Genomic DNA, 40,688 nt, shown 5'->3' on the forward strand with positions numbered 1-40,688 from the left:
CCCGTTCCTCTGGCTAGGTACGCATGTGCGGGCGGTCCCGGTGGCCTGAGCAGTCGTACTCGTAGTGGCTCGCCAAGGAATGATACCCATGCAGGGCTCAGGTATGCACGGTGCGTTGGCCGAAGTGCGCCACCCAGGGCTCCGATTCTCCGCATTGGCCGACGACCACCAACTGGCAAACTACCGTGGCGATTTGGCCCTTCGAGAAGTGCGGATGGCGAGCGGGGCGTTCCGGGGCACGACGACCGCCCGGTTCCAGTGACCGGAGTACGCTGATCCCAGCGCTTTCAGCACCGCCGTTCAACCGCCCAGCCCCAGACCCAGCAGCGCCCCCAGCCAGAACCAGACCCAGCCACCCTTGGCCTTCTGCGGTGGGTCCTCGACCTGCTCGTCCTCGGGCTCCGCAGGCGGCGCCTCGGGCATCTCGAAGACGAGGCGGACGACGATTTCGGTCGGTCCTTCACCGTCGCCGTCGGTGGGTTCAGGGCTGCGGGGGAAGGGGATGATGTCGGCCATGGTGAGCGTCCGATGAGAATCCAGCCAAGACGGGACAAAGGCGCTGGCGAGCACGGCAGTCGCTCTCTGGTTTCCGCCGGTTCGCAACTTCGAGACAGACTACTGGGGCGCAAGCGTCGGCGCTTGACGCGGAGGGCGAGGGGCTCGCGACGCCTACGTCACCAGCATCGCGTTGACCCGCTGGCGCAGCTCCTTGCCCGGCTTGAAGTGCGGGGAATGTCGCGCGGGGATGGCTACCGGGGCGCCGGTCCGCGGGTTGCGCGCCAGGCGGGGCGGACGTGCATGAAGACTGAAGCTGCCGAAGCCTCGGATCTCGATGCGCTGCCCCGCAGCCAGCGCGTCGCTCATTTGCTGCAGAAGTATCTTGACTGCGTCATCCACGTCCTGCTGACTGAGCGTGCTTTGGTGTGATGTGAGGAGGGCGACCAGCTCTGATTTCGTCATGTTTGCGAACCGCGCAAGTTCTGTCCGGGGTAGCTTTGTTGGGCGCTTTCCACCCGCAAGTGTATGAAATTCTCGAGGAGTCTGCTCACCAACGGTGCCTTCACGGGCCGCACCGGGCCGGATGGCGCGAAGCAGCTCTGGCACAGCGGAAAAACCTCGCGGTCCGCGCCGGTGCGCCCGGCCGCGACCAGCATGTGGATTCACCTGTCGCCTCTGCGTTTTGCCGCCGCCGGCCATCACGCAAGCACCGACCGAGCATGCCGTCGGTCCCCAAAATCTCCACCGGGCGACCGCACTTGCGGCAGAGCAGCGCCCCAGCGGCCGCTTTCCAGAACAATTGTCGCGATGCACCCTTGACCGCCGGCTGGATTCCGACGCGCCCACGACAGGCAGGAGCTAACGTTGACGACCCTCTTCATCAGCCATAGCAGCAAAGACCGGACACGGGCCGATTGGTTGCGCACCGCGTTGAAGGAGCGCGGCTTCAAGTCCCTGTTCCTCGATAGCCACCCCGACGACGGTATTCCCGCCGGCAGTCAGTGGGAGCATGAACTCTGGCAGGCGCTGCGCCGCAGCCGCGCCCTGGTGGTGCTCTGCACCGCCAACTGGCTACGCTCCCCCTGGTGTGTCGCCGAGGCCATGATGGCCCGCGAGCGCGGCAAGCCCGTGTTCCTGCTGGCCGATGCCGAGATCGTCGATGACCGCATCGTGAAGGACGAGGCTGGAGGCGCATCGAGGCCGCGGCTCCCCGACTTTCTCAAGGACACCCAATTCATCAGCGTCGCCGGCGTCCACCTGGACAACGGATTCCGGCACCGGCGTCGGACAGTGTACACACGTCGCTAAGTAGCTGATTCTGCACATCGCAACAAAGCGCGGGCAGTCATCGATAGGCCGCTCGCCCCTTACGCCTTCGCGGATCATCAGCGCCACCAGCGTTCGCAAGCCGGCGTAAGTGGTCAAAGGGGCAGCCTTACGGCTTTCTGTTTCGGGGCAGGTATATAGATTCTGCCAATGGATCGTAATTCACTCATAGGTGGTACCGATAGCTTGGCACACGCGCCAAACCGCGTCCATATCGATTGGCAACCGCCCGACGGCACGCCGCCGGGCGAACGGCCCATCCGCCGGGGCGCGCCGCCTTACGCGTCGCCCTTCTTACGCGGCGCAGTAGTGCCCTCCCGAGCCAGTTGCGCATCCTCCTCGGCCATATGCTTCCGCTGCGCCATCAGCTTCTCGTACTGCCGCTTTGCCGCCGCCTGCACCTCGGGCGTCAGTAACGACGACACGTACGACGGGCGCGGCTGCGCTGGCGCTGGCGCTGCGGCCGGCACCTGTTCCTTCCCGGCAGAGCGTTCTGTGCGTTTCAAAACGCTCTGGCCAGCCGATTCAGGCCCAGACGCCGCTTTTTTCTGTTTGTGCGTGTTCTGTGTGGTCTGCGTCTGCGACACACACACAGAAGAAACAGCAGTTTCAGAATTTTTCGGCATAGGCAGAGCGTTTTGAAACGCTCTGCCCGCACCCGAAGTATGATGAACGGCACCCGATGGGCCACGAACGGCATCAAGGCTGCGCACAGACGCGGATTCCTGTTCGGTCGACACAGCCAGCGAAACGACGCGGTACGACTTGAGCGCTGTGCCCTTCCCCTTGGCCAGAGACAGCCCATCAATCTGCCTGCCGACCAGCCGTGCCAGCGCCCAGCCCACGTTCCGGGTGCGGTGGCTCGCGAATTTGCACCAGGCAGTGCATCCCGCCGAAGATCACTACGTTCCAAGGCGATTCGTCCTTCAGCATCGCGTCTTGGACGTCGAGCGCCATGTGGTAATAGTCGCTTTCGCGGACGATGATCTCGGTGCGCTCGCCCCGCACCTGCTCGCGCGTCGCCTGCGCATCGGCAGCAAAGCGACTGCTCGAATAAACAGTGAGATGGAGCAGCCAGCCGTGGACGCGGTATGCTGGTCGCGTCTACGGCGTGGCTGCTGCTGTTGGTGGTGGTGTCCTCGGTCATGCGCTGACGCTCGTTTTGGTTGGTTCTCAGGCTTGTGGCGGACTCGAGTCCCCGTTACATGATCGAGCCGACGAGCAGTCCGCAAATGAATGCCAATGCAGCGGTGTCGATAATCACCGTCTTGACCACCTCGCGGTAGACGTCGTTGATCGGGTCTTTGGTATAGCTGAAAGTTTTCATTCGCTCCCCCGGGGCGATGAATGCCCCTCACGGGGCGGGACGCCTGCCAGCTCACACTGGCGGGCGTTCTTTTTAGGGCAAGCCCCGGGGTGGATGGCTCAACTTACTTCCTCGCCGTCGCGCAAACGGACCACCGAGTGCAGGCAACGCCAGTCCAGGCGCATAGGGCGGCGGCCCGTTGCCGGGGACCGAGGAACTAGGCAGCCGCGTCCTGACCCAGAACGTGATCGAGCACTTTGGGAACGTGGACGAGCGCCTTGCGGCCAACCATGGCGGCAGCGCCCTTGGCGGCTAGGCCGTTTAGAGTCCGGTCGCGGAAGAGTCGCTTGGCGTGGGTCTTGGTGATGAGTCCGGCGCTGCGGACCGGGAGGTCCTCGACGGTTGACCAGTCGGAGAGATCTTGCGGGGACACTGGGTCGCACCCCTGCTTGTTCAGGGTGCTCCAAATGTTATGAGGGGTGAGAGGTGGACTGAGTGGGAAACCCCCACAATCGGAAGCGTTCTCACTCAGGGAGTTCAGAGAAGAAGCTGCAGACGTCGCGTGCAAGCTGCTGAAGATCGAAGCGGGCATCGAGCACGGCACAGACGATTTTGAGGTACTCGGTCAGGTCGCTGGCGCAGCCGGGGTCACAATCGAACCCCAACGCCCGCCAGATGAAGGCGGTCTCCATAATGATCTGCTGTCGGACGGCATTGCTCTTTGGCCGGTGATACCTTACTTCCAGGAGGGCATCGAGATACCCGATCAGATCGAATTGCTCAGGCAGGCCGCCGCCGAAACCGTAGTGCCTCGCGTTGATGCCATGCAGTACACGGATGAGTAAGCGGGTCGCGGGCGAGACCTTCGCAAGCGCCTTGCGTAGCTGCACACGCTCCTTCTCCAACCGCTCCTTGGTCGGGAACTGGACAGGCGGCACGTGCTTCATCATCGCCACGCGCACACGCGCCAGCTTGAGTAGCCGCTCGCCGCCAATGTCCAAGAGCGCCTCCTCCTGCTGCGGGGTAAAGGGGCTGGGGAGCCCCTTTGCCGGCACAAGGTCCGCGTCCGCAGACTCGCAGGCTTGGATCATGCGCTTGAGGTTCATCAAAGCTTGTCCCCCAGCACGCGGTCGGTCAGCGCCTGCTTATGCGATGTGCTCAAGTGAGCGTAGCGCTTTGTCGTCTGCACGCTCTTGTGGCCGAGCACCTCCGCGACCTCGTGCAGTGTGGCGCCGGCCATGGCGAGCTGCGAGGCCACATCGTGACGCAGGTCGTGCAGGCGCAGGTCAGGCAACCCGGCCGCGGTCCTGGCTTGGTTCCAGTGCTTCCGGAAATGAAACGGTGCGGCCGGCTCCTCGTCGCGGCCGAATACGAGGCCGACGCCGATCTGTCGGTGCTTCTTCAGCTCGGCGACTAAGGGCTCGGGCAGCGTCAAGACCCGGCTCGTGCCGTTCTTGGTGTCGGGCAGGAAGACGTGCCGATCGTGCAGATCGACATCGCACCAGCGCGTGCTAAGCGCCTCGCCAAGGCGACAGCCGGTGCCCAAGAGTATCGCGCCAGCAGGCCCAGACGAGGCCAGCCAAAGGCGTCACAGGCGGCCAAGAGCCGCTTGCGCTCGTCGGGCTCAAGCCTCAAGCCAGCGCACGCGGCCGCGCGGTTCGGTCTGGTGGCGAAGCTGGCGGGCGGGGTTCGTGGTGATCCAACCCTCGCGTTGCGCGTGACGGAACACCACAGACCACGCGGCCTTTAGCCGGTTGGCGCTGGCGGGCGCGCGGGCCTCTGCGTACTCGTTCAGGTGCCGGCGCGACTCGCCGACCTCGATGCGGCCGATGGCGGTGTCGCCGATGCGCTCGCACCACTAGCGGATCAGATAGTCGCGGCTGCGGTCCTTGGCGGGCACCGTCAGGACAAGGGCAGCCACGTCGCGGGACAGCCTGGCACCGTCTGGGTTACCGAGCGCGGCCATGCGCTCACGGTCGCCTTCGATGCGCGCCGCCTAGGCGACGGCGTCTTTGCGCTTGCTGAAGGTCTTGGATGCGACCTCGCGGCCGCCGGACTTGACGACGCGACGGCGCGGTAGCTCGCGCCGCCGAATTTGAGAGGCCGCTTCTTGATGCTGGCCATCGGATGAAACTCCAGTGCAGAGGAATACCGCACGCCGGGGGCCTTGTGGGGGTCTCGGCGCGATGGGTGCCTGCACTGGCTTGCCAATTTCGTCCATGAAATCAGCACCTTGGTGGTGCGCCCTGTTGGACTCGAACCAACGACCACCTGATTAAAAGTCAGATGCTCTACCAACTGAGCTAAGGGCGCGCGTAAACGTGGGACGCGATGAATCGCGCCGCACTGAACGGCAAAGTATAACTTGGCATGGGGGCGCTGAGAACCACGTCGGCGCTCCGGCCGGCGTGCGGGGGGCTTCAGGCGTAGCGGGTCGGGTCCGGCAGGCCAGCCGCGCGGAAGCCTTCGGCACGCAGGCGGCAGGAGTCGCAACGGCCGCAGGCGCGGCCTTGGTCATCGGCCTGGTAGCAGGAGACGGTCAGCGCGTAGTCGACGCCGAGCTCGGTGCCGCGGCGGATGATCTCGGCCTTGGTGAGGTCGATAAGGGGGGCGTGGATGCGCGGTGCGTTACCCTCGATGCCGGCCTTGGTGGCGACGGCAGCCAGCTCCTGGAACTTGGCGATGAAGGCGGGGCGGCAGTCCGGGTAGCCGGAGTAGTCGAGGGCATTGACGCCGATGACGATCTGGGAAGCACCGATGGTCTCGGCAAGGCCGAGCGCGAGCGCCAGGAGCAGGGTGTTGCGGGCCGGCACGTAGGTGATGGGAATGCCATCGGTGGGTGTCTCGGGCACGGCGATGGCGCTGTCGGTGAGGGCGGAGCCGCCGATGGGGCGCAGGTCCAGCGGCACGATGGTGTGCGCGGCGGCGCCGAGCTGACGTGCGACGGCGCCGGCGGCGGTGAGCTCCGCGCGGTGACGCTGGCCGTAGTCGACGCTGAGGGCGTGGCAGCGCAGGCCCTCTGCGCGGGCCATGGCGAGGGCGGTGGCGGAGTCGAGACCGCCGGAGAGCAGGACGACGGCGATGCTGGGTGCTGGAGCGGACATGGCGGCGGCGCGGGGCACGTGGGTCAAGCGCCAGTCTAACCGCGCGCGGGGCAAGCGCAAGATGCTGCGTGCCCGGGGCACGCAACCGCCGGGTCCACCACCGGGCAACGGCAGCCACGCACTGGCCGGCCACCTACGCGGACCGGCCCTGAGCCCCGAGCGCGTGAGCCCCGGCGCGATGCTTTGCATTCCTTGCGCGCAACGCCTGTTGGGCCGCAGGATACGAGGCACGGCCCGGGCCGCACGCATCGGGTCAACACGAGCCACCGATCTGTGGACGATGACGAGCGGCGACTGCGAGCAACGACACCCCGTCGTTGCCTAACCGTGGCAACTGTCCGAAACAAAAACGGCTAGGCTTGTGGGCGTGGCTTGCGGCGGGCGTATCAAAACTGCGACGCCGGGGCGCCGAAGGCAGACCGCCAGCGTACACATAATGATTCAGAGCGACGCACATGTCCGTTTCCGTCGCCGCGATTCTCGGCGAGTTCAAACAGATCGAGCGGCGCAGTCCGGAGGACGTCGCGGTCCTCATGACGCCGCTGTTGCGCGCACTCGAGGCAGTGCGGGATGGCCGGGACCCACAACTGGACCACGCCCAAGTGCTGGCCATGGCCAACAGCCTGGCACAGACGGCGGCGCAGGCTGGCGACGTGGATGCCGCGGTGGCCATCGCCACGGCGTCCGCGGAGCTCGAGCAACTCGCCCCGGAGACCTTCGCTCCGCGTAACGGGCGTGCTGACGGGACGCCCGCGGCGGCGGGCGCTGCGGCGCCGGAGACCTCGCGGCGACCGTCCATCTCTCCCTTTGCGCATCCGTCCCAGCAGTTGCTCGGCATCATCGGCATCTGCGGGCTGAGCTACGCCGGCTATGTGGCGATCCTGGCCCGTATTCCGCCGGAGTCCGTCGCCGGATGGTTACTGACGGGCTCGTCCAGCCTGCTGGCGCTCGCCCTGGGCCTGGGATGGCGGCGCTTCGTGCTGCACCGGCGCCGCGGGCCGGCGCTCACCCTGCTGGCGCTGGTGTTCGCCGCCAGCGCCACCGTCCTGGCGGTGCAGACGGCATCGAGCCTGCTGCCGCAGATGGCCACGGCGCAACAGGACGCGGCGCCCGCCGCGCCCCCGGAGACCCCTGCCGATAGCTCGGACGACACGGCCGATGCGACCGCGACGAGCCCGCACCAGACTCCGGTGCCGAACCCTGGACCCATCGCCTTCTGGTGGCTCGGAGATGCGCCGACGCCGAGATCGACGAGCATCCCCCGACACGCGGCCGATGCGGCCACGGCGCCCGCATCTGGCCAAGCCGCATCAAACCCGCCCGGGGCGAAGCGCGCTGGCGCCACAGAGCACATCGCAAGCACCGCCCCGATGCGCCCTGCAAGCTCGCCGCCGCGGCGGGACGCCCCTTCGGAGCAGAGCGCAACGCGGTACACACCCCCCTTGCCCCGGCAGCCCCAGACGCCGCAAGAGCGCTACCGCGGCCTGCTGGAGCGCGAGGTTGTGGTCACGGACGTCAAGGGCATGCGCCACCAAGGCAAGCTCACGGGCATCAGCAAGTATGGTGTGACCCTGCTCATGGAGGTGCAGCTGTTCGGCCAGCCGATCCTCGCCCAGCGCTTCTACTTGTTCGACGACATCGAGACGCTGCACGCGAAATGATGCAAAGATCGTGGCAGTGTGCTTATCTTTCCTTAAGGGAAACGCTTAAACTTTTTGCCGTATCCACTTAGCTCAACGCCGATACGTCGGCGTTCGCCGCAGAGCGCAGGATGCGCAGCCCCTTTCGGCGCGATAAACCGCTGAAAACGAAGGAACTCGGAATCCGCCCAAGTGCTGAGCAGGTTTGAGCTCCGTGCCGATTCTGGTCAGGGATGCCCGATCATCGGCGTCGCCTGAAGAGCAGAACGATCGCCGGACGCATGTATCCCTTCTCCGTCATCGATCCAAACACGCTGATGCTCACGGCCATCGGCGTGTTCTCGGTGACCGGTCTGTTCATGGCGCTAGCTCACGGCATCCGCAACGAGCGTGCCTACGCCTGGCTCGCCGCCGGCAACCTGAGCTTCGCCATCGGCTGGGCACTGGCGCTGGCGGAGAACGTGATCGGTGTCGGCTGGATCACCGTGCCGCTGTCGAACATCTTCTTGCTGCTGCTGCCGGTGATGTTGATCTGCGCATCGCTGGAGTTCCTGCGCCTGCCCGGCATCGGCTTCGCGCTCATCGTCTCCTCCCCCATCGTGCTGACGCTCTACTTCGTGCTGGCGGAGACCATGCACCACCCGATCATCCCTGGGGCGCTCACCTCGAGCCTCGATGGCGCCATGTACTTGGGCACGGCCTGGATCTTCAACCGCTATAGCTATCCGCGCGGCAGCGTAGTGCAGGCCATCATCGGTGCCAACGTCCTCATCGGCGCCGTCTTCATCGCCCGCACTGCGGTGCTGCTGTTCGCGAGCGTCGCCCCGGAGCGGGTGGCACCGCTGTTTCTCGAACAACTCGTCTACACGGCACTGTTCGTCAACCTCATCTGCGCGCTGGCGCAGGCGCTGTGCTTCCCGCTGCTGGACTTCATGCGTGCGGAAAGCGACCGCTCCCGCGTCAGCCGCAGGCTCAGCAACCTCGCCGACCGCGACAGCCTCACCGGCACCTATAACCGCCGCGCCTTCACCGTACGCCTGGAGGTCGAGATCCAGTTCCACAAGCCGAACCGCCTGCCGCTGAGCGTGATCGTGCTGGACATCGACCACCTGGACGCCATCAACGACAGCTACGGCCGCGGGGCCGGCGACGCGGCACTGCTGGCGACGGCGGAGATCGTGGAGTCCTGCTCGCGCGGCAACGACACCTTCGCGCGCTTCGGCGACGACGAGTTCGCCCTGCTGCTGCCGGAGACGACCATCGGCCAGGCTTCCGCCATGGCCGAGTCCATCCGCGCGGCCGTGGCCAATCTCGACCGCGGGGAACAGCCGGACGTGGCCGTGCCCATGACCTGCTCGGCGGGCGTCGCCTCGCTGAACCACCGCAGCGACACGCAGTCGACCCTGCTGGCGAATGCCGACATCGCGTTGTTCGAGGCCAAGCGCAGCGGCGGCAACTGCATCTATCCGCCACCCAACATCAACGGCCCCGCCATGCCGGACGAGGATGACGCACACGCCAAGATCGGCGGCTCGGACCTGAGCCTGGTGGCGGCGATGCTGGAGCCGGGCGCCGAGCAGGGTGAGCCGTGAGCATTCGGGGCGCAACGACGCCCGCGCGAGCATGCACCGGCGCGGGGCGCGTCGCGTGCATCGCATAGCCAAGTGGGTCGCAGTCGCGCCGCGGCTGAAGCGATAACATATGCGCGGTAGGCGCGGCTGCGATCGGCCGCGGCGACCGCGGGCACAACAAGCCGACACAGCGAGCCCAGCAGGGGGAAGCCGCCATGCCGAGACCCAGGTTCATGTCCTACGCGGTCATCATGCGGCTGCTCACCATGCTCATCGTCTGGCTGACGCTGCTGGTGTGGGTCTTCAACGCGAACCGCGCTGGGTGTCTCGCCAACGCCGGGGTGCTGGCGCTGATCGCCGGCATGATCTTCATCGCCGGCAACGAGCGCTCACACCTGCTGCGCCGGGCGCTGCTGGAAGAAGCCAAACAGGGTGAGGGGCGGCTGTTGCCGCTGGTCTATCACGGTATACCGGTAACGCTGCGCGACGCCGTCGGCGCGGTATTGCTGGCGGTGGTGCTGCTCGCCAGTGCGCTGACCTTCGCGCCGCAGCAGTGGTCCGTGTTGTTCGCAGATCTGCTGCTGCTCACCCTGCTCATACCGCGCCTGTCGCGCGCCATGCGCGGCGAGGTCCGCGCCGAGTACCGCTACGCCATGGCGCGGCAGTGGGCCGTCTGGATCAGCCTGCTGCTGCTGTGGTCGGAAGCGGTGATGTCGCTGGCCTTGTATCCGCCGGCCGACTACACCGGCATGCGCTGGCAGGAGGTGGTCACCTACAACCTGTCGGTGCCGGACGCCGCCTGCGCCCCGCTCCAAACTGCCGCGCGGGTCTTCGTCACGGGACAGGCGATGGCCATCTGGGCGGTGCAGAATGGCACCCGCTTCGCCCACGACCCCACCCAATCCATCATGCTCTGGGTGGGGTACGCGGCGCTGGTGGGCTTCACGTTCCTCACGGCGCTCGCCTACAGCCGGGCGCTCATCGGCGTCATGGGGCGGCCTTGGGAGATGTGGCGGAGAGGCGGCGCGACGGACGACACGCACGGACTCGCGGAGTCAGCAGAAGCCCGCCGGCTAGCGCAGCGCTAGCGAGGCGCGGCCGCAAACCCCGCGAAAAAGCCCTGCGTGGGTCGGGCTGAGGAACAAAGCCCGACGCTGGGCTCAGTGTCAGCGCCTGTTTGTCGGACCGTCTACGTCGGCCCGACCTGCGCCAGCCGCGTGCCCCGAGACCGCAACGGGTTTTCTTCACACCGTCTCGGGCCGACGAGCCATTTCCATCGGAATCGGGATCGCGATCGAAATCGATAGCGATCCCGATCCGGGTTTCGAAGCCGTCGCGGTCTCGTGACTAGCCCTGCGCCTGCCCCAGGCTCTTGGACACGACCTCGTAGACGTCGTTGGAAAGCCCTTCGACCTCGAGCACGCGCTCCAGTTGGTCGCGCATCAGGCCTTGGCGGTGGTCGTCGTAGCGCCGCCAGCGGGTCATCGGATACAACAGCCGCGAGGCGATTTGCGGGTTCAGCGGATCGAGCTCCAGGATACGGTCGGCCAGGAAGTGGTAGCCGGCGCCGTCGGCGGCATGGAAGCGCAGTGGGTTGCCGATGGCGAAGGCGCCGATCAGCGCACGCACACGGTTGGGGTTGGTCAGCGAGAACCGCGGGTGGCCCATGAGCCGCTCCACCCGCTCCAGGGTGTCGATGCGGCTGCTCTGCGCCTGCAGCGAGAACCACTTGTCCAGCACCAGCGCATCCGCGGACCAGCGCTCGTAGAAGGCCGCGAGCGCCCACTCGCCGGCGTCGCCGAACAGCGCCGGATCGGCATCCACCAGGCAGCGCAGCGCGGCGATGACGTCGGTCATGTTGTGCCCGGCGCGGAACTGATTCTGGCACCGCTCCAGGATGTCCGCGCTCGGGACACGCATCAGGTAGCCGAGCGCGCAGTTGCGCAGTGCACGACGACCGACCGCAGCGGGTGACAGCGCGTACTCGGCGGGCTCCAGGTTGCGCTCGAAGACCGCCAGCAGATCGTCGCGCAATTGCTCGCCGATGGCGGCGGCCAGCAGCTCGCGGGCGCGGTGAATGCCATCCACGTCGACGCTGCGCATCTGGTCGCCGAGGTAGCTCTCCGACGGCAGCGTCAGCACCTCCGCCAACAGCGCTTGGTCGCCGTCGTCGTTCAGCAGCGTGCGGCGGAAGGCATCGATGTAGGCGTCCGGCACCGGCTTGTCCGGCTCCGCCACCAGTTCCAGCAGCAGCCGCACGCTCAAGGTCTGCGCCGCGTCCCAGCGATTGAAGCCGTCGCTGTCGTGGGTCATCAGAAAGTCGAGCTGTGCATCGCTGTACGGATAGCGCACGATCACGGGCGCCGAGAAGCCGCGCAGCAGCGACGGCACCGGCTCGGCGGCGAGACCGGTGAAGCTGAAGCGCTGCACCGGCTCGCGCAGAGACAGCATGCGGGTGCCGGGTGCCGGCGGCTCGGCCTCGCCCGCCAACTGCAACGCCAGGTCGTTGCCCGCCGCGTCTAGCAGACCGAGCGCGAAGGGAATATGCAGCGGCAGCTTGGTGGGCTGCCCCGGCGTGGCCGGCGTGTGCTGGCGGACCTCCAGGGTATAGGTGCCGGTGGCGGCGTCGAAGCTGTCCGCGCACTCCAGCACCGGTGTTCCGGCCTGGGCGTACCAGCGGCGGAACTGCTCGAGGTCCAGCCCGCTCGCCTCTTCCATGCAGCCGACGAAATCCTCCGTCGTCACCGCCTGGCCGTCGAAGCGCAGGAAGTACAGGTCCGTGCCCCGGCGGAAGCGCTCGGGCCCCAAGAGGTTGGCCTGCATGCGCACCACCTCGGCGCCCTTCTCGTACACCGTCGCGGTATAGAAATTGTTGATTTCGATATAGGAGTCCGGGCGCACCGGATGCGCCATGGGGCCCGCGTCCTCCGGGAACTGGCGGGCGCGCAGCATGCGCACGTCCTCGATGCGCTTGACGCCGCGCGAGCCCATGTCCGCGCTGAACTCCTGGTCGCGGTAGACGGTGAAACCCTCTTTCAGGCTGAGCTGAAACCAGTCGCGGCAGGTGATGCGGTTGCCGGTCCAGTTGTGGAAGTACTCGTGCGCCACGACGCCCTCGATGCCGGCGAAATCCATGTCCGTGGCGGTGTCCGGCCGCGCCAGGATGTACTTGGCGTTGAACACGTTGAGGCCCTTGTTCTCCATGGCGCCCATGTTGAAGTGGCTGACGGCGACGATGTTGAACACGTCGAGGTCGTACTCCCGGCCGTAGCGCTCCTCGTCCCAGCGCATGGCCGCCTTCAGCGAGCGCATGGCGTGGTCGCACTTGTCGGTGTTCTCGGGCTCCACATAGATGTTGAGCGGGACGTCACGACCGGATTGGGTCGTGAAGCTGTCGGACACGGCGGCGAGGTTGCCGGCCACCACCGCGAACAGGTAGCTCGGCTTGGGAAACGGGTCATCCCAGCGGGCAAGCCTGCGGCCGTCGTCCAACGTCTCCTCGCCCGCGGGGTTGCCATTGGAGAGCAGCACCGGGAAGCGCGCCGGGTCCGCAGCCAGCTCGACGCGGAAGCGCGCCATCACGTCCGGGCGGTCGAGGTAATAGGTGATGCGCCGGAAGCCCTCCGCCTCGCACTGGGTGCAAAGCATGTCGCCGGAGACGTAGAGCCCTTCCAGCGCCGTGTTATCCCGCGGGCGGATCAGCACCCGGGTGCGCAGCCGGAAGCGGTCCGGCACCCGGTGCACCACTAGCGCGTCCTCGTGCACGCTGTACTCCACCGGCGGCAGCGGACGGTCGTCCAGGGCCAGCTCCAGCAGCTCCAGGTGCTCACCGTCGAGCCGGAGATCGCCGTCGCCGCGGGTGGCGGCCGGATTGCGGCGGATGTCCAGCTCGGCGTGGACCGCGGTCTCGTCGAGCCCCAAATCGAAGCGCAGCACCGCCTGGTCGATCAGGAACTCCGGCGGGCGATAGTCTTTGAGGTGGATGACCGGGGGCGTGGGTCGATACATGGTGCGCTGCTCTATGTCGATCTGAACGTCTGGTTTGGGGCGCCTGCTCTTGGTGCCCCCGAGGCGGCGGACAAGCGTTCCCCCACCGGCCGGCATCTTGGCGCCAAAGGCCGCATTGTGTCAGTCTTTCGGCTTGTCCGGCCGCGGCGGCGGGTTTTCAAGTTGCCATCGTCGATGGCCGGCACCCGCAGCACGAGCCCCGCGGAAGAATCGCGGCAAGATAAGCCGGCAGAAGAAACCCGGCGCCAGAACCAGAGAAAAGCACGAGGAGACTGATGTACCCCAGCAGCATGCAACCGGCCCACGGGCCCGACGCGAGCACGGACGCCAACCAACCGCGGGTGCGCATGTACGCCACCGCCTTCTGCCCCTACTGCGTCCGCGCACGGCGCCTGCTGGAGCGCAAGGGCGTGGAATGGGAGGAGATCTCCATCGACGGCGACCGCGAGCGCTTCCAGGAGATGACCCAGCTCAGCCACCGCACCACGGTGCCGCAGATCTTCATCGGCGACGTGCACGTCGGCGGCTACGACGACATGGCCGCGCTGGACCGCGCCGGCAAGCTGGACCCGTTGCTGTTCGGGCGCTGATTGACGGCAGCACCCGCAACCCCAATGCCCGCGGACACCGCAAGCGACCCGGCCGGCACCCAGCGCCTCGACAAGTGGCTCTGGGCCGCGCGCTTCTTCAAGACCCGCCCGCTGGCCGTCGAGGCCATCAACGGCGGCAAGGTGCAGGTGGACGGTCAGCGCGTGAAGCCCGGCCGCGCCGTCCGTCCCGGCACGCGCCTCACCATCCACAAGGGCGAGCTGGAGTGGCAAGTCGAGGTGCAGGGCATCGCCAAGCAGCGCCGCCCCGCCGCCGAGGCCGCCCTGCTCTACACCGAAGACGAGGCAAGCCGCCGCAAGCGCCAGGAGCTCGTGCGCGAGCGCCGCGAGGCCGGGCACGCCCCGGCGCCCGAGCACGGCCGCCCCACCAAGCGCGACCGCCGGCGCATCGGCGAGTTCACCGGGCGCGGGCGCTGATCGTTCCCACGCTCTCTTGGGATGGCTGTATCTCTATCGATTTCGATTCCGGTCGCAATTTCGACGCTAAAGCGCCTTTAGTCGGCGGCAGATGTAGGTCGGGTTACGCTATCGGTAACCCGACCTACGATCCGCTCGATTTCGGCGTTGCGACCGATACTTGCTCAGGCTCCGGAGCGCAGGATCCGGGCGTCCGCCCGGATTCGACGCTTACTCCCGATGCCCGTAGTGCCCGCGGCGTGCCCCGGGCAGGAGCTTCAGGAAGTCCTCGCTGCTGACCTTGACCAGGTTCTGGTGATCGCCGGACTCGAAGTAGACCTCGGCCAGCGTGGTCAGGGCCTCGTCCAGAAAGGTCTCGATGCCGTAGACCGGCCCCAGCGGCGGCACCGCGCCGATGGCGCAATCGGGCAACAACTCGGCCAGCTCGGGCTCGTCGTCGAGCCTGAAGGTGCGGCCGGTGTCCGTGTTCAACGCATCCAGGTGCAGCCAAGTGTCGCCGGGGATCACGGCCATCGCGGGGGCGTGGCCGTCGTGCAGCATCACGGCCTTGGCGATGTGGTCCTCGGGCACATGCGCGGCCGACGCGGTCTCGTGCGTCGAGCCGGTGGTCTTGTGGGGCAGCAGCTCGTACGGGACTTGCTGCTCGCCCAAGCGTCTTTCGACACGTGCAGCGATGCTCATCTCATACCTCCCATCATGCCAGCCGACATGCTTCCCAGCCGCCGCAAGCGCGGCTTCTCTTCTTAAGATTCGTACAGGTACGGTCGGAAAGCAAAGCGCGAAACTCTAAGTCCGGTACCCTGGTTTCCCTGACGGCACGGGGCGGCGGCATTTGCCCCTCCGGCACGGGAGGCACCGTCGACGGAAGCCCCGACGATCTTTCTCCCGCATGAAATGGCGGCGGCGATTCGTTCCCCGTCGACCGCGCCTTCCATCTGCGGAGGTCCAACGTGACCACATTGCTGCATCACCTCGCGGGCCTCATCGGCCAGTACGGCATTCCGGCCGTGTTCCTCGCGGTATCGTTGGAGTCGATGGGCGTGCCTCTGCCCGGCGAAGGCACCATCGTGATCGCCTCCGCCGCCGCGGGGGCGGGAGATTTGGACATTCGCCTGGTGGTGCTGACCGCCTTGGTCGCGGCAGTGCTCGGCGACAACTTGGGCTACCTGATCGGGCGCAAGCTCGGCCGGCCGGTGATCCTGCGCTATGGCGCCCGCTTCGGCGCCACCGAGTGCCAGCTTGCCCGCGCCGAGGGGGCCGCGGCGCGCCATGGGCCGCTGATGGTGATCTTCGCGCGCTTCTTCGTGGTGCTGCGCCAGCTCAACGGCGTCGTCGCCGGCTTGAGCCGCATGCGCTGGCGGGTGTTCCTCGCCGCGAACGCCATCGGTGCCGCGCTCTGGGTCGGGCTCTGGTCGGCGCTGGCCTACCGCTTCGGGCTGACCACCGAGGCGCTGCCCTTCATCTGGCATCACCTGTACGTGCTCGCCGCAATCCTCGGGCTCTTCTCGATACTGGCCCTGACGGCGCTGTTCCTGCGCTCACGCCGCCACCCGCGCTGACGCGGGCCGGTGCCGCGGCATCGCCATGGCGCGCCGCTTCGGGCGAAACGGCCGGGGTGAAATCGCGCGCCGAGGTTCCCATGTCGTGCAGACGACAACTCCATTCCCCGCATCGCGCATGTTGAGGCAGCCCGCATCACCCGACCGGCGACGCCGCAAAGCCGCGCGCGGCCAGGGTCGGCATCGCCCGTGGCGACCATAACCAGCATCCGCGCCGCCAAGGCACTGCTGGTGCTCAGCATGGGGTTCTTCGCCCTGCTCGCGGGCATCGGCAACGTGATGGCGCCCGGCGCCAACCTGTCTTTCGTGCGCCATGTGCTGGCGATGGACACGGTGTTCCCCGACAACCCGCTGCGCTGGCGGGCCATCACCAGTCCCGTGCTGCACCAGAGCGCCTTCTGGGGCATCGTCGCCGTTGAGTTGGCGGTCGCGGCGCTGTGCCTCTGGGGCGGTGCCCGGCTGCTGCTGGATGCGGCGGCGCCCGCACTCCGATTCAACGCCGCCAAGGCACCCGCGGTGGCTGGCCTGACGCTCGGCATCCTGCTCTGGTTCACCGGCTTCATCGTCATCGGCGGCGAATGGTTCCTGATGTGGCAGTCGCAGGAATGGAACGGCATCGAGGCGGCGTTTCGCTTCACCGCCTGTCTGTTCCTGACGCTGCTGTTCGTCGTCGGCGAGGACCGGGACTGACCGGCCGCATCGGGCCTCATCGGACTCCATCAGGGCGATGGCCCGGACGACCGCCGCATCGATTCTCCAAGCCAACCCGGACACCAACCTTGGACCAAGACGCCTTCCGCGATACCTACAACGCCGTCAACGAACGCCGCTGTCCGTACGAGAAGTCCGTCCTGACGGACAACTGCGGCTGCGCGCGGGCCGAGCGATTCTGCATCGCCGAGCGCGAGGGGGTGCACTGCACCGCCGACGCGGCCCAGGCGCGCTGCCTCGGGTTCCTGGAGCAACTGCGCGGCCAGGCCCGCTTCGCGTTGCGCACCACCGACGCCCATGCGTCGCTGCCGCACGCCAAGGCCATGCGCATCCAGGTGGGCGGGCTGCGCGGGGTGCACGCTGCGCTCGCGCCGGACGCCGGCATACCGGCACGCATCGACGACGTGGACGGCCTGCTGCGCACGGCCATCGCGCGCTTCGGCGGCCTCGCCAACCTGCCCTACCCGCAGATCATCCAGCAGATTGCCGCCTACAAGGGCAGGCAGTCGTTCCGCGAGCGCCGCCGCGCCCGCAAGCCCACCGAGCCAGGGGACGACGAACCGGCCTGAGCCCAGCGCGTGGCCAGTTCGCATCCCGCGCTCGCAGGTGCCGCCGGCAGACGCGCGCGGCGAGGCTCGGGCGCCGGCGTTGCCTCGGCGCGAGCCCTGACCGACAATCCGCCCACCGGCCATTGACGGCACCCACGCCAGCAACACCCTGCAGTGCCCCGCATCCCCGCCGAGCTGAGCATCAACGGCGTCTACGCGCCGCCCTGGCTAGTGGCCGCCCTGCTGGGGCTGTTGCTGGCGATGGTGTTGGCGCGACTCGCCAATTGGACCGGACTGAGCCGCTTCGTGTGGCATCCGCCCTTGTTCTTCGCCGCACTCGTGGTGGCCTGCACCGTGCTGATGGGCACGACCCTGGTACCGGCGTTCTTCGGTTGAACCGGCCCCGCCGCCCCTTGCTTCCAGGCGCATGTTTTCAGGAGTCCCCGGATGATCGCCCGGCACCCCCAAGGCTCGGCCTCGCGGCTGCATGACTGGCTCTTCGACCTGCTGCGGATACTGGTGACGCTGGCGATGGTCGCCATCGCCGCCGCTTCGGTGTGGTGGGTCCGGGAGCAGCAGCAGGCACATCCCTGGACCCGCGACGGGCAGGTTCTCGGCAACCTGGTCCAGGTCGCACCGCAGGTGGCCGGGCCGGTTATCGCGGTGCACGTCACCGACAATCAGCGGGTGGCCAAAGGCGACGTGCTGTTCGAGATCGATCCGACGCCCTTCGAAGAGGCCGTGCACCAGGCAGAGGCCGAGCTGGCCGCGGCGAGCGCCGACGGACGCGGCGGCGCCGCGAACCACCACGACGCACCGTCGGACGCGTCCGCGACGACCGAGCAGACCGAGAACACGGCGGCGCGCGGCGCCGGCGTCGCCCTCGCCAAGCTGGCGGCGGCACACCGCCGGCTTGCGCTGGCGCGGGTGACCGCGCCGGTGAGCGGCTTCGTGACCAACCTGACGCTCGCGGCCGGTAGCCAGGTCGAGGCCGGCACGCCGCAGATCGCGCTGGTCGAACCCGGCACCTTCTGGGTGGACGCCTACTTCAAGGAAACGGACCTGGCGGCGATCCACCCCGGCGACCCGGCGGCGGTGGTGCTCATGAGTGCGCCGGACCGACCGCTGACGGGCCGGGTCCTGAGCATTGCCCACGGCATCGCCCGGCGGAACATGGGCAAGGGTCCGGGCGACCTGGCACAGGTGGCGCCGACCTTCGAGTGGATTCGCCTCGCGCAGCGCATCCCGGTACACATCGAGCTCATCGACCCGCCCGCGGACTTGCCGCTGCGCATCGGCACCACCGCCAGCGTGACCGTCCGACCGTCCGCCACCGCCGACGACGGCGCCGCCGCCGGGCACGGTGGTGGCGAGCACGGCGGTGGCTGACGCCGCAGCGCCACTGCCGCGGCCGCAACTGGCCGGGCGCGTGCTCGGCAGCACGCCGTTGTGGAGCCCCACGGCGGCGGTCAACGCGCTGAAGACCGCCATCGGCATCATCGCCGCCTGGTACATCGCCCTGTGGCTCAATTGGCCTGAGCCGTTCATGGCGCCGCTGGCGGTGGTGACGCTGCAGACACCCTACCTCGGCGCGTCGCTGCAAAAGGGGCTGATGCGCAGCCTCGGCACCCTCACCGGCGCACTGCTGGTGCTGCTGCTGCTAGCCTGGCTGGTGCAGAGCCAGTGGCCGCTGATTACCGCGCTGTCGCTCGTGATCGGTGCCGGGATCTACGCGATGCGCCACAGCCGCTACGCCTACGCCTGGTTCATGCTGACGCTGAACGTGGCGCTGATCGCCACCGACGCCGCCGCCGCGCCCGATAGCGCCTTCGAGCTCGCCGTCTATCGCAGCGCGCAGACCATCGTCGGCATCCTCGTGGTGCTGGTGGTCAACGGCCTGTTCTGGCCACGCACCGGCGGGCGGGCCTACGCCCACAAGCTGGCCGAGATCCGGCGCGAGCTCACCGCTCATCTGGACCGTCTGGGCGCGCAGGTCGCGGCCGCCACGCCGGTGGAGTCGCCGCGCGCCCTGCGCGGGGCCGGCGTGGCGCTGCGGGAGATCCTCGCCGCCGCGGCCCTGGACAGTGGCGGCTTCCGGCAACTGCACCGCACCTACGAGGCGCAGGTTCAGGCGATCGGCGACCTGGTGGGCTCGCTGATGGCCTTCGGAGAAGGGCTGCGGCTGGTGGCCGAGGGCGACGCCGCGGTGCTGAGCGCCGAGGAGCGGGGCATGGTCGCCGACGTCCTGCATGACCTCGCGCGCGCCGTCGACGCGCTCGGCGGCACCGGGAGCGCGGCCGCCGCGGCGACGCGCGCCGCGCTGGCTGCCGCGCACGCGGGCTGCGAGCGCCTGCTCGGCAGCGCACGCGATCCCGTCCCTGGTCTCATCCGTGCCGGACGGGACAGTGCACTGCTGCACGCCGCCGCCCTACAGCTGCGGGTGCTGATGGACGAGGTACAGACCCTCGCCGATACCAGCGCCGCGGTGGCCGCCGGACGCCGCCTACCGCCGGCGGACCTGCCCGCGGATCGGCAGCCCGTCACGCTCCGGCGCCTGGCCAACGGGCTGCCGGACGCGCTGGCCGTGACGCTGGCTTACTGGACCATGATGCTGGTCTGGATCGAGCTGCAGTGGCCGCCCGTGGGCTTCATCGGCGTGCTGATGGCGGTGGCGGTGGTGGGGCTCGATGCGCTGACGGCGCTGCCGGTACGTCAATCCGCCTGGGCCGCGATCTTCGGCGCGTTCATCGGGCTCGTCATCACCGCGCCGGTGTATCTGCTAGTGATGCCGCGCCTGGACGGCTTCACGGAACTGACCCTGGTGCTGTTTCCGTTCTTCTACGCCATCGCGTACCTGTTCCATGCCCTGCCGCGGCCGCGCAACATGGTGGTGCTGCGGGTGGCCATCATCGCGCTGATCATGGTGAACCTGTCACCGAGCCAGCATTACGACGCCGCCGCCTACCTGAACGTCGGCCTGAGCGTGCTGACGGGCTTTGTCGTCGGCGTCGCACTGCTCGGGATCTTGCGCGGCATGACGCCCCGCGAGCGGCTGCGCCGGCGCCTGAAGGCGCTGCTGCAAACCCTGGACACGGCGCTCGCCGACCTGGCCGACCCCCGCCGACCCGGCTTCGAACGGGTGGTGCGGCAGCACGTGCAGGCCCTGCGCGCGGAGCAACAGCTCATCGCGGAGATCGCCCCGCAGGTCTATGCACCCCATGTGCCGCAGAACGACCCCAGACGCATCCGCGCGCTGGTGGAAGCGGCGGAGGCGCTGTCGATTCGCTTTCGGGCCTTGCAGCGGGCGCGCGCCCGCTGGCTCGCCGCGGGCGCATCCCAGGCACCGACCGCCGGCGCCGGGAACGAGCGTGCGCATGCCCTCGCCGAGCGCTGGCGAGGTGCCTTCCGCTGCTCGGTGCGCGCGCTGCTGGCGGGCTTGGAGCGGCCATATGCGCCGGTGACACTCACCGCGCTGGATACCACCCGGGCGCGGGCGCTGGCGGATCTCGAGGCGCTGCACCATCAGCACGCCCCGCATTCGGCGCCGGATCCAGCGCCTGATATGGCGCCGGATGCGGCTTCCGATGCCACCCTGCTCCGGCTCGGCATCGCCGGGCATTACGTGGGCGTGGCGCGGGCGTTGCGGGAGTCGGCGGCAGCATTCAATGCCATCGACTGGGCTGCATGGCAGATACCGCGCTTCTGAAGCGCGCGCGAGCACCTATTCTCTGTGCGTATGATGCGGACCGTCGGTTTGGCGCTAGCGTAACCGCTGCTTCGGGCGCGCCGGCATCGTGGGAGCGCCCCTGGTGACCGTCTAAACCGGCCCCGTCGGCGCCTTCCTGTACCTGCTCGCCTGCCGCCGGCCCTTCCCCGGCGGGCACGACCACTACACCGCCGCCACCTGGAAGCAAGGCCTGAACAGCGAGATGCACTGCCTCGCCGGCGATGCCACCAGCATCGTCGTCGCCGCGGCCATCGTGCCGGCCTTCGGGCTGGCGAACGGCTGGGACGCGCTGATCGAGTACGGCGCGGGGTTCTTCTTCGGACTGTTCATCTTCCAGGCGCTGATGATGGTGCGCATGTACCAGGGCAACTACCTGCGCGCCGTGCGCAAGACCTTCTTCGCCGAGACCTTGTCCATGAACCTGGTCATGACCGGCATGATCCCGGTGATGCTTTGGCTCGCGTCGCTGTGGCCGGATGCGGAAGACCCGCTATCGGGCATGACCATGCGCGCGCCGCCCGCCGGCGTGGCGCTGCCGTGGATCATCGCCACCTTTGCCGTGCTGATCGCGGCGGTCTGGGCGACGACACGCTGGGTACCGGTCAGCTTCGCCTGAGGGCGCGGCGCGCTCGGCTCAGCCGCTCTGCGCGGAACGCGCGCTGCGCAGTTCCTCCAGCAGACGGGCCGCCTGATCGCGTTTGGCGAACCCCGGCCCCGCCGTCTGCAGCAGATCGGTCAGCTGCGCCATGGCCTCGTCGGTGCGCCCGAGACCCTTCAGCGCGACGGCGATGTGGTAGCCGATGCTCGGGTCGTCGGCGGCGCGGGTCTGCGCATCGCGCAGGTACGCGAGCCCCTCGTTCAGCTCACCGCGGCTCACCAGCACCCAGCCCAGGGTGTCGCCGGTCTCCGCCGCGCTGGGCAACAGATCGTGGGCACGGCGTGCGTACGCCAGCGCCCGCGGGTCGTCGAGCTCGTTATAGATGACGGCCAGGTTGTTGAGCAGCATCGGGTTGTCTGGTGCGCGCGTTAGCCCCTGCTCGAGCAGGGTGACGGCCCGCTCATGATCCCCCAGCGCGTAGTAGCCCTCGCCGAGGGTCTGCATCACGACCCCGTCGCCGGGATGCGCATCGAGCCAGGACTGCAGGAAGGCCACGCCCTTGGCCATGCCCGCGGCGTCGCGCTTGGCCTCGAACGCGCGTATGGCCAGCAGCGGCGATTCTGTCAGCTTCAGCGCGCGGGAGAACGCATCGAAGGCCGCCTCGGGCTGCCCCTTGGCGGTGAAGACGAGTCCCATCAGGTGATCGGCGTAAGGTTGCTTCGGGTAGTCACGGCGCAGCTTCTGTACCACCTCCAAGGCGTCGTCGAAGCGCCCATGCGCGATGAGCTGCTCGCCGAAGCGCAGCCGCGCCGGCAGGTAATCCGGGTCGCCCTCGGTGGCCTTCCGCAGCGACCAGAGGGCACCGTCGGCATCGCCCGCCTCGAGCTGCAGCATGGCCACTTTCAGCAGGCGGCGGGCATCGTAGCCGGCGAGGCTGGAGCCGCGGCGCAGCACCACCTGCGCCGTCGAGCGACGGCCGCTGGCGATATAGGCCCGGCTCAGGGTCGCGAGCAGGTCGGGGTCGTCCGGCCGGTCGTTGCCGGCACGAACCTCGACGCTCTCGGCGACACGCACTGCCTTGTCGGGCTCGCGCATGCGCAGCAGGAGCTCGGTCTGATAGATGGCCACGTCAATCGCGCCGGGATCGGCCGCGAGCGCGCGCTCGGAGAGCCGCAGGGCCTGGTCGAGGTCGCCGTCGGCCTCGTAAGAGCGCGCCATGACCATCAGTGCCTCGGTCTCGTCGGGCTCGGCCTCGAGCACGCGCTGGAGGTGACCGCGCGCCAGCTTCACCTTGCCCTCGCGCAGCAGCAGCTCCGCCAGATTGGTGCGCGCCGGATAGAACCCCGGCTCATACGCCAACGCGAGCTCGAAGGCCCAGCGGGCAGTGTCGAGGTCGCCCTTGGCGAAGGCCGCGGCGCCCAGCAAATTGATGTAAGAGAGATTGTCCGGCACCCGCAGCAGCAGCTTGCGCGCTCCTTCCAGGGCGCCGTCGTAATCGCGCTCCTGCAGCAGCATGACGATGAGCGTCGCCCCGGCGTTGCTGAGCTCCGGGCGACTGTCGAACACCGCCGAGAGCTCGCTGATGGCGTCGTCGTGCCGCCCGAGCCCGAACTCGTTCACCGCCCGCTGGGTGCGCAGCATGACGTCGTCGCCGCGCTGCTCCTGCGCGTCACGGAGCAGTTGCGCCGCGCGCAGGTGCTGCCCGGTCTTCATGTAGGCCTCGGCGAGCACCGACAGCGCCGGAACGTTGCCCGGGGTGCGCTCCACGGCGGGCTCCAGCAGCCGGATCGCCTGCTCCGGCTCGTTGTGCTGCTGCAAGGCGATGCGCGCCAACAGCACGCGCGGGCCCGTGGCATCGCCGTTCTCGGAAAGATAGAGCGTGAGGTAGTCCTCGGCCTGCTCCCAGTGCTTGAGCGTGTAGGCGATGATGCCGGCCAGCAACAGCGTCGGGCGATGGCCCTCGATGAGCTCGCGGGGGTAACGGGCGATGAGGTTGGCGCCGGCCTGCAGGGCCTCCACGGCGGCTTGGTCGTGACCGAGCTTGGTCTGCACCACCGCCCTCAGATAATGGCTGCGGGGATCGTTCGGGTAGATCTCTTGCACGGCGCTGGCGACGGCGTCCGCCTCGTCCAGACGCCCGAGCCGCAGCAGCAGGCTGAGACGGCCGACCTGCGCCGGCAGGAACGCCGGCAACAGCTCCGCGGCCTTCGTCATGTCGGACAGTGCGCCGCTGTAGTCGCCGACGCTCTCCGACAGCACCCCTTTGAGGTACCAGGCTCGCGGCGATTTCGGTGCCACCTCCACCGCCTGCCGGGCCAATGCGGCCGCCTTCTCCAGTTCCTGCTGCAGCAGCATCACGTGCACCCGCCCGAGGATTGCCGCGGCCGAGCGCGGGTTCAGCTCCCACGCCTGCGTAAATGAGCGCTGCGCATCGAAGTACTGTTCCAGGGCCAGATACGCCTCGCCGCGCAGCGCGAGCAGCTGGGCGTCCTCTTCGGGGGCGGTGCCGATCGGGAATAGCTCGTCGAGGAGTTGCTGGGGCCGGCCCTGCATCAGGTAGGCGCGGGCCAGCGAATTCTGGATCAGCGAGCGGTGCGCGCCGAGACCATCCGCGATCAGCAGCTGCTTCTCGGCCTGCTCACCCTGGCCCATGTCCAGGTAGATGCGGCCGAGCAGCAGGTGCGCCGGCAACAGCAGCGGGTCTTCCTTGAGGGAATTCTTGAGGTAGATGTAGGCGGAACGGACGTCGCCCTTGTTGTGGGCGATGAGCGCCTTCTCGTAGTACTCGGCGGCGGCGGCCGCACCCTCGGGCGCCCCTAACAGCGGCTCCCCCTGCTGAGCGCCGGCGGCGACACAAAAGAGTGACAGTGTCAGGACGAGGACCGCGCGCGGTGGGCGGCTGAGCTTGATCATGGCTCCCCGTGAGCCGAAGCGGCTCGCTCGGTGTCTCGGAGATGGCGGCGTGACCCCAGCTGGGAACGAGGCGGAGCAACGCTCATCGCCCAGGCGACCGCCACGGACTCGATGCGCCGGAATTATAGGCGAGCCGCGCGCATAGGGCGCACCCCGACGATCATCTCAGTGTCCGCCATGATCTCAGGAATGGGAATGTCAGACCGGACGCCAGCCGCTGCCGCGCTCCTGATCGGCGACGGCAACATCGAGATCGCTCACGACCGAGCGCACCGCGGCCAGCGCCAGCTCCGGACGATTGTTCTGCCGGCTCAGGTGCGAGAGCAGCACCTGGCGTAGCCCCGCGTGGTGCACCCGGTCCAGCAACTCCGCCGCCTGTGTGTTGCTGAGGTGGCCGAAGGCACCGCCCACGCGCCGCTGTACGCTCGGCGGATAGGGACCGCGCCGCAGCATGTCCGGGTCGTGGTTGGTCTCCAGCATCAGGGCGTCGCACTCACGCAGCGCATCGCACATGCGCGGCGTCACGGTGCCGGCGTCGGTGAGCACACCCAGCCTGCGCCCGTCACCCTCGAACACGAATTGGCAGGGCTCGCGCGCGTCGTGCGGGACGGGGATCGGGCGCAGCGTCAGCGCGCCGATACAGAGCCCGGGGGCATGGCTCGGGAACAGCCGCGGCCGCGGCAGCTCGGGCCAGTAGGCGTGCCGGGCGGAGCCTCGGCACAGGGCGTTCCAGGTGCCGGGGGAGGCCCACACCGTCAGGCCATGGCGCTGCGCCAGCCGGGCGACCCCGGAGACGTGGTCGCCGTGCTCGTGGGTGACGACGATGGCGCTGAGATCCCGCGGATGGGCATCGATCTCGGCGAGACGCCGCTCCACTTCCCGCAGCGGGAAACCGCAGTCCAGCAGGACCCGTGTGCCGTCGCACTCGATCAGCGTCGCATTGCCTCGGCTGCCGCTGCCGAGCACCGCGAAGCGCATGCAACCTGGACCGTTAGGGCCTGTCGGGCGGCCGGCCGGCGTCTCCCCTATCAGCGCAAATCCTGCTGCAACAGGCTGAGGATTCGCTCGCCGGTGCCGCCGGCGGTGGGTTGGCCGTCCGCGTCGAGCACTCGCACCCGGGTCTCGTCGGCACCACCGACGAGACGCACCTGGTACTGCTGGACGCCAACACCCTCGCGCTTGTGCCAGAAGGCCAGGCGGCTGCCGAGCCCCCGCTTCTTGCCACGCTTGCGCTCGAGGTCGTCGTAGCGGACATAGTAGACGCCCTCGCTGCGGTTGCGGTCCTCGACGGCGAAGCCCGAGCGGTCCAGCGCGAGGCCGGTCTGGCGCCAGGCCTGCCGGAACTCGGCGGGGATCACCAACTCCGCACTCGGGCCGGAGCCTACCAGGTGCGCCCCCATGCCGGCCGCCGCGGCCCCGCCGGCAGCGGCCGCGCCCACGGGCGCATTGCCCCCGCCGCGCTTGACCATGCGGTCGGCCTCATGCTCGGACACGCCGAGGTAGAGCATCAGCCGGCGCAACATGATGGCCTCCTTGTCCGGATCACCGGGCGCCGGCTCCCACACCGTGTTGGAGCCCTCGCCGACGGTGTTGCGCACCAGACGCTCCTGCATGCCGCGCTGGGTGAGGAACACCTCGGTGGTGTCGCGGCCCGGGCCCGCGTCGATGCGCACGCGATACTGGTCGCGCGTGGAGGTGGAGTAGAGACCGTCAACCACCTTGCGCAATTGCCGGGTGATGAAGTCCTGGCGAATCTCGGCGCGGTTCTCGATCCAGTCCGTCTTCATGACGCCGGTGGCAGGATCCTGCTCCACCAGCAGGATGCCCTGCGAGCGCCAGAAATCGACCACCTTCGGCCACACGGCGCTCGGCGGGGCATCGATCTCGAGCCAGCGGCGGTCACCGGAGCCCTGCAGCGAGACACCCTTCACCTCCGGCAGCACGTCGCCGCTCTGGGCGATGTGCGTGCGCGCGGCCCGCTCGCCGGCGTAGCTGGAATAGGTGGCGGTGCCGGCGGTGCCGGGGATGTCCATGGCGTCGTCGAAGCCGCCGCCGGCGAGATCCGGTGGGAGCTCCAGATTCTCGGATGCCTCACGCTGGTGCTTGTACTCGAGCGATTCGTCCGGCAGCAGCTTCTCCATGGTGCCGCTACAGCCGACGAGCAGCAGCACCGCAAGGGCAGGCAGCAGAATAGACAGTGGCTTGCTCATGGCTCCAGGGACACTTCAGGGACACTTCGGGGAAGCTTGCACGGGCATCGGTGCCGGTTATGCCAAAGGCCCGGAGGCCGCACCCCGACAGGTGTTGGACTGGCCGGCGGGTCAGTCGGCTTCGGCATGCTGCATCGCCGCGCGCACCGTTGCATGGTGCTCCGGCGTGAGCCAGGTCAGGGGCAGGCGGATGCCCGGCTGCGCGAGGCCCATCTCGGCCATGGCCCATTTCACCGGAATCGGGTTGGACTGGACGAACAGGGCGCGGTGCAACGGGTCGAGCCGCGCGTTGAACCGCTCGGCGCCGTCCCGGTCCCCGCCGAGGGCCGCGTCACACATATGCCGCATCAGCGCCGGCGCGACGTTCGCGGTGACCGAGATGACACCATCGCCGCCGCGCAGCATGAACTCGCACGCGGTGGCGTCGTCGCCGCTGTAGATGGCAAAGTCCGGGCCGCACAGCTCACGCAGCCGCTGCACGCGCGCGAGGTCGCCGGTGGCGTCCTTGAGACCGACGATGTTGCTCACCTCGGCCAGCGCGGCGGTGGTCTCCGGCAGCATGTCGCAGGCGGTGCGGCCCGGCACGTTGTAGAGGATCTGCGGCATCCCGACCGCCTCGGCCACGGCACGGTGATGCGCAACCAGACCGGCCTGCGTCGGCTTGTTGTAGTACGGCGTCACCAGGAGCGCGGCATCGGCGCCGGCGCGCTCGGCGCAGCGGGTGAGCCGGATGGCCTCGGTGGTGGAATTGGCGCCGGTGCCGCCGATGACCGGAATGCGGCCGGCGGCGAGCGCGACGCAGCGGGCGATGACGTCGCAGTGCTCGGCCTCGTCCAGGGTCGCCGACTCACCGGTGGTGCCCACGGCGACGATGGCGGCGGTGCCGGCATCCACGTGGAAATCCACCAGCCGGGTCAAGGCGGCGTCGTCGATGGCGCCCTCGGCGTCCATCGGCGTGATTAGCGCAACGATGCTCCCGCGCAGAAACATTGGCAAACCAGTGTGTGCCCGAAATAATCCGCGGATACTAGCGCGCCAACTGCCGGTGTTACAAGGTTGCCGCCGCACGGGCGTGGGCCAGCGGGTCCCTCGTTGCGCCCCGCAACGGGCGGCTGTCGGCGCTCGTCCGCGGCGGCCGGGGCTTGCCCTCGCTTGGCCCCGGAAAACCCCATGCTATACACTCGTCGCGAAACCGCCGGTGCTGCCTGCGAAACCAGGAAATCCATGGCCACACACAAGACCTTTCTCGTTATTTCCGCCCTCGGCGAGGACCATCCGGGCATCGTCAACGACCTGTCGCGCACCATCCTGGAGCACGGCTGCAACATCGAAGACAGCCGCATGACCGTCCTCGGTGGGGAGTTCGCCGCCATCCTCCTGGTGGAGGGCAAATGGAACACCCTGGCCAAGGTCGAGAACGCCCTGCCGGAGTTGGAGCGCTCGCTGGGGCTCACCATCGTCTGCAAGCGCACCGGCGAGCGCGAGCGCAGCACCGACAAGGTGCCCTACGTGGTCGATGTCGTTGCCATGGATCACCCGGGCATCGTCAACAACTTGGCGGGGTTCTTCGCGGAACGGCAGATCAACATCGAGGACATGGCCACCAACACCTATGCCGCCGCACACACCGGCACGCCCATGTTCGCGGTGCACATGACCGTCGGCATACCGGCGGCGACGCATATCGCCACGCTGCGGGAGGAGTTCATGGACTACTGCGACGGCCTCAACCTCGACGCGGTGCTGGAGCCGCTGAAATCCTGACCCCACTGTGAAGCCGGAGCCCAGCGCGGGAGGCGCGTGAATCCCGCAACCGGGCGATACAGAGCGCCGGACGCCGCATGATAGCAATCAGCGCGCCGGCCCCGTCAGTAGCCGCTCGGCGCCATGGCCCCCAGCCCTTGCGAGGACCCGTGTGCCCTTGCCCGCGTATCAAGTGCCGCGGCCCGAGCCGTCACAGAGGAACCCCAGATGGCAGTCGCAATCGGCGAAACCGTACCGGACATCCAGCTCCCCGCCACCGGTGACAAGACCCTCAAGCTCTCGGACCTGCGCGGCCAGCGCGTGGTGCTGTACTTCTACCCCAAGGCCAGCACGCCCGGCTGCACCCAGGAGGGGCTCGACTTCACCGCGCTGCAGGACGACTTCAGCGCGCTCGACACCGTCATCGTCGGCGCCTCGCGCGACGGCATCAAGGCGCAGGAAAACTTCAAGGCGAAGCAGTCCTTCGGCTTCGATCTCCTGTCCGACAAGGACGAGGCACTGTGCAAGGCCTTCGACGTGATCAAGGTAAAGAAGATGTACGGCAAGGAGTCCATCGGCATCGAGCGCAGCACGTTCTTGATTGATGAGAAGGGCGTGCTGCGCCGGGAATGGCGTGGCGTCAAGGTCAAGGGGCATGCGGAAGAGGTGCTCGCCGCCGTGCGCGAGCTCTGTTGACGACCGGCCGCCTGCCGCCGTCGCGGACGCCAAGGCGCAGCGGTACCACCCAGCCGGCGCCACCCCAACGGTAACAGCCCCTACGGTAACAGCCCCTACGGTAACAGCCCCTGGCCGCGCCGGCACCGACCCAGCCGGCGCGGCGATCACCCCGCTACTGCCGCAGCCGCACATGATCAAGCGCGAAAACGACAAGCCCTGCCTGTTCGTCCTCGACACCAACGTGCTGATGCACGACCCCACGGCGATCTTCCGCTTCAAGGAGCACGACATTTACCTGCCGATGGTGGTGCTGGAGGAGCTGGATGCGGCCAAGAAGGGCGTCTCGGAGGTCGCACGCAACGTCCGCCAGGTGAGCCGCTTCCTCGACCAGCTCATGCAGGACGCGGACAAGGCCGAGATCGACGCCGGCCTGCCGATCCAGTTGCTGGGGGAGTTCGGCTCGGGCATCACCGAGCCGCCAGTGGGCCGGCTGTTCTTCCAGACGGAGCCGCTGTCGCAGCACCTCGACGCGGTGCTGCCGGGGACCACAGCGGACAACGAGATCCTGGCGACGGCGCAATCGCTCAAGCAGCGCCAATCCACGCACACCGTCGTCATCGTCTCCAAAGACATCAACCTGCGCATCAAGGCCGCGGTGCTGGGGCTGCCAGCGGAGGACTACTCCAACGACCGCGTGCTCGACGACGTCGACCTGCTGTACACGGGCATGGCGGCGCTCACGGACGATTTCTGGGAGCACCACGCCAAGGAGGTGGACTCCTGGCAGGAGGAGGGCCGCACCTTCTACCGCATCCAGGGGCCGGACGTGGCCGACTGGTACCCGAGCGAGTGCCTGTACGTCGACAACGACGACGGCTTCGAGGCCATCGTCCGCGAGCGCCGCGGCGAGCGCGAGGCGATCATCGAGCTGGTGGAGGACTACCGCATCCAGCGCCACAACGTCTGGGGCATCATGGCGCGCAACCGCGAGCAGAACTTCGCCCTCAACATGCTCATGGACCCGGAGTTGGACTTCGTCACGCTGCTCGGCACCGCTGGCACCGGCAAGACGCTGCTGGCGCTCGCCGCCGGGCTGGCGCAGGTGTTGGACCGCAACATCTACCGCGAGATCATCATGACCCGCGTGACGGTGCCGGTGGGCGAAGACATCGGCTTCCTGCCCGGCACCGAGGAAGAGAAGATGACGCCATGGATGGGCGCGCTGATGGACAACATGGAGGTGCTCACCCAGACCGAGGGCGGCGACTGGGGCCGGGCCGCCACCAACGACCTGCTGCGTAGCCGCGTGCGCATTCAGTCGCTCAACTACATGCGCGGGCGCACCTTCCTGCACAAGTACATCATCCTGGACGAGGCGCAGAACCTCACCGCCAAACAGATGAAGACGCTCATCACTCGCGCCGGTCCGGGGACCAAGATCGTCTGCCTCGGCAATATCGCGCAGATCGACACACCCTATCTCACCGAGACCACCTCGGGCCTGACCTACGTGGTGGACCGCTTCAAAGACTGGCAGCATGGCGGGCATATCACGCTGATCCGCGGCGAGCGCTCGCGGCTCGCGGACTTCGCGTCCGATCACCTCTGAGTCCGGGCTTCAGCGCCGGCGCCGCGCCCCCATCTGTGCGCAGGCGGCATCGCCGCTGCGACGAGGCGCAGGCGCCCCCGGGCGCCCTACCCGCACACCAAGCCACCAAACGACCTGGCAGGCGGTCAGGCGAACAACGAGGACTCAGACATGCGCATCCTGCTGCTCACCCTGCTGCTCGCGCTCACCCAGACTACGGCCCTGGCCGGCGACAAGACCAAGGTCGTCTACCATGTGGACGACGAAGACAAGGTCAGCTTCGCGCTGAACAACATCAAGAACCACATCGCCGGCGTCGGCGGCCCCGAGAACATCGATATCGTGCTGGTCGCCAACGGCCCCGCGGTGAAGCAGTTCGTCGATATCGACGCCGTGGACCGGGTGCGCAACGACGTCACCGAGCTCGAAAAGCAGGGCGTCGACTTCGAGGCCTGCGCCAACACCCTGCAAGCGCTCAACCTGGCGCCGGACGAGTTGCTGTCCGGTTTCAAGATCGCGGAGAAGGGCGGCGTGACCCGCATTACCGAGCTGCAGCAGCGGGGATACGCCTACCTGCGGCCCTAGGTTGCTTGACCGCGCCAAACGCTTGCAGATGAGTCTGTCATTGTCGCGGTCGTTGTCGTGATCGTGATCGTGATCGTGATCGTGGTCGTAATCGCATATCCGCACGGTTGAGACCACGACCACGACCTGAGACACCCTCGGGACTTGCGCACTGTTGCACGAGTGCACGGCCTTGGAATCGTCGATACCGTTCGCTGCCCGGCGCGAGCGAGTGTCGCGGTGGAGGGCGACACTCCGGCCATCGCCATCGGCGGCCGGAGTGTCGGCCTCCAGGTCGACACGGATCAGCGCCTCTCGAGCGTGGGAGCAAGGGCGGGCGCTCTACGTCCCGCCGCCTCGACATTAGGTGGTCGAGGTTATGATCGAGGCCGCCGGCTGTTTCTCCGACCCCGGCGCCGGGCAATCTTCCGAGGCAATTCATTCGATGACTCAACCCCAATATAAACTCGGACCGCTGCTGCTGGCGCCGGGCGTGCTGCCCCGCCACGGCTGGAGCTTCCTGGTCGTGGCGTTCCTGTCCATCGGCCTGATGATCTTCATCTCCGTCGGGCAGACCTATATTCTCAACGTCAACCTCGGCATCCCGGATGACCAGCAGGGCGGCATCACCGGCGCGCTCATCGCCTGGACCGAGGCTGTTGCGCTGCTGCTGTTCATCCCCGCCGGCATCCTCATCGACCGGGTCAGCCGCCGCGGCGTCTACGCCGCGGGCTTCCTGCTGCTGGCGCTGACCTACGTGCTGTATCCGTACGCCGAGTCAGTGGGCGATCTATACCTGTACCGCTGCACGGTCTACGCGCTCGGCTTCGTCGCCGTCAGCGGCGCCCTGTCCACGGTGATGGTGGACTACCCGGCCGAGCGCTCCCGCGGCAAGCTGGTGGCGCTGGTGGGCTTCCTGTGCGGCCTCGGCGTGGCCGTACTTCAGGGCGTGAGCGCACTGCCGAAGGCTTTTGTCGCCCAGGGCATGACGGAAATCGAGGCCGGCCGCGCCATGCACTTCGCCATCGCCGCGCTCTGTGTCGCCGCCGCGTGGCTTGCCGCCACGACCCTCAAGCCCGGCGTGCCGGCCAGCCCGCGCCGGCGCCCGAGCGTGCGCGAGCTCTTCGTCAGCGGCTTTGCCGAGGCGCGCAACCCGCGCGTGCTGCTGGCCTACTCCGCCGCCTTCATTGCCCGCGGCGACCAGGCCGTCAACGCCTTTTTCCTGATCCTGTGGGGCACGCTCGCCGGCAAGGCCGCCGGCATGGCGCCGGCGGAGGCCGTGACCATGGCGACGCTCGCGATGTTCGTGCCGGCGCAGATCGCAGCGCTGATCTGGGCACCGATCCTGGGTCCGTTCCTGGACCGCTTCGACCGCGTAACGGCGCTCGCCATCTGCATGGTGCTGGCCGCCATCGGCAACCTGTCGCTGCTGCTGCTGGCGGACCCGCTGTCCGGCGTCAGCATCGTGTTTTTCATCCTGCTCGGCATCGGCCAGATCAGCGTCTTCCTGGCCGCACAGTCACTGATCGGCCAGGCGGCGCCCACCGAGAAGCGCGGCTCGGTGCTCGGCGCCTTCAACGTCTCCGGCGCCATCGGCATCCTGCTCATCACCTGGAGTGGCGGCTGGCTGTTCGACGCCATCGACCCGCGCGCGCCCTTCGTCGTGGTCGGGATCATCAACGTGCTGCTCTTCTTCGCAAGCCTGTATGTGCGCCTGAAGACCGCGCCTCAACCGGCCCCGGCCGCCGCGCCAGCCGCCGGCTGAAACGACCGAACAGCGAACCGTCCTACAGCCCGGCGGGTGCCCGTGCCGCAGGCGTCCCGGTTGCAGGACGTGCACGCTCACCGGACCCCGCGCGTCACAGTCGCCGCGCGCATGGCCTAGACTGATAACCATGAGGTGAAACGGGTTAGGGGCTCACCAGCAGCGCCGGCCCGACCTCGGCAACCAATTCAGACGCACAGCAAGCGGCGGTCGCGCGGGCGCAAGGCCGCCGCCCCACAACCATGCGGATCGGACGGGCCCGCGGCCTGACGCTCATCGAGTTGCCCTCGAGTTGCCGCGACTGACCGCCGGCATGCTGCCCGGCGGACATCACCAGCCCGCGGCGCGGCGCCCATGCACTTCGCCGGCCGCGCCCCATTCCCCGGCTTCCAAGTCCCGCTGAGTCAGCCACGGCGGGGGCACCCCGCGTTAAGAAAGCGTCATCCATCAGCCAGCGTCCGGTCATCAGCCGGCCCCGATACTGTCAGCGTCGATGGAGCGGGTTACTCCATCGCGACAAGGTCTTCATTGAAACACTGGCAAACGGAGGCACAACGATGAAGCGCTCCTTGAAGCTGACCGCCGTATCCGTCCTTGCGCTGGCATTGGCCGGCGGCCTGTCGGCGGATCTGCTCGCCGAGTCCAATCCCGGCAAGGGCACGCCGGCCACCGAGCAGTCGGCCGCGAAGAACGGCGATGTGGCGCAAGAAGTCGCCATCTCCGAACATGGCATGGCCGCAATCAACGATATCCAGCTCGCGCGCCTGGCCATCAACGATGGCTATACGGACAACGCCGCAAAGCTACTGAAGGACGCGAAGAAGCTGCTGAAGCAGGTGAAGGAGGAGGACCAGCCGGCGATGGCAAGCGCCCAGGCCAAGACCGGTGATAAGCAGCAAAAGAAGACGGAGACAGAGAAGCCCGATATGGTTCCGATCCTGTCGGAGATCGGCTTCGTCGAAGCCCTGGCGGCGACCCCGGCCAGTGGCACGCAGGCCAGTGGCACGCACGCGGCCAAGCCCGAAACGGCACAGACCAGCGAACAGACGTCCAGCCAACAGGAGACGGGCAAACAACAGAAGGCAGAAGCGGCCGGCCCCACCCGTGAAGAACGGGTGGCAGCGGCGCAGAAGGCCCGTGAGCAATGGCGCAAAGGCGATCGGCAGGGCGCGATCGAGACCCTGAAGCCGGTGGAGCTCGGGCTGGTGACCCGGACCATCGACATGCCGCTGACGGAGACCAACAAACACCTGGACCAGGCGATCTCCCTGCTCGACAAAGGCAAGTATCACGAGGCCAACCTGGCCTTGAAGAAGATCGAGGACGGCCTGGTGGTGGCCACCGATGTCGTCATAGAGCCTGCCGGAAAGGCTGCGGCCAGCGACACCGGCAAGGCAACCGGCAACGAATCCACCGGCAACGAGGCGACCAAGACGGAATAGGACCCCGCCCAGCCTCATCCCGATACCTGCCCCCGCACCCGACACCGGAGATCGGCGCGATGCTGGTCACGTGCCCGGGTTGCGGGCTCCCCGGGACCAACACTCAACCCAAGCCAACCGCGGGCCACGCCGGCAGTACCGGCGCGACCCGCTCGCACTCAGACGGGTTTCGGCAAGCCCTTGCACTCCAGGAAGATGCGCTTATCGCACTTGGCGCAGACGGACTTGTCCAGCTTTTGGAAGATGCCGCGGATCGCCGCTTCCTTGGTCTGGAACAGGTTGCGCACGCCCTCGGCATCCAGGCACTCGCAACGCTCCAACGCCTCCCACAGTCCCTGCTTCACGTTGATCATGTAGAAGCCGCCGCCCTCGGCACGGCGCCGGTGCGCCTCTTTGGCCAATGCCTCACCGCCCTGAAGATCCACGAAATTGATGCCGTCGGCAACGATCGCCAGGTGCTTCTGCTCCGGATGCGTATGGCGCAACCGGGCGACGTAGGTCTCCAGGTGCGGCACGGCACCGAAGAACAGCGAACCGTCGATGCGCAGCAGGCGCAACTGCGGGCACTGCGGCGTTTCCGGGTCGCTTGAGAAGGCGCGGTTCGGCAACCGGTCATCCGGCGCCACGGTAACCAGCCGGGGCTTTGAGGTCCGCTCCAGATACAGAACGAGCGACAGCAGCACGCCGGCGAAGATCGCGAATTCCAAGTCCAGGAACAACGCGGAGAAGACGGTCACACCCAGCACCGCGCTCTCGCGCCCCGACGCCTTGATGATGTGGCGGATCTCCTCGCGGTCGATGAGCCCCCAGGCCACCAGGAAGAGCACGGCCGCCATGGTGGCCTTGGGCAGATAGCTCGCGAGCGGCGCCACGAACAGCACCACCAGCATCAGCATGAAGCCGGCAAAGACTGCCGCCAGCGGCGTGCGCGCCCCGGCCTCGTAGTTGACCGCGCTGCGATTGAAGGAGCCCGTGGCAACGTAGCCCGAGAAGAAGGCGCCGGCGAGGTTCGACAGGCCCTGGCCGATGAACTCCTGGTTGCCGTCGATGCGATAGCCGCCGCGGGCACCCAGCGCGCGGCCGATGGACACCGCCTCGGTGAGCGCGAACAAGGTTACCGCCAGCGCCGCCGGCGCCAAGGCACGGATGTCGTCCAGGGCAAAAGAGGGCGCCGATAACGGCGGCAGGCTCGCCGGCAGCGCGCCGACGGTGGCGATCTGCGTCACGGCGGAGCCGAAGAGCCGGTCCAGACCGATCGCCAGCACGCCGCCGGCCAGCATCGCCGCCAGCATGTACGGGAATTTCGGCAGGTAGCGCTTGACCAGGATGCCGACCACCAGCGTCACCACCGCCACCGCCGTGGCGTAGGGGTTGATGTCCGCCGCATGGCCGAAAAAGCTGATCAGGATGTCGTGCACATGGCCTTCCGTTTCCATCTGCACGCCGAAGAAATGTTTGAGCTGCTTCACCGCGATCAGCACCGCGGCACCGGCGGTGAAACCCACCACCACCGAGTGCGAGATGAAGTTGACCAGCGCGCCCATGCGCGCCAGCCCGAGCGCCAATTCCATGACACCCACCATGAATGTGAGCGTCAACGCCAGCGACACATAGTCCGGCGTGCCGGGCACCGCCAGCAGCGACAGCGACGAGAACAGCACCACGGACGCGGCCGTGGTGGGTCCGGAGACCAAGTGGCGTGAAGAGCCGAACAACGCCGCGATGATGGCCGGCACCATGCCCGCGTAGAGGCCGTACTGCGGCGGCATGCCGGCGATGGTGGCGAAGGCGACGCCCTGCGGCAGCACGACAATGGCGCCGGTCAGCGCGGCGACGAGGTCGGCCTTCAAGTCCGGCCGGCTGACACTCGGCAGCCAGGCGGCGAAGGGATACAGCCACGAGAATCGGGCCGGTGAAGCGGAGGTGACGGACACGGCGTGAATTCCCTCAGTGAAAATCGGGCATCATACCAGCAGCGGATGGATTGTCATAACATTATGAATTACTTATTTTTTATCGCTCCCCAAGAAACAGCCGCCGGGGACGGCGCGGCAGCGTGCCGCGCCCTGGGAGCGACGTCCGCGCCGTGATTCGGCGTCCATCGCGCCGAGGACGGCGCTCCCACGACGGTGGGCCCATGCCCTGCTTGCGGTCGGCTATTGCTGCACCACGCGACCGTTCAGCGACTGCACCGGGCGATTGTTCGGGTGCCCCATGACCCGGGCGAAGTGCTGAATCTGCGCCTTCGACGCCGTCACAGGCTCTTTCATGACCAGCCAGGTCACCCCCTGGCTGCAGGGCGGCGTGGTCAGCGAGCCGTCGAAGCGGTAGTAGTGCCGATCCGGCGGCAGCAACGCACCGGCAAAGGCGCGGGTGTGCAGCAAGTGATGGGTGTGCGGGCGCTCGGGCATGTCCTGCCAGGCGGTGTCTAGGGCCTCGTTGCGCGCGCCCTCCTCGAACAGTACGGCAATCACGAGCAGGTGGCCGTCGGCATCGGCGTGCACCAGGTGTGCCTCCATCGGATACGCGTGGCCCTCCACGTGGTTCTCGCTCGGCGTGTGGAAGTGGAACTGCTTCAGCGCATAGTCCCGGCCCTCGTAGGCGACGAAGCTGCCCGGCAGGTAATCGATCTGGATCGAATGCCCATTGTTGATCTCGTCGCGCCCGCCGGCCCCGTAGTGGAAGTCGATGGCCGGGAGGTCTGTGTCGATGGCGTCGTGGATATCGATGGGCGACTGGTCCTGGCCGGCGCCACAAAGGGTATAAGCCGGATCGAGCTCGCCCCAGTGCGCGGGGCCCTCCTCGCCCCCATAGCCCCAGTGGGCGCCGGCCTGCGCCAGGGTCGTCAAGGTCAGTCCCGACAGGGCGATAAGGCCGCGGCCGAGGGCGCGGCGAATGCCATCGTGGTTCTTCTGCATCTAGACCGTCTCTCTATCTGTAGGTGTCATGGTGTCGCCGCCCGCGGACCGGGCAGCCGCGCCACGCGACCCGGCGCCGGTTGGCGCAAGCAGATCGCAGACAGCCGATCACTATAACCGCGTCGCCAGGGCCTTTTCACGGTCGCCAAGCGCGGCGGCACTTGGGCGGCCGGAGGGCGCGGCCCGGGACGCTGCCCCTGGACTAGGGGTGCGACCGGTCCAGATGGCGGATAGCTCCAAATGAGAACCCGCCGTTTCCGGCATTTTGTCATCAGCAATCGACTTACGCCGGCCGGCTCGGGCAGCCCTGCAGCAAGCGCCGCGATACCTCCGGGATTTGCACGCCAGGAATCGTACACAAATTGAAGGGTGGACGAACGAGTGTCAGCATTCTTTACAATTTGCGGCCACCCGCGCCGTCGGGCTCGGCCGGCAAGCGCGACCCACCCACGCCACTCTCTCATAAAAACTAACTTCGTACAGATGGTTACAAGGAGACGCAAAGACAGGACGAGCACTGTCTGCGATAATGGCACTAAAATTGCTTAACCGCTCAGAAGCGTCACGGCGACGGCGTGACCGTTGCGTCGGCAGGGTGCATGTCCCGCCCCGCTGCGACGCTCCGAGCACGCTCCGACACATAACGTGTTGAACCCGCGCAGTTGCGCAGAGTCAACCCTGATTGACGCATCCCGTGTCAACCTTTCTTGTCAGTCGGCGATACTTGTGCCAGCATCCTTTAGACGCACCACGAGGCTTCAGGCAGCGAAACGCGCCATGAATGCTGGCGGGACGCATCCAGACACACCATCAGGCGGTCCACACGGGGCAGGAGATCGCAGTTGAAAAACCACAAAACCGTATCGTTCGACAACGAGCCGCTGATCCTAGTGGACGCCGACGACAACGTCACCGGCTACGAGACCAAGGTCAAGGCCCATGTCGGTGAAGGCCTTCTGCACCGGGCTTTCTCCATTTTCCTGTTCACCGAAGACGACCAGGTGTTGTTGCAGCAGCGCAGCGGCAAGAAGCCGCTCTGGCCGCTGTACTGGTCGAACAGCTGCTGCAGCCACCCGCGCAAGGGCGAGACCTACGAGCAGGCCGTGCACCGTCGCCTGCGCGAGGAACTGGCCGTGGACGTGGACCTCAAGTACCTCTATCGCTTCCAGTACCAGGCCGGCTTCGGCGACGCCGGCTCCGAGCATGAGCTATGCTCGGTCTTCGTCGGCAAGGCCCCGGCACCGGTGCGCGTCGACGTCAACCCGAGCGAGATCGCCGCGTGGCGCTGGATGCCGAGCGCGGATGTGGACCGCCTCATCGCCGAGGAACCTGACCAGGTGACACCCTGGTTCGTGATGGAATGGCAGCGGCTGCGGACCGAGTTTCGCGAGACCGTCAAAGGACAGCGCGCCCGCGCTATGATCTCCGCCGCCTAATTCGGCCCAGCTCGGTCCGGCCCAACTCGTCCCGTCCCGCCGCGTGCGTCCGCCACAGCCGGCGCACGACCGGGCGGACGCTCGGCTCGGCCTATCACAGTCTTTGCGTCGCCGCCGGACCGGCACTGGGTGCCGTCCGGTCAAACCCGTTGTTTCGAGCCTCCCGCCCATGACCCCACGCACAGAGTCCTTCCGGTCCCCGCGGCTGCCGTCGCTGCTAACCCTGCCCTTCGGGCTGATTCCGCCACGTCTCAACAGCGCTGTCCTGGCGCAGATCCTGAACCGCGTCTTCAAACCAGAGCTTGCCGACGGGGAGCTCGACTTCCTGGACCACAAGGTCATGCGCATCGGCGTCGACGACGCCCGGCTCACCTATCGGCTGACCCTCCGCCAGGGCCGGCTGGAGGCGGCTCGGCCCGGCGCCCGCGACGACCTCAGCATCGAGGGCAGTACCTACGAGTTTCTGCTGCTGGCCACCCGCCGCGAGGACCCGGACACGCTGTTCTTCAATCGCCGGCTACGCCTGGGCGGCGACACGGAGCTCGGCCTCTACACCAAGAACTTGCTCGACAGCATCGAGCTGGAAGATCGCGCCGGCCCCCTGCTCGGCGTCATGAACCGCGCTACGGACTTGCTCGCTCGCTTCGGCACACACGGCCGCTGATCGCGCGCCGGCCGCAACGGCGCCCGGGGACCTGCGCCGGCCTTAATCCCGACTGCTGCACTTGCTGTGTGAGCGCCGTCCGCGGCGCGATCGGCTCCCGGTCGCGGCGGGGACGCCGCTCTCACGGTGGGCGGTTGCTGGCTGCATTTATGATCAAGGCCGAATAGCGACTACTGCGGCGGCAATACATTCGCCGAGAATTCGCCTAAATAATTGCCTGGCGGATTGTAACGGCATACCCATACCGACCAGCCACAACTCGAGGAATGGCCGCAGCCGAATTCCGTCGTGCCAAGCCACACAACCTGCGTAAAGTGCCCTGTTGCGGAACTGAACCCAGGATTCGCGTAGTCGTACTCTGCTTCTTCGCCGTACCAGGCGTCAACGACTGACTGGACATCAGGATAGCCCCAGGCCAGGTTTTCACCATAAGGCGTGGTGGCTGAATGACCTGACGGGCACGAATCAGCGTACGCCTGCGCGCCACTGGCAATAGCGGCGGACCATTGCAAATCCGGCGCGCCGTGCAACGCTCTGTAGGTATTGTGCACAACGACCCAGTCCGATGCCTCTCCCGTCCCGCTCCCATCCGGCAAAGAACCTTCAGCCTGCACAGAATCCTCGTCCGACACAGGGGGCTCGTCCGGCCAAGGGTTCTCCTCCGACAGCGCGCTCTCCCGATCGGCGTAGGCGACATCTTGCACCGCCGCGGCTCGCCACTTCCGCCAATCCGCCCCCCTGCATTCTCCGCGCGCTGCGCACCAGGACTCGCTCTCATCGGCAGCCAGCCTGATGGAGGCTCGACCCTTGACCTCGTCATCAACCAATGCTCTGCTCGCATACTGGTATCCGAATTGCGTAGCCGTAGCAATATTAGCGGACACACCGATGGCTACTGCCATCACACAAGATGCCAATTTCATGGCGAAACGATCCTCATTAATGTGGTGCCCAAGCTTTGTCGTATCCAAAGCTCATCACTCGTCAATCGGGTCATGTATCCAGAATCTCGGGAAAATCAGGCTTACATCAGGAGCAGCACCTCCGTCGTCGCAATGAAAGTTGCCGCACCAATCCTTTAGCACACCGATGGACAGCACGCACCCAGAGGATGCCGTGACACGATAGCGACTCGCGCTCGATGCG

Annotated in this window: 39 protein-coding genes and 1 tRNA gene; 22 read left to right on the forward strand and 18 right to left on the reverse strand. The window is 67.5% G+C overall.

Annotated elements, in window-relative coordinates:
- Positions 1-300: 300 nt before the first annotated feature.
- Positions 301-516 (reverse strand): hypothetical protein, encoded by a 216-nt coding sequence (locus LJE69_RS02945; RefSeq protein ID WP_296921336.1) that lies wholly within the window; start codon positions 514-516, stop codon positions 301-303.
- 153 nt (positions 517-669) lie between these two features.
- The gene (locus tag LJE69_RS02950) at positions 670-960 is read right to left on the reverse strand and encodes an integration host factor subunit beta (RefSeq protein ID WP_296921338.1); all 291 of its coding nucleotides are present in this window, start codon (positions 958-960) and stop codon (positions 670-672) included.
- 402 nt (positions 961-1,362) lie between these two features.
- Between LJE69_RS02950 and LJE69_RS02955 the strand changes: the two genes are divergently transcribed.
- The gene (locus tag LJE69_RS02955) at positions 1,363-1,806 is read left to right on the forward strand and encodes a toll/interleukin-1 receptor domain-containing protein (protein WP_296921340.1); all 444 of its coding nucleotides are present in this window, start codon (positions 1,363-1,365) and stop codon (positions 1,804-1,806) included.
- 296 nt (positions 1,807-2,102) lie between these two features.
- Here LJE69_RS02955 and LJE69_RS02960 read toward each other — a convergent pair whose 3' ends face one another.
- The 5 genes from LJE69_RS02960 to LJE69_RS02980 form a co-directional block, all read right to left on the reverse strand.
- A complete protein-coding gene (locus LJE69_RS02960; RefSeq protein WP_296921342.1) occupies positions 2,103-2,669 on the reverse strand; it encodes a hypothetical protein in 567 nt (188 codons plus the stop codon).
- Between the two features lie 356 nt (positions 2,670-3,025).
- Positions 3,026-3,151 (reverse strand): hypothetical protein, encoded by a 126-nt coding sequence (locus LJE69_RS02965; protein ID WP_296921345.1) that lies wholly within the window; start codon positions 3,149-3,151, stop codon positions 3,026-3,028.
- Between the two features lie 196 nt (positions 3,152-3,347).
- Positions 3,348-3,563 carry a hypothetical protein gene (locus LJE69_RS02970; protein ID WP_296921347.1) on the reverse strand — a complete coding sequence of 72 codons (216 nt, stop codon included), beginning with the start codon at positions 3,561-3,563 and terminating at the stop codon, positions 3,348-3,350.
- 91 nt (positions 3,564-3,654) lie between these two features.
- The gene (locus LJE69_RS02975) at positions 3,655-4,239 is read right to left on the reverse strand and encodes a hypothetical protein (RefSeq protein ID WP_296921349.1); all 585 of its coding nucleotides are present in this window, start codon (positions 4,237-4,239) and stop codon (positions 3,655-3,657) included.
- On the reverse strand, positions 4,236-4,676 hold the full coding sequence (locus LJE69_RS02980) for a site-specific integrase (protein ID WP_296921351.1): 441 nt from the start codon (positions 4,674-4,676) through the stop codon (positions 4,236-4,238). Before LJE69_RS02980 ends, LJE69_RS02975 begins: the two co-directional genes overlap by 4 nt.
- 249 nt (positions 4,677-4,925) lie before the next feature.
- On the opposite strand from LJE69_RS02980, the gene LJE69_RS02985 reads away from it, so the two are divergent.
- The gene (locus LJE69_RS02985) at positions 4,926-5,210 is read left to right on the forward strand and encodes a hypothetical protein (RefSeq protein WP_296921353.1); all 285 of its coding nucleotides are present in this window, start codon (positions 4,926-4,928) and stop codon (positions 5,208-5,210) included.
- A gap of 157 nt (positions 5,211-5,367) precedes the next feature.
- Here LJE69_RS02985 and LJE69_RS02990 read toward each other — a convergent pair.
- A tRNA-Lys gene (locus tag LJE69_RS02990) sits at positions 5,368-5,443 on the reverse strand.
- A 107-nt stretch (positions 5,444-5,550) separates the two neighbouring features.
- Positions 5,551-6,234 (reverse strand): 7-cyano-7-deazaguanine synthase QueC, encoded by a 684-nt coding sequence (gene queC, locus LJE69_RS02995; protein ID WP_296921407.1) that lies wholly within the window; start codon positions 6,232-6,234, stop codon positions 5,551-5,553.
- 455 nt (positions 6,235-6,689) lie between these two features.
- Here queC and LJE69_RS03000 point away from each other — a divergent pair, with 455 nt between their 5' ends.
- From LJE69_RS03000 to LJE69_RS03010, 3 genes are all read left to right on the forward strand, one after another.
- The gene (locus LJE69_RS03000) at positions 6,690-7,895 is read left to right on the forward strand and encodes a hypothetical protein (protein WP_296921354.1); all 1,206 of its coding nucleotides are present in this window, start codon (positions 6,690-6,692) and stop codon (positions 7,893-7,895) included.
- A 260-nt stretch (positions 7,896-8,155) separates the two neighbouring features.
- On the forward strand, positions 8,156-9,466 hold the full coding sequence (locus tag LJE69_RS03005; protein ID WP_296921356.1) for a GGDEF domain-containing protein: 1,311 nt from the start codon (positions 8,156-8,158) through the stop codon (positions 9,464-9,466).
- Positions 9,467-9,660: 194 nt separating this feature from the next.
- Positions 9,661-10,533: a hypothetical protein gene (locus tag LJE69_RS03010; protein WP_296921358.1), complete on the forward strand. Its 873-nt coding sequence runs from the start codon at positions 9,661-9,663 to the stop codon at positions 10,531-10,533.
- 259 nt (positions 10,534-10,792) lie between these two features.
- Here the strand turns inward: LJE69_RS03010 and pepN are convergent, their stop codons facing one another.
- The gene (pepN, locus tag LJE69_RS03015; protein ID WP_296921360.1) at positions 10,793-13,453 is read right to left on the reverse strand and encodes an aminopeptidase N; all 2,661 of its coding nucleotides are present in this window, start codon (positions 13,451-13,453) and stop codon (positions 10,793-10,795) included.
- Between the two features lie 275 nt (positions 13,454-13,728).
- On the opposite strand from pepN, the gene grxC reads away from it, so the two are divergent.
- Both grxC and LJE69_RS03025 read left to right on the forward strand, forming a co-directional pair.
- The gene (gene grxC, locus LJE69_RS03020) at positions 13,729-14,043 is read left to right on the forward strand and encodes a glutaredoxin 3 (RefSeq protein ID WP_296921362.1); all 315 of its coding nucleotides are present in this window, start codon (positions 13,729-13,731) and stop codon (positions 14,041-14,043) included.
- Positions 14,044-14,067: 24 nt separating this feature from the next.
- The gene (locus LJE69_RS03025; protein WP_296921364.1) at positions 14,068-14,478 is read left to right on the forward strand and encodes a S4 domain-containing protein; all 411 of its coding nucleotides are present in this window, start codon (positions 14,068-14,070) and stop codon (positions 14,476-14,478) included.
- Between the two features lie 210 nt (positions 14,479-14,688).
- On the opposite strand, the gene LJE69_RS03030 is transcribed toward LJE69_RS03025, so the two are convergent.
- Entirely contained in the window at positions 14,689-15,159 is a 471-nt protein-coding gene (locus LJE69_RS03030) for an aminoacyl-tRNA deacylase (RefSeq protein WP_296921366.1), read from the reverse strand.
- A gap of 269 nt (positions 15,160-15,428) precedes the next feature.
- Between LJE69_RS03030 and LJE69_RS03035 the strand changes: the two genes are divergently transcribed.
- The 7 genes from LJE69_RS03035 (at position 15,429) to LJE69_RS03065 (ending at position 21,639) form a co-directional block, all read left to right on the forward strand.
- A complete protein-coding gene (locus LJE69_RS03035) occupies positions 15,429-16,037 on the forward strand; it encodes a DedA family protein (protein ID WP_296921368.1) in 609 nt (202 codons plus the stop codon).
- A 189-nt stretch (positions 16,038-16,226) separates the two neighbouring features.
- On the forward strand, positions 16,227-16,727 hold the full coding sequence (locus LJE69_RS03040) for a DUF2165 family protein (protein ID WP_296921370.1): 501 nt from the start codon (positions 16,227-16,229) through the stop codon (positions 16,725-16,727).
- An 89-nt stretch (positions 16,728-16,816) separates the two neighbouring features.
- A complete protein-coding gene (locus tag LJE69_RS03045; protein ID WP_296921372.1) occupies positions 16,817-17,317 on the forward strand; it encodes a hypothetical protein in 501 nt (166 codons plus the stop codon).
- A gap of 153 nt (positions 17,318-17,470) precedes the next feature.
- A complete protein-coding gene (locus tag LJE69_RS03050; RefSeq protein WP_296921373.1) occupies positions 17,471-17,692 on the forward strand; it encodes a DUF1656 domain-containing protein in 222 nt (73 codons plus the stop codon).
- Between the two features lie 51 nt (positions 17,693-17,743).
- On the forward strand, positions 17,744-18,685 hold the full coding sequence (locus LJE69_RS03055) for an HlyD family secretion protein (protein WP_296921375.1): 942 nt from the start codon (positions 17,744-17,746) through the stop codon (positions 18,683-18,685).
- Positions 18,678-21,002, forward strand: a complete 2,325-nt coding sequence (locus tag LJE69_RS03060; RefSeq protein ID WP_296921377.1) for an FUSC family protein — start codon at positions 18,678-18,680, stop codon at positions 21,000-21,002. Before LJE69_RS03055 ends, LJE69_RS03060 begins: the two co-directional genes overlap by 8 nt.
- A gap of 142 nt (positions 21,003-21,144) precedes the next feature.
- Complete coding sequence (locus tag LJE69_RS03065; protein ID WP_296921409.1) at positions 21,145-21,639, forward strand: DUF4396 domain-containing protein; 495 nt, start codon at positions 21,145-21,147, stop codon at positions 21,637-21,639.
- 18 nt (positions 21,640-21,657) lie between these two features.
- Here LJE69_RS03065 and prsT read toward each other — a convergent pair whose 3' ends face one another.
- The 4 genes from prsT to dapA all read right to left on the reverse strand — a co-directional run bounded on the left by prsT (position 21,658) and on the right by dapA (position 27,734).
- On the reverse strand, positions 21,658-24,534 hold the full coding sequence (gene prsT, locus LJE69_RS03070; RefSeq protein ID WP_296921379.1) for an XrtA/PEP-CTERM system TPR-repeat protein PrsT: 2,877 nt from the start codon (positions 24,532-24,534) through the stop codon (positions 21,658-21,660).
- Between the two features lie 198 nt (positions 24,535-24,732).
- On the reverse strand, positions 24,733-25,512 hold the full coding sequence (locus tag LJE69_RS03075) for an MBL fold metallo-hydrolase (protein WP_296921381.1): 780 nt from the start codon (positions 25,510-25,512) through the stop codon (positions 24,733-24,735).
- Positions 25,513-25,562: 50 nt separating this feature from the next.
- Entirely contained in the window at positions 25,563-26,744 is a 1,182-nt protein-coding gene (gene bamC, locus LJE69_RS03080) for an outer membrane protein assembly factor BamC (RefSeq protein ID WP_296921383.1), read from the reverse strand.
- Positions 26,745-26,855: 111 nt separating this feature from the next.
- On the reverse strand, positions 26,856-27,734 hold the full coding sequence (dapA, locus tag LJE69_RS03085) for a 4-hydroxy-tetrahydrodipicolinate synthase (RefSeq protein ID WP_296921385.1): 879 nt from the start codon (positions 27,732-27,734) through the stop codon (positions 26,856-26,858).
- A gap of 234 nt (positions 27,735-27,968) precedes the next feature.
- Here dapA and LJE69_RS03090 point away from each other — a divergent pair, with 234 nt between their 5' ends.
- The 6 genes from LJE69_RS03090 to LJE69_RS03115 all read left to right on the forward strand — a co-directional run bounded on the left by LJE69_RS03090 (position 27,969) and on the right by LJE69_RS03115 (position 34,524).
- Positions 27,969-28,508: a glycine cleavage system protein R gene (locus tag LJE69_RS03090; RefSeq protein WP_296921387.1), complete on the forward strand. Its 540-nt coding sequence runs from the start codon at positions 27,969-27,971 to the stop codon at positions 28,506-28,508.
- A 207-nt stretch (positions 28,509-28,715) separates the two neighbouring features.
- A complete protein-coding gene (locus tag LJE69_RS03095) occupies positions 28,716-29,183 on the forward strand; it encodes a peroxiredoxin (protein WP_296921389.1) in 468 nt (155 codons plus the stop codon).
- A gap of 172 nt (positions 29,184-29,355) precedes the next feature.
- Positions 29,356-30,774, forward strand: a complete 1,419-nt coding sequence (locus LJE69_RS03100) for a PhoH family protein (RefSeq protein WP_296921391.1) — start codon at positions 29,356-29,358, stop codon at positions 30,772-30,774.
- Between the two features lie 150 nt (positions 30,775-30,924).
- Positions 30,925-31,338: a DsrE family protein gene (locus LJE69_RS03105; RefSeq protein WP_296921392.1), complete on the forward strand. Its 414-nt coding sequence runs from the start codon at positions 30,925-30,927 to the stop codon at positions 31,336-31,338.
- 424 nt (positions 31,339-31,762) lie between these two features.
- The gene (locus LJE69_RS03110; RefSeq protein ID WP_296921394.1) at positions 31,763-33,082 is read left to right on the forward strand and encodes an MFS transporter; all 1,320 of its coding nucleotides are present in this window, start codon (positions 31,763-31,765) and stop codon (positions 33,080-33,082) included.
- 557 nt (positions 33,083-33,639) lie between these two features.
- The gene (locus LJE69_RS03115; protein WP_296921396.1) at positions 33,640-34,524 is read left to right on the forward strand and encodes a YfdX family protein; all 885 of its coding nucleotides are present in this window, start codon (positions 33,640-33,642) and stop codon (positions 34,522-34,524) included.
- Between the two features lie 158 nt (positions 34,525-34,682).
- Here LJE69_RS03115 and LJE69_RS03120 read toward each other — a convergent pair whose 3' ends face one another.
- Entirely contained in the window at positions 34,683-36,458 is a 1,776-nt protein-coding gene (locus LJE69_RS03120) for a SulP family inorganic anion transporter (protein ID WP_296921398.1), read from the reverse strand.
- A 222-nt stretch (positions 36,459-36,680) separates the two neighbouring features.
- On the reverse strand, positions 36,681-37,442 hold the full coding sequence (locus tag LJE69_RS03125) for a carbonic anhydrase (protein WP_296921400.1): 762 nt from the start codon (positions 37,440-37,442) through the stop codon (positions 36,681-36,683).
- 842 nt (positions 37,443-38,284) lie between these two features.
- On the opposite strand from LJE69_RS03125, the gene idi reads away from it, so the two are divergent.
- Together idi and LJE69_RS03135 are read left to right on the forward strand one after the other, a co-directional pair.
- Positions 38,285-38,878: an isopentenyl-diphosphate Delta-isomerase gene (gene idi / locus LJE69_RS03130; protein WP_296921402.1), complete on the forward strand. Its 594-nt coding sequence runs from the start codon at positions 38,285-38,287 to the stop codon at positions 38,876-38,878.
- 169 nt (positions 38,879-39,047) lie between these two features.
- On the forward strand, positions 39,048-39,542 hold the full coding sequence (locus tag LJE69_RS03135) for an SCP2 sterol-binding domain-containing protein (RefSeq protein WP_296921403.1): 495 nt from the start codon (positions 39,048-39,050) through the stop codon (positions 39,540-39,542).
- Positions 39,543-39,712: 170 nt separating this feature from the next.
- Here LJE69_RS03135 and LJE69_RS03140 read toward each other — a convergent pair whose 3' ends face one another.
- Positions 39,713-40,444 carry a CAP domain-containing protein gene (locus tag LJE69_RS03140; RefSeq protein ID WP_296921405.1) on the reverse strand — a complete coding sequence of 244 codons (732 nt, stop codon included), beginning with the start codon at positions 40,442-40,444 and terminating at the stop codon, positions 39,713-39,715.
- Positions 40,445-40,688 lie beyond the last annotated feature (244 nt).

The sequence above is a fragment of the Thiohalocapsa sp. genome (assembly GCF_022340605.1).
Classification (GTDB): Bacteria; Pseudomonadota; Gammaproteobacteria; order Chromatiales; family Chromatiaceae; genus Thiohalocapsa.

Excerpts from the sequence above, each read along its gene's own strand:
- LJE69_RS02945 (WP_296921336.1), bottom strand. The coding sequence starts at position 516 with ATGGCCGACATCATCCCCTTCCCCCGCAGCCCTGAACCCACCGACGGC.
- LJE69_RS02950 (WP_296921338.1), bottom strand. The coding sequence starts at position 960 with ATGACGAAATCAGAGCTGGTCGCCCTCCTCACATCACACCAAAGCACG.
- LJE69_RS02965 (WP_296921345.1), bottom strand. The coding sequence starts at position 3,151 with ATGAAAACTTTCAGCTATACCAAAGACCCGATCAACGACGTCTACCGC.
- queC (WP_296921407.1), bottom strand. The coding sequence starts at position 6,234 with ATGTCCGCTCCAGCACCCAGCATCGCCGTCGTCCTGCTCTCCGGCGGT.
- LJE69_RS03000 (WP_296921354.1), top strand. The coding sequence starts at position 6,690 with ATGTCCGTTTCCGTCGCCGCGATTCTCGGCGAGTTCAAACAGATCGAG.
- LJE69_RS03005 (WP_296921356.1), top strand. The coding sequence starts at position 8,156 with ATGTATCCCTTCTCCGTCATCGATCCAAACACGCTGATGCTCACGGCC.
- LJE69_RS03010 (WP_296921358.1), top strand. The coding sequence starts at position 9,661 with ATGCCGAGACCCAGGTTCATGTCCTACGCGGTCATCATGCGGCTGCTC.
- pepN (WP_296921360.1), bottom strand. The coding sequence starts at position 13,453 with ATGTATCGACCCACGCCCCCGGTCATCCACCTCAAAGACTATCGCCCG.
- grxC (WP_296921362.1), top strand. The coding sequence starts at position 13,729 with ATGTACCCCAGCAGCATGCAACCGGCCCACGGGCCCGACGCGAGCACG.
- LJE69_RS03025 (WP_296921364.1), top strand. The coding sequence starts at position 14,068 with ATGCCCGCGGACACCGCAAGCGACCCGGCCGGCACCCAGCGCCTCGAC.
- LJE69_RS03030 (WP_296921366.1), bottom strand. The coding sequence starts at position 15,159 with ATGAGCATCGCTGCACGTGTCGAAAGACGCTTGGGCGAGCAGCAAGTC.
- LJE69_RS03055 (WP_296921375.1), top strand. The coding sequence starts at position 17,744 with ATGATCGCCCGGCACCCCCAAGGCTCGGCCTCGCGGCTGCATGACTGG.
- prsT (WP_296921379.1), bottom strand. The coding sequence starts at position 24,534 with ATGATCAAGCTCAGCCGCCCACCGCGCGCGGTCCTCGTCCTGACACTG.
- LJE69_RS03075 (WP_296921381.1), bottom strand. The coding sequence starts at position 25,512 with ATGCGCTTCGCGGTGCTCGGCAGCGGCAGCCGAGGCAATGCGACGCTG.
- bamC (WP_296921383.1), bottom strand. The coding sequence starts at position 26,744 with ATGAGCAAGCCACTGTCTATTCTGCTGCCTGCCCTTGCGGTGCTGCTG.
- dapA (WP_296921385.1), bottom strand. The coding sequence starts at position 27,734 with ATGTTTCTGCGCGGGAGCATCGTTGCGCTAATCACGCCGATGGACGCC.
- LJE69_RS03090 (WP_296921387.1), top strand. The coding sequence starts at position 27,969 with ATGGCCACACACAAGACCTTTCTCGTTATTTCCGCCCTCGGCGAGGAC.
- LJE69_RS03095 (WP_296921389.1), top strand. The coding sequence starts at position 28,716 with ATGGCAGTCGCAATCGGCGAAACCGTACCGGACATCCAGCTCCCCGCC.
- LJE69_RS03100 (WP_296921391.1), top strand. The coding sequence starts at position 29,356 with ATGATCAAGCGCGAAAACGACAAGCCCTGCCTGTTCGTCCTCGACACC.
- LJE69_RS03105 (WP_296921392.1), top strand. The coding sequence starts at position 30,925 with ATGCGCATCCTGCTGCTCACCCTGCTGCTCGCGCTCACCCAGACTACG.
- LJE69_RS03110 (WP_296921394.1), top strand. The coding sequence starts at position 31,763 with ATGACTCAACCCCAATATAAACTCGGACCGCTGCTGCTGGCGCCGGGC.
- LJE69_RS03115 (WP_296921396.1), top strand. The coding sequence starts at position 33,640 with ATGAAGCGCTCCTTGAAGCTGACCGCCGTATCCGTCCTTGCGCTGGCA.
- LJE69_RS03125 (WP_296921400.1), bottom strand. The coding sequence starts at position 37,442 with ATGCAGAAGAACCACGATGGCATTCGCCGCGCCCTCGGCCGCGGCCTT.
- LJE69_RS03135 (WP_296921403.1), top strand. The coding sequence starts at position 39,048 with ATGACCCCACGCACAGAGTCCTTCCGGTCCCCGCGGCTGCCGTCGCTG.
- LJE69_RS03140 (WP_296921405.1), bottom strand. The coding sequence starts at position 40,444 with ATGGCAGTAGCCATCGGTGTGTCCGCTAATATTGCTACGGCTACGCAA.